The organism is Bradyrhizobium sp. AUGA SZCCT0169 (assembly GCF_018130085.1).
Taxonomy (GTDB): domain Bacteria; phylum Pseudomonadota; class Alphaproteobacteria; order Rhizobiales; family Xanthobacteraceae; genus Bradyrhizobium.
This window is the reverse complement of the sequence record NZ_JAFCMC010000033.1, coordinates 1-57,671: the sequence shown is the minus strand read 5'-3', so window position 1 is coordinate 57,671 and position 57,671 is coordinate 1. Positions and strand designations below refer to the sequence as shown.

The 57,671-nt window shown below is 63.5% G+C and carries 50 protein-coding genes (1 of these 50 running past the window's edge); 25 read left to right on the top strand and 25 right to left on the bottom strand.

Annotated features, from left to right (window positions below):
- Positions 1-581, bottom strand: the 5' portion of a protein-coding gene (locus tag JQ609_RS27625; protein WP_409363374.1) for a dihydrodipicolinate synthase family protein. The gene continues 358 nt to the left of window position 1, outside the view; only the first 581 of its 939 coding nucleotides appear in the window; the start codon lies at positions 579-581; its stop codon lies beyond the left edge, outside the window.
- Positions 582-595: 14 nt separating this feature from the next.
- Positions 596-1,318 carry a FadR/GntR family transcriptional regulator gene (locus tag JQ609_RS27620; protein WP_212205828.1) on the bottom strand — a complete coding sequence of 241 codons (723 nt, stop codon included), beginning with the start codon at positions 1,316-1,318 and terminating at the stop codon, positions 596-598.
- A 469-nt stretch (positions 1,319-1,787) separates the two neighbouring features.
- Here JQ609_RS27620 and JQ609_RS27615 point away from each other — a divergent pair, with 469 nt between their 5' ends.
- Positions 1,788-2,744, top strand: coding sequence for a tripartite tricarboxylate transporter substrate binding protein (locus JQ609_RS27615; RefSeq protein WP_212276035.1), 957 nt, complete (start codon positions 1,788-1,790; stop codon positions 2,742-2,744).
- A 15-nt stretch (positions 2,745-2,759) separates the two neighbouring features.
- Here JQ609_RS27615 and hutU read toward each other — a convergent pair whose 3' ends face one another.
- Genes hutU through hutI form a run of 3 tightly spaced genes read right to left on the bottom strand, consistent with a single transcriptional unit; the run spans position 2,760 to position 7,259 of the window.
- Positions 2,760-4,430 (bottom strand): urocanate hydratase, encoded by a 1,671-nt coding sequence (hutU, locus tag JQ609_RS27610; RefSeq protein ID WP_212276034.1) that lies wholly within the window; start codon positions 4,428-4,430, stop codon positions 2,760-2,762.
- 58 nt (positions 4,431-4,488) lie between these two features.
- Complete coding sequence (hutH, locus tag JQ609_RS27605) at positions 4,489-6,048, bottom strand: histidine ammonia-lyase (protein WP_212276033.1); 1,560 nt, start codon at positions 6,046-6,048, stop codon at positions 4,489-4,491.
- Positions 6,045-7,259 (bottom strand): imidazolonepropionase, encoded by a 1,215-nt coding sequence (hutI, locus tag JQ609_RS27600; protein WP_212276032.1) that lies wholly within the window; start codon positions 7,257-7,259, stop codon positions 6,045-6,047. The genes hutH and hutI overlap by 4 nt, the downstream gene beginning before the upstream one ends.
- 89 nt (positions 7,260-7,348) lie before the next feature.
- Here hutI and JQ609_RS27595 point away from each other — a divergent pair, with 89 nt between their 5' ends.
- The 5 genes from JQ609_RS27595 to JQ609_RS27575 all read left to right on the top strand — a co-directional run bounded on the left by JQ609_RS27595 (position 7,349) and on the right by JQ609_RS27575 (position 12,173).
- Positions 7,349-8,707 (top strand): formimidoylglutamate deiminase, encoded by a 1,359-nt coding sequence (locus JQ609_RS27595; protein WP_212276031.1) that lies wholly within the window; start codon positions 7,349-7,351, stop codon positions 8,705-8,707.
- Complete coding sequence (gene hutC, locus JQ609_RS27590; RefSeq protein ID WP_212276030.1) at positions 8,704-9,447, top strand: histidine utilization repressor; 744 nt, start codon at positions 8,704-8,706, stop codon at positions 9,445-9,447. The genes JQ609_RS27595 and hutC overlap by 4 nt, the downstream gene beginning before the upstream one ends.
- Before the next feature lie 139 nt (positions 9,448-9,586).
- A complete protein-coding gene (locus JQ609_RS27585; RefSeq protein WP_212205809.1) occupies positions 9,587-10,531 on the top strand; it encodes an ABC transporter substrate-binding protein in 945 nt (314 codons plus the stop codon).
- 86 nt (positions 10,532-10,617) lie between these two features.
- On the top strand, positions 10,618-11,391 hold the full coding sequence (locus tag JQ609_RS27580) for an ABC transporter permease (protein ID WP_212276054.1): 774 nt from the start codon (positions 10,618-10,620) through the stop codon (positions 11,389-11,391).
- Positions 11,388-12,173, top strand: coding sequence for an ABC transporter ATP-binding protein (locus JQ609_RS27575; protein WP_212276029.1), 786 nt, complete (start codon positions 11,388-11,390; stop codon positions 12,171-12,173). Before JQ609_RS27580 ends, JQ609_RS27575 begins: the two co-directional genes overlap by 4 nt.
- A gap of 42 nt (positions 12,174-12,215) precedes the next feature.
- Here the strand turns inward: JQ609_RS27575 and JQ609_RS27570 are convergent, their stop codons facing one another.
- The 10 genes from JQ609_RS27570 to JQ609_RS27525 all read right to left on the bottom strand — a co-directional run bounded on the left by JQ609_RS27570 (position 12,216) and on the right by JQ609_RS27525 (position 22,779).
- Complete coding sequence (locus JQ609_RS27570; protein WP_212276053.1) at positions 12,216-13,301, bottom strand: putative FMN-dependent luciferase-like monooxygenase; 1,086 nt, start codon at positions 13,299-13,301, stop codon at positions 12,216-12,218.
- A gap of 17 nt (positions 13,302-13,318) precedes the next feature.
- Positions 13,319-14,299, bottom strand: a complete 981-nt coding sequence (locus tag JQ609_RS27565; protein WP_212276052.1) for an ABC transporter ATP-binding protein — start codon at positions 14,297-14,299, stop codon at positions 13,319-13,321.
- 23 nt (positions 14,300-14,322) lie between these two features.
- Positions 14,323-15,312, bottom strand: a complete 990-nt coding sequence (locus JQ609_RS27560) for an ABC transporter ATP-binding protein (protein ID WP_212205802.1) — start codon at positions 15,310-15,312, stop codon at positions 14,323-14,325.
- 10 nt (positions 15,313-15,322) lie between these two features.
- A complete protein-coding gene (locus JQ609_RS27555; RefSeq protein WP_212205800.1) occupies positions 15,323-16,246 on the bottom strand; it encodes an ABC transporter permease in 924 nt (307 codons plus the stop codon).
- Positions 16,243-17,184, bottom strand: coding sequence for an ABC transporter permease (locus JQ609_RS27550; RefSeq protein WP_212276028.1), 942 nt, complete (start codon positions 17,182-17,184; stop codon positions 16,243-16,245). Before JQ609_RS27550 ends, JQ609_RS27555 begins: the two co-directional genes overlap by 4 nt.
- A gap of 17 nt (positions 17,185-17,201) precedes the next feature.
- Positions 17,202-18,806, bottom strand: a complete 1,605-nt coding sequence (locus tag JQ609_RS27545) for an ABC transporter substrate-binding protein (protein WP_212276027.1) — start codon at positions 18,804-18,806, stop codon at positions 17,202-17,204.
- A 240-nt stretch (positions 18,807-19,046) separates the two neighbouring features.
- Positions 19,047-20,222 (bottom strand): amidohydrolase/deacetylase family metallohydrolase, encoded by a 1,176-nt coding sequence (locus tag JQ609_RS27540; RefSeq protein WP_212205794.1) that lies wholly within the window; start codon positions 20,220-20,222, stop codon positions 19,047-19,049.
- A 30-nt stretch (positions 20,223-20,252) separates the two neighbouring features.
- On the bottom strand, positions 20,253-21,287 hold the full coding sequence (locus JQ609_RS27535) for a biotin-dependent carboxyltransferase family protein (RefSeq protein ID WP_212276026.1): 1,035 nt from the start codon (positions 21,285-21,287) through the stop codon (positions 20,253-20,255).
- The gene (locus JQ609_RS27530; protein ID WP_212276025.1) at positions 21,284-22,012 is read right to left on the bottom strand and encodes an allophanate hydrolase subunit 1; all 729 of its coding nucleotides are present in this window, start codon (positions 22,010-22,012) and stop codon (positions 21,284-21,286) included. The genes JQ609_RS27535 and JQ609_RS27530 overlap by 4 nt, the downstream gene beginning before the upstream one ends.
- Positions 22,009-22,779: a LamB/YcsF family protein gene (locus JQ609_RS27525; protein ID WP_212276024.1), complete on the bottom strand. Its 771-nt coding sequence runs from the start codon at positions 22,777-22,779 to the stop codon at positions 22,009-22,011. Before JQ609_RS27525 ends, JQ609_RS27530 begins: the two co-directional genes overlap by 4 nt.
- Positions 22,780-23,092: 313 nt before the next feature.
- On the opposite strand from JQ609_RS27525, the gene JQ609_RS27520 reads away from it, so the two are divergent.
- Genes JQ609_RS27520 through upp form a run of 3 tightly spaced genes read left to right on the top strand, consistent with a single transcriptional unit; the run spans position 23,093 to position 26,242 of the window.
- Complete coding sequence (locus JQ609_RS27520; protein WP_212276023.1) at positions 23,093-24,343, top strand: GTP cyclohydrolase II; 1,251 nt, start codon at positions 23,093-23,095, stop codon at positions 24,341-24,343.
- 8 nt (positions 24,344-24,351) lie between these two features.
- Positions 24,352-25,596, top strand: coding sequence for a URC4/urg3 family protein (locus JQ609_RS27515; protein WP_312014900.1), 1,245 nt, complete (start codon positions 24,352-24,354; stop codon positions 25,594-25,596).
- Positions 25,597-25,612: 16 nt separating this feature from the next.
- Complete coding sequence (gene upp, locus JQ609_RS27510; protein WP_212205784.1) at positions 25,613-26,242, top strand: uracil phosphoribosyltransferase; 630 nt, start codon at positions 25,613-25,615, stop codon at positions 26,240-26,242.
- 15 nt (positions 26,243-26,257) lie between these two features.
- On the opposite strand, the gene JQ609_RS27505 is transcribed toward upp, so the two are convergent.
- On the bottom strand, positions 26,258-27,094 hold the full coding sequence (locus JQ609_RS27505) for an alpha/beta hydrolase (RefSeq protein ID WP_212205782.1): 837 nt from the start codon (positions 27,092-27,094) through the stop codon (positions 26,258-26,260).
- Positions 27,095-27,280: 186 nt separating this feature from the next.
- Between JQ609_RS27505 and kynU the strand changes: the two genes are divergently transcribed.
- Positions 27,281-28,474, top strand: coding sequence for a kynureninase (kynU, locus tag JQ609_RS27500; RefSeq protein ID WP_212276022.1), 1,194 nt, complete (start codon positions 27,281-27,283; stop codon positions 28,472-28,474).
- 11 nt (positions 28,475-28,485) lie between these two features.
- On the top strand, positions 28,486-29,325 hold the full coding sequence (kynA, locus tag JQ609_RS27495; RefSeq protein WP_212276050.1) for a tryptophan 2,3-dioxygenase: 840 nt from the start codon (positions 28,486-28,488) through the stop codon (positions 29,323-29,325).
- A 147-nt stretch (positions 29,326-29,472) separates the two neighbouring features.
- Here the strand turns inward: kynA and JQ609_RS27490 are convergent, their stop codons facing one another.
- From JQ609_RS27490 to JQ609_RS27480, 3 genes are all read right to left on the bottom strand, one after another.
- On the bottom strand, positions 29,473-30,255 hold the full coding sequence (locus JQ609_RS27490) for an aspartate/glutamate racemase family protein (RefSeq protein ID WP_249128477.1): 783 nt from the start codon (positions 30,253-30,255) through the stop codon (positions 29,473-29,475).
- Between the two features lie 79 nt (positions 30,256-30,334).
- Positions 30,335-31,522 (bottom strand): ABC transporter substrate-binding protein, encoded by a 1,188-nt coding sequence (locus JQ609_RS27485; RefSeq protein WP_249119013.1) that lies wholly within the window; start codon positions 31,520-31,522, stop codon positions 30,335-30,337.
- A gap of 263 nt (positions 31,523-31,785) precedes the next feature.
- On the bottom strand, positions 31,786-32,355 hold the full coding sequence (locus tag JQ609_RS27480; RefSeq protein WP_212205780.1) for a winged helix DNA-binding protein: 570 nt from the start codon (positions 32,353-32,355) through the stop codon (positions 31,786-31,788).
- 74 nt (positions 32,356-32,429) lie between these two features.
- On the opposite strand from JQ609_RS27480, the gene JQ609_RS35305 reads away from it, so the two are divergent.
- The 13 genes from JQ609_RS35305 to JQ609_RS27410 all read left to right on the top strand — a co-directional run bounded on the left by JQ609_RS35305 (position 32,430) and on the right by JQ609_RS27410 (position 49,832).
- Entirely contained in the window at positions 32,430-35,264 is a 2,835-nt protein-coding gene (locus tag JQ609_RS35305; protein ID WP_249128476.1) for an ABC transporter permease subunit, read from the top strand.
- Complete coding sequence (locus tag JQ609_RS27465; RefSeq protein WP_212205778.1) at positions 35,261-35,980, top strand: ABC transporter ATP-binding protein; 720 nt, start codon at positions 35,261-35,263, stop codon at positions 35,978-35,980. Before JQ609_RS35305 ends, JQ609_RS27465 begins: the two co-directional genes overlap by 4 nt.
- 5 nt (positions 35,981-35,985) lie before the next feature.
- Positions 35,986-37,155 (top strand): thiolase family protein, encoded by a 1,170-nt coding sequence (locus JQ609_RS27460; RefSeq protein ID WP_212276021.1) that lies wholly within the window; start codon positions 35,986-35,988, stop codon positions 37,153-37,155.
- Between the two features lie 13 nt (positions 37,156-37,168).
- Positions 37,169-38,413 carry an SDR family NAD(P)-dependent oxidoreductase gene (locus JQ609_RS27455; protein ID WP_212276020.1) on the top strand — a complete coding sequence of 415 codons (1,245 nt, stop codon included), beginning with the start codon at positions 37,169-37,171 and terminating at the stop codon, positions 38,411-38,413.
- Complete coding sequence (locus JQ609_RS27450; RefSeq protein WP_249128473.1) at positions 38,410-39,237, top strand: cyclase family protein; 828 nt, start codon at positions 38,410-38,412, stop codon at positions 39,235-39,237. Before JQ609_RS27455 ends, JQ609_RS27450 begins: the two co-directional genes overlap by 4 nt.
- Positions 39,234-40,844: an ATP-dependent acyl-CoA ligase gene (locus JQ609_RS27445; RefSeq protein WP_212276019.1), complete on the top strand. Its 1,611-nt coding sequence runs from the start codon at positions 39,234-39,236 to the stop codon at positions 40,842-40,844. Before JQ609_RS27450 ends, JQ609_RS27445 begins: the two co-directional genes overlap by 4 nt.
- A gap of 85 nt (positions 40,845-40,929) precedes the next feature.
- Positions 40,930-43,080, top strand: coding sequence for an indolepyruvate ferredoxin oxidoreductase subunit alpha (locus tag JQ609_RS27440; protein ID WP_212276018.1), 2,151 nt, complete (start codon positions 40,930-40,932; stop codon positions 43,078-43,080).
- Positions 43,081-43,092: 12 nt separating this feature from the next.
- Positions 43,093-44,643: an indolepyruvate oxidoreductase subunit beta family protein gene (locus tag JQ609_RS27435; protein WP_212276017.1), complete on the top strand. Its 1,551-nt coding sequence runs from the start codon at positions 43,093-43,095 to the stop codon at positions 44,641-44,643.
- A gap of 8 nt (positions 44,644-44,651) precedes the next feature.
- Positions 44,652-45,614: a PDR/VanB family oxidoreductase gene (locus tag JQ609_RS27430; RefSeq protein ID WP_212276016.1), complete on the top strand. Its 963-nt coding sequence runs from the start codon at positions 44,652-44,654 to the stop codon at positions 45,612-45,614.
- A 17-nt stretch (positions 45,615-45,631) separates the two neighbouring features.
- Entirely contained in the window at positions 45,632-46,945 is a 1,314-nt protein-coding gene (locus JQ609_RS27425) for an aromatic ring-hydroxylating dioxygenase subunit alpha (protein WP_212276015.1), read from the top strand.
- A gap of 8 nt (positions 46,946-46,953) precedes the next feature.
- The gene (locus JQ609_RS27420) at positions 46,954-47,436 is read left to right on the top strand and encodes an aromatic-ring-hydroxylating dioxygenase subunit beta (RefSeq protein WP_212276014.1); all 483 of its coding nucleotides are present in this window, start codon (positions 46,954-46,956) and stop codon (positions 47,434-47,436) included.
- A gap of 7 nt (positions 47,437-47,443) precedes the next feature.
- Positions 47,444-49,096, top strand: coding sequence for an AMP-binding protein (locus tag JQ609_RS27415; RefSeq protein ID WP_212276013.1), 1,653 nt, complete (start codon positions 47,444-47,446; stop codon positions 49,094-49,096).
- Positions 49,097-49,103: 7 nt separating this feature from the next.
- Positions 49,104-49,832 carry an SDR family oxidoreductase gene (locus JQ609_RS27410; protein ID WP_212276012.1) on the top strand — a complete coding sequence of 243 codons (729 nt, stop codon included), beginning with the start codon at positions 49,104-49,106 and terminating at the stop codon, positions 49,830-49,832.
- Positions 49,833-49,839: 7 nt separating this feature from the next.
- Here JQ609_RS27410 and JQ609_RS27405 read toward each other — a convergent pair whose 3' ends face one another.
- The 6 genes from JQ609_RS27405 to JQ609_RS27380 form a co-directional block, all read right to left on the bottom strand.
- The gene (locus tag JQ609_RS27405; RefSeq protein ID WP_212276011.1) at positions 49,840-51,711 is read right to left on the bottom strand and encodes a bifunctional sugar phosphate isomerase/epimerase/4-hydroxyphenylpyruvate dioxygenase family protein; all 1,872 of its coding nucleotides are present in this window, start codon (positions 51,709-51,711) and stop codon (positions 49,840-49,842) included.
- 130 nt (positions 51,712-51,841) lie between these two features.
- A complete protein-coding gene (locus JQ609_RS27400; RefSeq protein WP_212276010.1) occupies positions 51,842-52,903 on the bottom strand; it encodes a Gfo/Idh/MocA family protein in 1,062 nt (353 codons plus the stop codon).
- Positions 52,904-52,907: 4 nt separating this feature from the next.
- A complete protein-coding gene (locus tag JQ609_RS27395; RefSeq protein ID WP_212276009.1) occupies positions 52,908-54,203 on the bottom strand; it encodes an FAD-binding oxidoreductase in 1,296 nt (431 codons plus the stop codon).
- A 19-nt stretch (positions 54,204-54,222) separates the two neighbouring features.
- The gene (locus tag JQ609_RS27390) at positions 54,223-54,954 is read right to left on the bottom strand and encodes an amino acid ABC transporter ATP-binding protein (protein ID WP_192734428.1); all 732 of its coding nucleotides are present in this window, start codon (positions 54,952-54,954) and stop codon (positions 54,223-54,225) included.
- Complete coding sequence (locus JQ609_RS27385) at positions 54,951-55,604, bottom strand: amino acid ABC transporter permease (RefSeq protein WP_212276008.1); 654 nt, start codon at positions 55,602-55,604, stop codon at positions 54,951-54,953. The genes JQ609_RS27390 and JQ609_RS27385 overlap by 4 nt, the downstream gene beginning before the upstream one ends.
- Positions 55,605-55,648: 44 nt before the next feature.
- Positions 55,649-56,416, bottom strand: a complete 768-nt coding sequence (locus JQ609_RS27380) for an ABC transporter substrate-binding protein (protein ID WP_212276007.1) — start codon at positions 56,414-56,416, stop codon at positions 55,649-55,651.
- 183 nt (positions 56,417-56,599) lie between these two features.
- Here JQ609_RS27380 and JQ609_RS27375 point away from each other — a divergent pair, with 183 nt between their 5' ends.
- On the top strand, positions 56,600-57,199 hold the full coding sequence (locus JQ609_RS27375) for a cupin domain-containing protein (protein ID WP_212276006.1): 600 nt from the start codon (positions 56,600-56,602) through the stop codon (positions 57,197-57,199).
- Positions 57,200-57,671: the final 472 nt, after the last annotated feature.

Below are 57,671 nucleotides of genomic sequence, written 5' to 3'. Positions count from 1 at the left end.
GCCGCGCCGCCGAGCGCGATCAACTCGCGCAGCTTGGCGGCAGCCTGGGGCGTCTCGATCTTGAAATAGGCGATGTTCGCGAGTTCGCGCGCCATGCGGGCGAGAAAGGCCGCTGACAGGGCCGTGCCGGCGACCGGCGCATCCTGGATCATGATCGGAATCGAGATCGCATCCGAAACGGTGCGGAAAAACTCGTAGATGGCGTTTTCCCCGACCCGGATGGTCGCGCCATGATAGGGCGGCATCACCATCACCATCGCGGCGCCGGCCTGCTGGGCTCGCCGCGAACGTTCAGCACAGATGTGCGAAGCAAAATGCGTGGTCGTGACGATGACGGGGACGCGTCCCGCGACGTGGGTCAATACGGCGTCGAGCACCGTGTCGCGCTCGGCGTCGGTCAACACGAACTGCTCGGAGAAGTTGGCGAGGATGCACAGTCCCTGCGAGCCGGCATCGATCATGCAATCGACGGCACGTTTCTGTCCATCGAGATCGAGCCGGCCGTCGCCGTCAAACACCGTCGGCACGACTGGAAACACGCCCTTATAAGGTCGTTCGACGGTGGAAGCTGCCATGACCATTCTCCGCTTTCGCCTTAACCAGCCGCGCCGTGGCGGCGCAGGCCGTTGAAGATGACTTCCTTCATCGCCGCGGAAGCCGCCTCGGCATTCCGCTCGGCGATTGCGTCGACAATTCGTTCGTGGGCTGCGATGGTGAGTTCGCGCTCCCGCTCCTCGGTCGGCGCGCTCAGCCGAAACGACGCGCGCAATGCCGCCTCGATCACGGCGCCGATCGACCGCATGAACGGATTGGCCGAACTGGTCGCGATGTCGAGGTGCAGCCGAAGATCGGCATCGGCGAATTCAATTGAATCAGAAGCAAAGCTGCGCATTTTTGCGATGCTGTCGCGCAGTTGAGCGACCACATCATCCGCCCGTCGCCCGGCGGCAAGGGCTGCGGCATGCGGCTCGACGGCGAGGCGGATGTCGGCCAGATCACGAAGAAACCGCTTGTCGATCCCGGCTTCGAGGTGCCAGCCGAGCACATCGGAATCGAACATGTTCCAGGCCGAACGTTCCCTGACCCGCGTGCCGACGCCCGCCTTGGCGTTGAGCAATCCCTTGGCGGACAACGTCTTGACGCTTTCACGCAATACGGTGCGCGAGACGTCGAACATGGCAGTCAGCTCCGCATCGCGCGGCAGACTTGCGCCTTCCGGATAGCGGCCGACAATGATGTCGATCCCGATCGTCCGGGTCACTTCCACCTGGCTGAAATGACCGCGGCCCGGCGCAATCACAACCCGGTCGGACCTCAAGACAGGTCTCGTGGAGTCATGGCTGGTTTCGCTCCCTAATCGTTGCGGACCGCCCCGCCTCTTCGGGCGAGATCAAGCTGTCGCGATGTCCCCCATGCCACAACCCCCGGGCCTTGTATAGCATATTATCATATTAGTATGACTTTCTTGATCCCCTCTGTATCCGCAAGACCTCCGGTCCATGTCACGGCCTTGCGCAAACGTGCGCGGTTGGCGCCACACCATGTCAACAGTCTCCACATCGTGGGTAAAAACTGAAAACTGTAGACACTGTAGCGATGAACCGGTATCAACGGCGACCTGCGGGCAACCGCATCGTCGGTCGAAAAAAGCGTTTCGAGCGCCCGCGCCGGACATCCGGCGCAACCGATGTCTTCAGCCAAGATCACTGCGCGCCGTTGCATTTTTTCACGGCCAAACCGGCTTTCATCACCCGAGGGAATCGACAGTGGACATTTGGAGCAGATCCATGCGCCGTACCGTGCTTGCGTTCGCAACGCTTCTTGCTGTGTGCGGCGTCGCAACGGCAGAAACATACCCCTCCCGTCGGATCACCGTGATCGTGCCGTTCGGTGCGGGCAGCGGCACGGACGGCGTGGCCCGGATTGTCACCCAACGGCTCGCCGAAATGCTCAAGACGACCATCGTGGTGGAAAACCGCGCCGGCGCGAGCGGCGCAATCGGTGCGGTCGCGACCGCGCGCTCCGCACCGGACGGCTACACACTGATGTTCGGCGGATCATCCACGCATGCCGCCAACCCCAGTCTGCTCAAATCCATCCAGTATTCCCCCAAGGACGACTTTGCGCCCGTCTCCCGTGTCGGCCTGTTCCCCTATATCCTCGTCGTCAATCCCGGGATCGAAGCCAAAAGCGTCGGTGAGTTGATCGCGCTTGCAAAGCAGAAGCCCGGCACGATGTCGTTTGCCTATTCGAACGCGCTGGGCCAGCTTGCCGGTGAAATGTTCAAACGGCGCGCCGGTATCGATGTCCAGGCCGTGCCGTACAAGAGCAGTCCGGAGGCCATTACCGACGTCATTGCCGGTCGCGTTTCCCTGATGTTCAACGATGTGACTTCTACCCTGCCGCTGGCGCGATCGGGCCAGCTTCGCGCGCTCGTGACCATCACCAAGGACCGGACCAAGCTGCTCTCCGAACTGCCGACCGTACAGGAGCAGGGAGTTGATTTAGGAAATCTCTCCGCGTGGACCGGCGTGTTCGCCCCCAAGGGGACCCCGCCGGAGGTGGTTGAACAGCTGTCGGGGGCGCTCCGAGAAATCCTGGACGAACCCGCGGTCCGCCAGCGCCTCGCCGAAATCGGCTTCGAAGCGCAGTGGCTCTCGCCGAAACAATTCGCCGAGCACGTGGCTGCCGACATCGAGCGTTGGGCAACGCTGACCAAAGAAGCCGGCATCGTACCTCAGTGACGCCGACGATTCCGGTTATGAGGGTAAGCCAGGCAGATCGAGACCGTTGGTCCTTGCACACTCGATCGCGGTCTCATAGCCCGCATCCGCATGGCGCATGACCCCCGTCGCCGGATCATTCCAAAGCACCCGCTCGAGGCGGCGCGCGGCTTCCGGCGTTCCGTCTGCGACGATCACCATGCCGGCGTGCTGCGAATAGCCGATACCGACGCCGCCGCCGTGATGCAGCGAGACCCACGTGGCCCCGCTCGCACAATTGAGCAGCGCATTGAGCAGCGGCCAGTCCGACACCGCATCCGAGCCGTCGCGCATCGCTTCGGTCTCGCGGTTCGGGCTCGCCACCGAGCCGCTGTCGAGATGATCGCGACCGATCACGATCGGCGCCTTCAGTTCGCCGCGCGCCACCATTTCGTTGAACGCCAGGCCCAACCTGTGGCGATCGCCAAGGCCGACCCAACAGATCCGCGCCGGCAGCCCCTGGAACTTGATCCTCGCGCGGGCCATGTCGAGCCAGTTGTGCAGATGCTTGTCGTCAGGCATCAACTCCTTGACCTTGGCATCGGTCCGGAAGATATCTTCCGGATCCCCCGATAGCGCGGCCCACCGGAACGGCCCGACGCCGCGACAGAACAGCGGACGGATATAGGCCGGGACGAAGCCGGGGAAATCGAACGCGTTCTTCAATCCCATGTCCTTCGCCATCTGGCGGATGTTGTTGCCGTAGTCGAGCGTCGGAATGCCCTGGGCGTGGAAATCCAGCATGGCCTGGACGTGGCCGACCATGGAAGTCTTCGCCGCCGCTTCAACCGCTTTCGGATCGGCCTCGCGCCTGGACGTCCACTCGGCAAGCGTCCATCCCTTCGGCAGATAGCCGTTGATCGGATCATGCGCGCTGGTCTGATCGGTGACGATGTCGGGCCTGACCCCGCGGCGCACCAGCTCGGGAAAAATATCGGCGGCGTTGCCGAGCAGGCCGACCGAGACGGGCTTGTTGCTCTGCCCCGCCTGCGCCATGATCGCGAGCGCCTCATCGAGCGTGCTGGCCTGACGGTCGAGGTAACCCGTGCGCAGCCGCATCTCGATGCGGCTCGGCTGGCATTCGACTGCGAGCATCGACGCACCGGCCATCGTCGCGGCAAGCGGTTGCGCGCCGCCCATGCCTCCGAGCCCTGCGGTCAGGATCCACTTGCCCGCGAGGCTGCCGCCGTAATGGCGGCGACCCACCTCGACGAAGGTTTCGTACGTCCCCTGCACGATGCCCTGGCTGCCGATGTAGATCCACGACCCGGCGGTCATCTGGCCGAACATCATCAAGCCCTGCTTGTCGAGTTCATTGAAGTGATCGAGCGTCGCCCAGTGCGGTACCAGGTTCGAATTCGCGATCAGCACGCGCGGCGCATCGGGATGGGTGCGGAAAATTCCGACCGGCTTGCCCGACTGAACCACCAGCGTCTGGTCGGCTTCGAGCTTGCGCAGTGACGCAACGATGCGATCGAAACTGTCCCAGTCGCGGGCTGCGCGGCCAATGCCGCCATAGACGACGAGTTCGCTCGGCCGTTCGGCAACATCAGGATCGAGATTGTTCATCAGCATTCGGAGCGGCGCTTCGGTGAGCCAGCTCTTGGCGCTGATCTCGGACCCGTGCGGCGATCGGATGATGCGATCGTTGTCCAGTCGGCGGTTCATGACAGATGACCTTTCTCGGCAAGTCTTGTTCAGGCAAGTCTTGTTCATCAAGTCTTGTTCAGGCAAGCATTGGAAACGGGTTGTTCTTGAGCACCGAAATCGCGGCTGATGGCAATGCACCGGCTGCGACCAGCGCTGTTGCTTTCGCAATGTCGTCGGCCATGTAGCGATCGCCACCGAGCGCCGGAACTTGCTCACGCAGCGTGTCAATCACCGCAGCAAGTGCCGGGCTGGTCGTATGCGGCGCGCGCAGCCCGATGCCCTGCGCCGCTACCAGCAGCTCGATGCCGAGAATAGTGGCAAGGTTATCCGCCATGTCAGACAACCGGCGCGCGGCATGCGCGGCCATCGACACATGGTCTTCCTGGTTGGCGCTGGTCGGTGTCGAATCGATCGAGCAGGCCGCGGCACGTTGCTTGTTCTCGGCATAGAGCGCGGCCGCCGTCACTTCGGCCATCATGAAGCCGGAATTGATGCCGGGCTCCGGGGTCAGGAATGGCGGCAGACCAAAGTTCAGCGCGGGATCGACCAGTGTCGCAATGCGCCGCTCGCTGATGGCGCCAATCTCGGACAACGCCAGCGCGATCTGGTCGGCGGCGAAGGCAACCAGCTCGGCGTGAAAATTTCCACCCGAGACGATCTCTCCGGTCTCTACCAGCACCAGCGGATTGTCGGTGACCGCGTTGGCCTCGATCGTCAATGTGCGGGCGGCTTGCGTCAGCAGGTCAAGTACGGCGCCGGCCACCTGCGGCTGGCAACGCAGGCAATACGGATCCTGCACCCTCTCGTCGCCCTCCAGATGCGAGTTCCTGATGTCACTGCCCTCCAGCAACGCTGTCAGCGCCGCCCCGGCGGCGATCTGCCCGGCATGCCCTCGCAACTGCTGGATCTCGGCGCGAAACGGCGCTGTCGAAGCCATCGCCGCATCGACCGACAAGGCGCCGGTCACCAGCGTCGCGCAGAGCAGGCCGTGCGCGCGCAACAGACCCGAAATCGCATAGGCCGTCGAAAACTGCGTGCCGTTGATCAAGGCGAGCCCTTCCTTCGGCCCGAGCGTCACCGGCGCGAGGCCGGCGGAAGCCAGCGCATCAAGGCCCGGCATGACCTTGCCATCAATCAGCGCCTGCCCCTCACCGATCATGACGGCTGTCATATGCGCCAGCGGCGCCAGATCGCCCGACGCGCCCACCGATCCCTGCTGCGGCACCAGCGGATAAATACCGCGCGCCAGCATGGCCTGCAGTTGCTCGATGATGTCGCGGCGAACACCTGACGCGCCCCGCCCCAGGGAGACGATCTTCAGCGCCATCATCAGGCGCACGATCGGCTCCGGCGTCGGCGGCCCTACGCCACAACAATGCGACACGATCAGGTTTCGTTGCAGCAGCGTCGTCTGGTCCGGTGGAATTCGCTTCGACGCCAGTTTTCCGAACCCCGTATTGATGCCGTACGCCGGAACATCAGCGCCCGCGGCCTTCGCAACGATGGCCGAAGCCGCCTCGACGCGCGGCAGAAAGGATGGATCGAGCGCGACGGCCGCGCCCGCAAGCACCTGCGCCAGTTCATCGAGGCCAACCATTCCCGGCGAAACAACAATGGATGCCACGCGGTCGCTCATCGTCCCCTCCACACCCTCGAATGCAACGGGTTGAAGCCGATCCGGTAGACGAGTTCGGCGGGCCGCTCGATATCCCAGATCGCCAGATCGCACCATTTGCCTGTTACGAGCGTGCCGGTCTCATTAAGAATGCCGAGTGCGCGCGCCCCTTCCCGCGTCACACCGGCCAGGCATTCGGCAACATTCATCCGGAACAGCGTCGCGCCCATATTCATGGCCAGTAGAAGCGACGTCAGCGGCGAACTGCCAGGATTGCAATCGGTCGCGAGCGCCATGTTGACGCCGTGGGCACGGAAAAGGTCGACCGGAGGCTTGGTCGTCTCGCGAATGAAATAGAACGCACCGGGCAGCAGTACGGCTACCGTGCCCGACCGCGCCATGGCAGCGGCGCCGGTTTCGTCCGTGTGCTCCAGATGATCGGCGGACAGGGCAGAGAATTCCGCAGCAAGGGCCGCTCCGCTGAGGTTCGACAGCTGATCCGCATGCAATTTGACCGGCAACCCAAGCGCCTTGGCCGCACGGAACACCCGCGCCGTTTGATTGCCCGAAAAAGCGATGCCTTCCATGAAGGCGTCGACAGCGTCCGCAAGCCCGGCCTGCGCCACGGCCGGCAGCATCTCGCGGCAAACAAGCTCGATGTAGCGATCCTTGTCGCCATCGGCCTCCGGCGGCAACGCATGCGCGCCAAGAAAGCTGGTTCGGACGCTGACCCGGCGGTCGCGGCCCAACGCACGCGCGGCGGACAGCTGTCGCATCTCGGTCTCGGTGTTGAGCCCATAGCCGGACTTGATCTCGACCGTCGTCACTCCCTCGCTGATCAGCGCATCGAGCCGCGGCAGCGCACCGGCAACGAGTTCAGCTTCGCTGGAGGCCCGCGTCGCGGCGACCGTCGAGACGATGCCGCCGCCCGCCCGCGCGATCTCCTCATAGCTGGCGCCCTGCAGCCGCAGCTCGAACTCGTGCGCGCGGTTTCCGCCGAACACCAGATGGGTATGACAATCGATCAGTCCGGGCGTAATCCACCGCCCCGCGCAATCGATCCGCTCGGCCGCATCGGCATCAGACGGAAAATCGGAACGGCTGCCGGCGAAGACGATGCGGCCATCCCGCGCGGCGATCACGCCGTGCTCGATCACGCCGAGGTCGGGCAGATCCTCCCTGATGGTGGCGAGTCGGGCATTATGCCAAATTCGATCAAAGCGCTCGGCCATGCAGCATTCCCTCAAAGGCAGAAGCTTGACGGGACGATATGTCTATACATATTATCGTGCCGGTGTTCTGTCCAGCCGGTTTGGAAAACATGTCCACTCTGCATTTCGCGTCAGCGCTGCTCCCGTCCGGGTGGGCCGATGACGTGCAGGTGGTTGTGGCCGATGGGATCATCACCAGGATTACCGTCGGCGCGGCGCCGGAAGCCGAAGATGAACGACACCAGCTGGCCATCCCGGGAATAGCGAGCCTGCACAGTCACGCGTTCCAGCGTGGCATGGCGGGTCTTGCCGAAACACGCGGTAATACCGCCGATACTTTCTGGACATGGCGCGAGACGATGTATCGCTTCGCGCTTGATATGACGCCCGAAGACACCGAAGCAGTCGCAACGTTGCTCTATGTCGAGATGCTCGAGCAAGGTTTCACACGCGTCGGGGAGTTCCACTATCTCCATCACGACCACGACGGCACGCCCTATGCCAATCCGGCCGAGATGGCGACGCGAATTGCGCAAGCCGCCGAGGCCACCGGCATCGGGCTAACGCTGCTGCCGAGTTTCTACGCGCACGGCTCCTTTGGTGGCGCCGCGCCCCATGCCGGCCAGCGCCGCTTCATCTGTTCGGTCGACCAGTTTGCCAAACTGATTGACGCCACAAGACGGGCCGTCCGCGAATTGCCCGGGGCCAATGTCGGTATCGCTCCGCACAGCCTGCGCGCCGTGACGCCGGACGAACTGGCGGCCATCGTGCCGTTGGCCGAAGGCGGGCCGATCCATATCCATGCCGCCGAACAGACCAGGGAAGTCGAGGAGTGCCTCGCATGGTCGGGCCGGCGGCCGGTCGAGTGGCTGCTCGAACAAGCGCCCGTCGATCGGCGCTGGTGCCTGATCCATGCGACGCACACCACCGCGACCGAGATCGCCGCGCTTGCCAAAAGCGGCGCCGTCGCGGGCCTCTGCCCGGTTACCGAAGCAAGCCTTGGCGACGGTACTTTTCCGGCGCGCGAATTCCTCGACGCAGGCGGCCGGTTCGGCGTGGGCACTGATTCCAATGTCCTCATCGGCGCCGCCGATGAACTGCGCCAGCTCGAATACGGCCAGCGGCTCAAACACCGCGAGCGCAATGTGTTGTCCGGCGGTCCCGGTATTTCGACCGGACGGGCGTTGTTCGACGCCGCGCTGGCCGGCGGCACCCAGGCACTCGCGCAGCCGACCACAGGAATCCAGGCAGGCGCACGCGCCGATATCGTCACGCTCGACACCGCGCATCCGTCGCTCGCCGGGCGCCATCGGGATGCGGTCATCGACGGTTGGATTTTTGCGGCCAATGCGGGGGCTATCGACTGCGTCTGGGCAGGCGGCAGCAAGGTCGTTGAAGGCGGGCGGCACCGGCTCCGCCAGAAGGCGCGCGAGACATTCAACGCTGCCGTGCGAAGGCTCGTCGCATGAGCCTCTCGATCGACCGCGACAAACACCAGACAGCCGACAAGCCGACGCTGTACAAGCAGATACGCCTCGACATCGAACGTCGCATCCTGACCGGTGAATGGCCGCCGGGTCACCGCATCCCGTTCGAACACGAACTCATGGCGCACTATGGCTGCGCGCGAATGACCGTGAGCAAGGCGCTGTCGGAACTGGCGCAAGCCGATCTCATCGAGCGGCGGCGGCGGGCCGGCACCTTTGTGCGCCGTCCCAAATTTCTGTCAGCAGTCCTGACAATTCCCGACATCCGCGCGGAGATCACCGCGCTCGGCCGCAGCTATGGCTATCAGCTGATCCAGTGCTCGCGCCGCACTGCAAATGCCGCCGACCGCGCGCGTCTTGGTGTGCGGAAAACCGGGAAAGTGATCGCCATTGCCTGTCGTCACAGCGCCGATGGCGTGCCGTTCGCGATCGAGGACAGGCTGATCGATCTCGACGCGGTGCCCGAAGCCGCCACGGCCGATTTTGCGGTCGAACCGCCCGGCACGTGGTTGCTTCACCATGTCCCATGGACGGAAGCAGAGCATTCGATCAGCGCTATCGTGGCCGACGACAAGGCCGCAGCCGCACTGGACATTGCGATCGGTGCGCCCTGCCTCGTGATCGACCGCCACACCTGGCGCAGTGCACGGACACTGACGGCCGTGAGGCTCGTTTATCCGGGCGAGTCCCACAAACTGGTTGCCCGCTTCAAGGGCGGCTGAGAGGGATATCAATGCGCAGAAGGTCCGGCACAATTTATGCAACGCAAGTTACAAAGCAGGAATTACAAAAGCAGCAACGCTGCCGAGACGTGAACAGGTGAGCAAGACGCAATCCATGAACCAGAAAAGGGATACAGCCATGCTTAGTTTTAGAGTATTCGCCGCAACCGCGGCACTCCTGGTGTCCGCACCAGCCGTCGCACAGGACGTAAAGGTCGGCATCGGTATCTCCGGCTGGACCGGCTTTGCACCGCTCACGCTCGCAAACCAAGCCGGCATCTTCAAGAAGAACGGCCTCGATGTGACGATCAAGAAGATCCCGCAAAAAGATCGCCATCTGGCCATCGCGTCAGGTGACATTCAGTGCGCGGCAACCACGGTGGAGACCTGGATTTCCTGGAATGCCAATGGCGTCGCGACCAAGCAGATCTTCCAGCTCGACAAGAGCTACGGCGCCGACGGCATGGCAACACGAAACGACGTCGCCGCGATCAAGGATCTGAAGGGCAAGACGGTCGCCGCGTCCGCCCCCGGCACCGCCCCCTATTTCACCCTGGCCTGGATGCTCAAGAAGAACGGTCTCACGGTCAAGGACGTGACCGTGGTGAACCTGGAGCCCGCCGCGGCCGCGCAGGCCTTCGTGGCCGGCCAGAACGATGCGGCGATGACCTATGAGCCTTACCTCTCGACGGTGCGTGCCGCGCCGGACAAGGGCAAGATCATCGCCACCACGCTCGACTATCCGATGATCATGGACACGTTCGGCTGCACGCCGAAATTCCTGACCGAGAATCCGAAGGCCGCGCAAGCGCTGGCCGACAGTTATTTCGAGGCGGTGGCCCTGATCGAAAAGGATAAGGCCAAATCTTACGAGATCATGGGATCCGACGTGAAGCAGTCCGGCGAGCAGTTCGGCAATTCGGCAAAGTATCTGCGCTGGCAGGACAAGGCCGCGAACCAGAAATTCTTCGCGGGCGAGTTCCAGGCTTTCACCAAGGAAGCTGGCGAGCTGCTGCTCGAGATCGGCATCATCAAATCGATCCCGAAGACCGAAGACCTGTTCGACGCGAGCTTCATCAAGTAGACCAGGCGACGCCGCGACGGTCCCGCTTCACGAATTTGAAGCGGGACATTTCGCGCTCTGCGCTCCGCCTTGAGGATTAGCCTTTGATAAGACCCCTCGATCCCGTGACGTCGAAGCAGCGCGTGGCCTACGGCTTCGCGTTCTTCGTGCTGTTCGTTGCCCTGTGGGCATGGGCCACGTTTGGCGGCTACGTGTCGAAAACGTTTCTCGCCAACCCGCTGACCATGCTGCAGGAAGGCTGGGAACTGCTGGTCAAGCATGGCTTCCTGTACGATATCGGCATGACGATATGGCGGGTGATCGGCGGCTTCGTGCTGGCGGCCATCATCGCGGTGCCGCTCGGCGTTCTGATGGGCGCTTACAAACCGATCGAGGCTTTTCTCGAGCCGTTCGTCTCGTTCGCGCGTTACCTGCCCGCCTCGGCCTTCATCCCGCTGTTGATCCTCTGGGCCGGCATCGGCGAACTGCAAAAGCTGCTGGTGATTTTCATCGGCTCGATATTCCAGATCATCCTGATGATCGCCGTGAACGTCGGCAACACGAGGCGCGATCTCGTTGAAGCCGCCTACACGCTTGGCGCCGGCGACAGTGGCATCATCCGCCGCGTCCTGCTGCCTTCGTCTGCCCCCGAGATCGCGGAAATCCTTCGGCTCGTCCTGGGTTGGGCGTGGACCTACGTCATCGTCGCCGAACTGATCGGCTCATCGTCCGGCATCGGCCACATGATCACCGACAGCCAGGCGCTGCTCAACACCGGGCAGATCATCTTCGGCATCATCGTCATCGGGCTGATCGGCCTCGTCTCCGACTTCCTGTTCAAGGCGTTCAACGCCTGGCTGTTTCCATGGAGACTAGCGTGACCACGCTGAAGATCGATCAGGTCTCACGGACCTTCCCTGCACGCCAGGGCAATGCGCCGACACGGGCGCTGGAGCCGACCCATCTCGACGTCGGCAACAACGACTTTGTCACCATCCTTGGGCCCTCGGGCTGCGGAAAATCCACGCTGCTGCGCATCATCGCCGGGCTCGACCGGCCGACCAGCGGTCGCGTCATTCTCGACGGGCAGGAGGTCACGGGCCCCGGCGCAGATCGCGGCATGGTGTTTCAGTCCTACACGCTGTTCCCGTGGCTGACGGTGCGCGAAAACATCGCGTTCGGGCTGCGCGAGCGCGGAATTTCCGAGGCCGAACGCGACAAGATCGCCGATGGATTTATTCAACGGGTTGGTTTGTCCGGCTTTGAGAATCACTGGCCGAAGCAACTCTCCGGCGGCATGCAGCAGCGTACGGCGATCGCGCGTGCGCTTGCCAACGATCCCAAGATCCTGCTGCTCGACGAGCCGTTCGGCGCACTCGATAATCAGACCCGCGTGCTGATGCAGGAAATGCTGCTCGGCATCTGGGAGCGCGACCAGAAAACCGTGTTGTTCGTCACCCACGATATCGAGGAGGCCATCTTCCTCGGCAGCCGCGTCATCGTCATGAGCGCCCGCCCCGGCCGCATCAAGGCCGAGATCGCGGTCGATCTGCCCCACCCGCGATCCTACAAGATCAAGACCGCGCCCGAATTCGTCCAGCTGAAGGAACGGCTGGTGGAAGAGATCCGTGCCGAGGCCTTGAAGGTGGCAGTTGATGCCTGACGGACGCGCGCTACCTGGCTGATTTCCGCATCTCGAATGGCATTATAACACCTCAAACCCCGGACAATCTTTCTTTGCATGGGGTCGTTTTCGCGATTCTGTATCCGGGCTCGGTATGGTCCCTTTCGTCCAGCCCAGCGCCGGCGCAACCTTTCCGGCGACCAACTCGATCGACCGCAGAATGAACGGGTGCGGCGGGTCGACCGAATGCGCCTGAAACACAAGATCGGTCACCCGCTCCAAAATGCTGTCGGCGCGCAGCGAGGCGATGACATCGTCAGTCGTCCCGACATGGGTATCGAATGCGGTGATCATGTCGCTCAACGCTTCCCCCGGCGGGGCATGGCCGCCGGCGATGAAGCTCGCGCGCGCACGCCGCAATCCGATGTCGGCCAGCCGCAGCGCCTCCTTGCGATCGTCGGCGGCAAAGACACTGCGTGACGCCATGATCCGGGGCTCTCGCCCCGGCGGCAGTGCGGCGAGATAGGCGTCGATGATCGGATGCTGAATCTCGGCAAGCGATGCATGTGGCGCTTCCCTTGATCGTGGCTGTGTTCGCGACAACAGCAAACCGTCGCCCGCTTTGCCGGCCCTCGTCCCGCCGCTGACGGAAAAGGTCGCCTGCCAGATCCGGTCGCACAATTGCGGCCCCGGTGGATAGAGCCTATCGCCGCCGGCCAGCGGCCCGCCGGCCAAGGCGTTGCGGACGATGTCGAGATTGTCAGCAAAAATCTCCGCACGTTGTCCACTGTCCAGCCCAAAGGCGGCAAAGGCTGACGGGTTTCCGCCGGTGCCGACACCAAGCTCAAAACGGCCGTTTGATAACAGGTCGAGGACCGCGGCGTCCTCCGCCACTCTTACGGGATTTTCCAGCGGCAGGGTAACGATGCCGGTACCGAGACGAATGCGGGATGTCTGTGCCGCGACGAAGCCGAGAAAAGCGAAGGGCGCCGGAAGCCCGCCCTCGCTTTCATGAAAATGGTGCTGCGCGATCCACGCGGAATCAAGACCTGCTGTTTCCGCGTGGACGATCTGCGCTGCCGCGAGGCGATATCGTTCCGCCGGACCCACGTCGTCGAGCAGCCGCGTGAAAAAACCCAATCGCTTCAAATTTGGCAGATGATTCATGAAGCCCTTCGAAGCGATCAGACCGGCAGCGCGTCGAGATGACACGCGGCCCACTGGTCGTCGGCAACCGCGCGAAGTTTCGGCTCCTCGGTCCGGCAGCGATCGAACACGTAGGGGCACCTGGTGTGGAATCGACAACCGCTCGGCGGATTGATCGGGCTCGGCACGTCGCCCTTCAGGATGATCGGGTTGCGGATCGCCCCGGGCTCCGGCACCGGCACCGCCGACAGCAACGCTCTGGTATAGGGATGCCTGGGCGCGGTGAAGATCTGCTGCCTGGGCGCCATCTCGACGATCTTGCCGAGATACATCACGGCGACACGGTGCGTCATGTGCTCGACGATCGCCAGATCGTGGCTGATGAAGAGCAACGCGAGGCCGAACTCGCGCTGCAGATCCTGCAGCAGGTTGACGATCTGCGCCTTGACCGAGACGTCGAGCGCCGAGACCGCTTCGTCGCAGACGATCAGTTCGGGCTCCGCCGCCAATGCCCGGGCGATACCGATGCGCTGGCGCTGGCCGCCCGAGAATTCGTGCGGCCGGCGGCCCAGCGCGTCACGCGGCAGGCGCACGGTGTCCATCAGCGCTGCAACCTTGGCGTCGAGTTCGGCGGAGGATTTGGCGAGACCAAAATTGCGGATCGGCTCAGCCAGGATGTCGCGCACGCGCATGCGCGGATTGAGGCTGGAGAACGGATCCTGGAACACCACCTGCACACGGCGGCGCATGCTGCGCAGGGCTGCGGGTGAAGCATCGTCGATGCGCTGGCCGTCGAGCACCACCTGGCCTGCCGTGATGTCGAACAGGCGCAGAATCGCGCGACCGACCGTCGACTTGCCGCAACCGGACTCGCCGACCAGCGACAGCGTCTCGCCGCGCGCGACCTCAAAGGACACGCCGTCCACCGCATAGACCCACTTGGATTTGCGGCTGAACAAGCCACCGCGGACCGGAAAATGCTTCTTGAGATCGTTGACCTGCAGCAACGGGACTTGCAGAGGGACTTGGAGCAGTGGCGCGTTCATGCTGCAGCCGCCTCCTTGGCGGCATAGTGGCAGGCAGCGATATGGCGGGGGCCCTTCTCTTCAAGACCTGGCGCGACCTGCCGGCAGAGATCGGTCGCCAGCGCGCACCGCCCCGCGAACACACAGCCCTCGATCCGTCCTTTGAGGCTGGGCACCTGGCCCGGGATTTCGGCGAGACGCCGCGCGGCCCCTGTCAACGAAGAGCCGAGCTTCGGCACCGCGCCGAGCAGACCCTGCGTATAGGGATGACGCGGCGAGCGGAACAGCTCGGCCACCGGCGCCTCCTCGACCTTGCGGCCGGCATACATCACCATGACGCGCTCGGCGATTTCGGCGACCACGCCGAGATCATGGGTGACCAGAATGATCGCCGCACCGACCCGACGCTTGAGGTCCAGCATCAACTGCAGGATCTGCGCCTGGATCGTGACGTCGAGCGCCGTGGTCGGCTCGTCGGCAATCAGAAGTTTTGGGTTGCAGGCCAGCGCCATCGCGATCATCACGCGCTGGCGCATTCCGCCGGAAAGCTGATGCGGATATTCGCGCACGCGCCGCACCGACTCCGGGATGCCGACCAGATTCAGCATCTCGACGGCGCGGGCCTCGGCGGCCTGCTTGTCGAGCCCCTGATGCATGCGCAGCGTCTCGCCGATCTGGCGGCCGACGGTCAGCACCGGATTGAGGCTCGTCATCGGCTCCTGGAAGATCATCGAAATGTCGTTGCCACGGATGTCGCGCATTTCGCGCTCGGAGAGTTGCAGCAAATTCTTGCCCTGGAAGCGGATCGAGCCTGCGATCTTGCCCGGAGGTTCGGGGATCAAACGCATCAACGACATCGAGGTGACCGACTTGCCGCAACCGGATTCGCCGACGATGGCCAGCGTCTCGCCTTCATTGACATGGAAGGAAACACCGTCGACGGCGCGGTTGATGCCCTCGGGGGTCCGGAAATGGGTCTGCAGATTTTCGACTTCGAGCAATGCCATTACAGGCTCTCTACAGGCTCTTGGCCATTCGCGGATCGAGCGCGTCACGCAGCCCGTCGCCAAGCAGGTTGACGGCAAGCACGGTGACGGACAGGAACGCAGCGGGAAAGAATACGATGTAGGGTTTGACCTGCCACAGCGCCCTGCCCTCGGCCATGATGTTGCCCCAGGACGGAATGGTGGGTGGTGTGCCGGCGCCGATGAAGGAGAGAATGGATTCCACGATCATGGCGCTGGCGCAGATATAAGTCGCCTGGACCAACATCGGCGCCAGCGTGTTGGGCAGGATGTGGCGCAGGATGATCATCGGCGTTCGTGTGCCGGAAGCTATCGCGGCGTCCACATAGGGCTGCTCGCGCAGCGACAGCACGACGCTGCGCACCAGGCGCGAGACGCGGGGGATTTCCGCTACCGTGATCGCCAAAATCACGTTGCCGACGCTGGCGCGCGTCAGCGCCATCAGCGCAACCGCAAGCAGGATCGGCGGGATCGACATCAGCCCGTCCATGAACCGCATGATGATGCCGTCGGCCCATCGTACGAACCCGGAGACAAGGCCGATGGCGAGACCGGCCAGCGAGGCCAGCACCGCCACCGAAAGACCGACCGTAAGCGAGACCCGCGCCCCGTAGATCACGCGTGAATAGATGTCGCGGCCGAGCAAGTCAGTCCCGAACCAGTAGTCCGCGGAAGGCATGCGCGTACGCTTGGCGGGCGCGATCGCGGTCGGATCGACGGTCCCAAGCCAGGGCGCCAGCACTCCGACCAGGACGAGACAGAGCAGCAAAGCACTGCCGATCGCCACCGTCGGATGGTTGCGCAGGAAGCCGAGCACGCCGCGCCGAATTTTGACCGGCGCCAGCAGGTCCGGCAATTGCGGCGCGACCACAAGGCCCGGCGGTATCCGTACCGTGCTGGTTTCCAGGACGGTCAATAGCGGATCCTCGGGTCAACCAGGGTGTAGGTGACGTCGACCATCAGATTGACCAGCACATAGAGGAAACTGAACAGCAGCACGATGCCCTGAATGACGGGATAGTCGCGGCGCAGGATAGCGTCGATCGTGAGCCGGCCGAGGCCCGGAATGGCGAACACGCTTTCGGTCACCACCGCGCCGCCGATCAGAAGCGCGATGCCGATACCGATCACCGTCACGATCGGAACCGCCGCGTTCTTCAGCGCGTGAATGAACAGGATGCTGCGCTGGTCCAGGCCCTTGGCGCGGGCGGTGCGGACATAGTCCTGCTGCAGCACCTCGAGCATCGACGCCCGGGTAATGCGCGCGATCAGCGCGATGTAGACGCTGCCAAGCGCGAGCGACGGCAGGATCAGGTTCTGGAACCATGGCCAGACGCCATTGGACAGCGGCGTATAGCCCTGCACCGGAAGCCATTCGAACTGCAGCGCGAACACGTAGGCGAGGACATAGCCGACGACAAAGACGGGAAGCGAGAAGGCGAACACGGCAAAGGCCATGATGGTGCGATCGATCCAGCTTCCCGCCTTCCATGCCGCCATCACGCCGAGCGGCACCGCGACAAGGATGGTCAGCACAAGCGTAATCGCCATCAGCGAGAGTGTCGGCTCGATACGCTGCGCGATCATCTTGGAGACCGGCAAATTGGTGAAGATCGAGGTGCCGAGATTCCCGTGCAAGATGTCCCATAGCCAGCTGCTGAACTGGACAAGGAACGGCCGGTCGAGGCCGAGGCTTTGGCGTATCCGCTCAACGTCGGCGGGGCTCGCCTGGTCGCCTGCAATCACCGCGGCGGGATCGCCCGGCGCGATATAAAGCAGGCTGAAGACGAACAGCGCGACGATCCCCATCACGGGCAAGGTCGAGAGAATGCGCCGCAGGATATACGAGAGCATGTCGGATTACCGCGCCGTCATGCGGTCTTCGACACGCCCCAGAAGAACGGCAGCGGCCCCTTGGCGATACCGGAGACGTTCTTGCGCCAGGCCGTATAGGTCAGGAAGAAGCCGGTCGGCGCATACACGACGTCCTCGAGCGCTGCGCGATTGAGACGACCGACCGCAGCCTTCTCGTCGTCGAGACTCTTGGCATCGAACCAGTTCGTGACTTCCTTTTCCACGTTCGGGCTCGTCGGCCAGCCGAACCAGGCCTTTTCGCCATTGGCGCGGATGGCAGTGTAGGCGGAGGGATTGATGCAGTCCGCTCCGGCGTGCCAGGAGTGAAACATCTGCCAACCGCCCTGGCCCGGAGGGGTCTTCTGGGCGCGGCGGGAGCCGACCGTACCCCAATCGGTGGCGACGAAGTCGACATTCATGCCGAGGCGCTTCAACAGATCTGCCGTGACATCGCCTTGTGCCTTGGTGACCGGTTGATCCTGCGCCACGACGCATGTCACTGGCTGGCCGGCATAGCCGCTCTCGGCCAGAAGCTTCTTGGCCGCATCGAAATCGCGCTTGCCCTTCAGGATCTCTCCGCCCTCCTCGGTGTAAAGCGGCGTATCCGGCGTGAAGAAGCCCGGCAACGTCTTCCATAGCGCGGTGTCGTCGCCGACCACCGCACGCATGTAGTCTTCCTGGCTGAGTGCCATCAGCACGGCCCGCCGCGCCTTCACATTGTTGAATGGCGGATGCAAATGGTTCATCCGGAACGAACCGATATTGCCAAGGGGATCAGCGATGTCGACGCCGATGTTGCGGTTCTTCTTGAGCGTCGGCACCAGATCGGAGATCGGATTCTCCCACCAATCGACCTCGCCATTCTGCAGCGCGGCCGCCGCGGTCGCGGGATCCGGAATCACCACCCATTCGACGCGGTCGACCAGCATCTGCTTGCCGCCGGCAAGCCAAGACGCCTTCTCCTGCCGCGGCACGTAGCCGTCGAACTTCTCGAACACTGCCTTGGCGCCGGGCACCCACTCGCCCTTGACGAATTTCATTGGCCCGGAGCCGACATAGTCGCCGATCTGCTTGAACGGATCGGTCTGCGCCAAGCGCTCCGGCATGATGAAAGAGCAAGGCGAGTTGTTCTTGCCCAGCGCCAGCAGCATCTTGGGATAGGGCTGCTTCAGCGACCATTTGAAGGTCCTGTCGTCGACGGCCGTTAACTCGTTCTGGATTGCCTTGAGCATCAGCCCCATGGGATCGCGCGCCGACCAGCGCGTCAGGCTCGCTACGACATCCTTGCTCAGCACCGGCTCGCCGTCGTGGAACTTCAGCCCCGGCCGAAGCTTGAAGGTCCAGACCAGCCCATCATCGGACACCTGCTCGGACTCGACCATCTGACGTTGCGGCTGCAGTTTGGCGTCGACGCCGTAGAGCGTGTCCCACACCATCGCAGCGGCATTGCGCACCACATACTGGGTCCCCCAGATCGGATCGAAATTGGCAAGGTTGGCCTGCGGCACGAAGCGCAAGGTACGCGCCGCAGCGCCCTGGGATAGAGCCGGCATCGAAAGGCCGCCCGTCGCCGCCAGGCTGCCCACCCCGGCCAATCCCTTCAACACAGTCCTGCGATCCATCATGCTCTCCCAGTCTGGCGTTGTTGTGGTTCCGCCCGTTTCAATGGCCGAGGGTTCGGCGCAAAGGAGGTGAAGAAGTGAGGTGAAAGGGGCCGGTCAAACCGATTGTGATCTGTCCCTGTTTTCTTGCAAGTGATGTGCCAGTGCGTCCTGCTCATTCCGTCGCCGGGCCCTCGCCCAGCATGAAGCAGAATGCCTTTTCAAGCGATCATATTTTTGAGCGATTATGTCCATTTATGGCTAGCTCTGGCCCGCGAGCTCCCTGAACTTCTCCGACGGTTTCGGGTGCCACCAGCGACCGCCAATGACGACACCTTCGGACACGATCTTGCGGTCGCCGATCAGATGCTCGCCGATGACGTCGACATAGTCAAACTGGCCTTGCGCGATCGAGATCAAGGTGGCGTCTCCGGCGCTGCCCGGCTTGAGGCTGCCGAGTTCGGGACGCCGCAGCGCCATCGCGGCATTGACGGTTGAAGCGGCAACCACGTCCGGGAGCGGCATTCCCATGCACAGGAACTTGGACATGGTCGTCACCTGATCGAAAGCTGGGCCGTCGATGCACAGCAGATGGACATCCGATGAGATCGTGTCGGGATAGAAACCGTTGGCAAGCATCGCCCGCGCGGTCTTGAAGGCGAAGGAGCCCTTGCCGTGGCCGATGTCGAACAACACGCCGCGTTCGCGCGCCTCCAGCACCGCCCTTTTGACCGTGCCCTGGGCCGTGGCCGGCGTATTGGGAAACGGCCGGAATGCATGGGTGAGAACGTCGCCCGGACGCAGCCGCGCGAGCACCTCCTCGTAGCTCGGCGGCGGATGGTCGATATGCGCCATCAGCGGCATGCCGACCTGTTCGGCGACCTCAAGCGCGATGTCGAGCGGCACGATCCCCGAGGTACCGGAGGCGTGGAGACCGACCCGCACCTTGATTCCGACAATGAGATCACGGTTTTGATCCGCCACCGTGGCGGCGTCGATCGGATTCATCAGCCGGAGCTCTTCGCTCTCGCCGACCATAACCCGATGCGAGAAGCCAAAAATGCCGGCGTGCGAAACGTGCAGATAAGCGAGAATGCGGACCTGGCTCGGCTCGATCACATGCTTGCGGAAACCTGCGAAATTCCCCGGGCCGGCGCTGCCGGTATCGACCGCCGTGGTGACGCCCGACGTACGGCAGAATTCTTCGGCGTCGATGCCGAGCGAAGTGCCGCCCCAATAAACATGGGTGTGCAGATCGATCAGACCCGGCGTGACGATGTAACCCGACACGTCGCGCACATCGGTGCCGGGATCGGCCCTGAGCTCGCTTCCTACCATCGCCACCTTGCCGCCGGCGAAGGCGACATCCGTCACCGCGTCGAGTTTTTGCGATGGGTCAATCACCCGGCCGCCGCGCAGGATCAAATCGAAAGGCATGTGATCTCCTCAAAACACTGTGAAAGCTTATCAGCCCTCAACCCCAAAGACTCCGTCGATCAGATTGAGGCCGAGCAGAAACTCTGAACTGAGATGGGTGCGCGTCAGCGGTTCGACGACAATGCCGCGCGCCAGCAACGCGGCCTCGCTGCGTCGCGCTTCGACCGCCTGCCCGATCGTGACAGCCGCGAATCTGAACACCGCTCCCGGTCGCGCCTGCGCCAGCCTGCCAAGATCGGGACCGATGATGGTGGCAATCTTCGGATAACCGCCGGTGGATTGACGATCGGCCATCAGAATGATCGGACGGCCGTCTCCCGGCACCTGGATCGCCCCCATAGCGATCCCGTCGGACACGATGTTGTAGCCACGCGCGTGCGTCAGTTGGGGTCCGTCCAGGTAATACGCCATCCGATCGACCTTGGCGGAGACGGTCCAGGGCCCGGCGAGAAAGGCGGATATCTGGTCGTCGGCGAAAAAGTCGTGTTGGGGGCCGAGGACCACGCGAATGGTGTCGAGGGGACGGTCGAGCCACGGCGCTACGATGGCGCTGATCGATGGCTGCGACGAACCGGACCGCTCGATGCCGAGACGATCGCCCACCGCAAGCGCGCGACCGTTCAGGCCGCCGAAGCCGGTGCGCGTGTGGGTGGCGTGAGAGCCCAGCACCTTTGGCACGGCGAAGCGGCCCGCCACCGCCAGATAGCACCATGAGCCGCGACCGCCCGCGCGAATTTTCAGCACGGCGCCAGCCTCCAGTTTGAGTAGCACCGCCGACGGCAGCGGCCTGCCGTCGAGGTTGAGCGAGAATTCGCCGCCGGCGACGGCGACACGGAGCGCTCCGGATTCGGCGGTCACTTCTAACCCACCGACGGATACTTCGATCGCCGTTGCGCCCGCAGAATTGCCGACCGCAAGGTTCGCCGTGGCATGCGCCAGCGGATCCATCGGCCCTGCAGCGGTGACACCAAAGCGCAGGTAGCCGTGCCGGCCGGCGTCCTGCAGCGTCGCACCCGGCCCGCCCGACAGGATGCGAAGGATCGCCTCCGAAGCGTCAGCCCTCATGCGGCAAGCTTGCGGGCAACAATTTCGCCGCCCCCGGCGCGTTGCGCCAGATCGCGAAATGTCGAAAGATCGATCGGTTCGAACCGCACGAGATCGCCGGCCCGGATCAGAAAGGCATCTTGGCGTTCCGCGGCATAGAGACGCTCCGGCGTTTGGCCGATGACATACCATCCGGTCGGCATCACGAACGGCACAACGGTGCCAAGACCACCTCCGATCGACACCGCACCGGCCGGATGCGGCGGTCTTGGTGTCACGCGGCGCGAGATCTTTAGCTGCTCGGGTACGCCGCCGAGATAGATTTGGCCAGGCGTGAAACCACACATATAGACGCGATACGTCGCCTTCGTATGCAAGGCGACAGCGTCATCCCGCGTGAGGCCGAGAATCTGGGCAGCCTCGTCGAGATCCTCGGCCAGCGCGGGATCGTAGCAACAAGGCAACGTCCAAATGGTGCCCTCGCCCCGCCATTCGGCAAGACCCGTCATGAGACGGCGCACAATGGCAACCAGCGTTTCCCTGTCGATCCCAAGCGGATCATAGTGAAGCATCAGCGAGCGATAGGTCGGCACGAATTCACGCGTTCCTGCCGGAGGATCGGCACGCAAGGCCGCGTCGAGGGCGAGCACCCTGTCGTTGATCACGGGATCAACGGTGTCACCGAATTCGACGACGAGGGCGGCTTCCCCCGCGTCGAGAAAGCGCGGATCGATCGGCAGTCTCATGCGGCCATCGGCTTGAACGGCTTCAGCGTAACACCGGCCTTTTCCAATCGCTCGCGCACGAGGCTGGCGGTCGCAACCGCATGATCGGAATCGCCATGAACGCAGATCGAACGGATCGGCGTCGGCAAATGCTTGCCGCTTGCGGTGATCACCGCTCCGGTCTGCACCATCGCGAGCACGCGCGCGGCAGCTTCTTCCGCGCCTTCGATCATTGCGCCGGGCTGGCCGCGCGGGATCAATTGCCCGGTTTCGGTGTAACCGCGGTCGGCATAGATCTCCTGATGGATTTCAAGACCCGCGGCTTCACCGGCCGCGACCAGCTCCGTGACGGCGATGGCCAGCAATGCCAGATTGGGGTCGACCGCCCGAACCGCCCGCGCCACCGCGTCCGCGACGTCGCGTTCCTCGCAGGCGATGTTGCCGAGCGCGCCGTGGGTCTTCACATAGGTGATGCGATGACCGGCGTAAGCCGCAAGCGCCATGGCCGCCCCGATCTGATAGGCGACGAGCCGCTCGATCTCGCCGTTCGAGAACGGCAGACGGCGGCGTCCAAAACCCCACAGATCCGGAAACCCGGGATGGGCGCCGACCGCGACGCCGCGCTGACGCGCAATGGCAAACGTCCGCGCCATCACTTCGGGATCGCCGGCATGAAGCCCGCAGGCCACGTTGGCCGAGGTGACAATGGAGAGCATGGCCTCGTCATCACCACAGCGATAAGTCCCAAAACCTTCGCCGAGATCGGAATTGAGATCGACTGACGGCATGGTGGTCTCCTGGCGTTGTCCGCGAACGAAGAGCACCTTCGCTGCGAAACACGATATCGTAAAGCCGGGAGGCATCGACCGATGGCGATATCTGCCCTGCAATGCTGCCGGGGCATAAAAACAGGCATCGCGGCACCGCACCCAAAAGGTTAACAGGCCGGAAAGGCCTCCGTGGCGCGTTCTGACCGCCGTTGTATTCGGCCGAAACTTGATTATATTGCTATCTCAGCTGCAACCGCTGCTGATTTTAACGTTGGCGTGACCGGGCCCGTCTTAATCTAGGCGGGCCGTCGCCGTTTCAGGGTTCGTAGCGATGACTCGTTCCAATCGGGTTGACCATATTCGCATCACCTCGCACCCGGCGCCGGGTGCCAAACTCAACTTCCCCATCGCCTGGGGTGCTGCCGGCGCGCGTGAACGCGGACCAATCATCGGCACCGTGTCGCGCCCGCAGGACCGCAACGTCATCGGCACCCATGGCGGCTCCTATTCAGTCTATCGGGCACTGGCCGTTTCCTCCGGTGCGCTCGACCCGATCCGGCGTCCGGATCTTACCAACACCCACCCCGCCGAGATCATCGGGCCGTTTCCGCAATGGTCGGATCCGCAGAAAATCGTTTCGCTGGATCCGTGGGGGCATCTCGCCGCCGAAAATTTTGCAACCGAAATCGCCGAGGGCATCGATATCCGCCCCAGCATTGCCATCACGCGCGCGCGTCTCGATCTGCCCGAGTTGCAGGACGCGATCAAAGCCGGACGGCTCAAGCACGACGGCGAGTTCGTGCACAAGAATGGCAGCGTCTCCGTGGTCAAGATCGCGATCGACCCGGTCTGGTATCTGCCGGGCCTGGCGGAACGCTTCGCGACCACCGAAAACAATCTGCGGCGGCAATTGTTCGAGCAGACCGCCGGCATGTTTCCCGAGCTGGTGACACGACCCGATCTGCAGGTTTTTCTGCCGCCGATCGGCGGCACCACGGCCTATCTGTTTGGTGACGTCAGCAAGCTGCCCGACCACCGCACCAGGATCACCTGCCGCGTGCATGACGAGTGCAACGGCTCTGACGTGTTCGGTTCGGATATCTGCACCTGTCGCCCGTACCTCATTCACGGCATCGAGGAATGCGCGCGCGCTGGCCAGACCGGCGGTCTCGGCATCATCATCTACAATCGCAAGGAAGGCCGCGCGCTCGGCGAGGTGACAAAATTTCTGGTCTATAACGCGCGCAAGCGTCAGGAAGGCGGCGATGCCGCGGCGCAGTATTTCGAGCGCACCGAATGCGTCGCCGGCGTGCAGGACGCCCGGTTCCAGCAATTGATGCCGGATGTGGTGCATTGGCTCGGCCTGAAGCGGATTGACCGCTTCGTATCCATGAGCGACATGAAGCACGATGCGCTGACCGGCCAGGGCATCGAAATCGTCGAGCGTGTGCCCATCCCCGACGACATGATCCCGGCCGACGCGCATGTGGAAATCGCGGCAAAGAAGGCCGCCGGCTACTACACGCCCGAGCCGCAGGAAAGTCCGGACAATCCGGTCGGCCGCCCGCTCGAAAAATATTGAGGACGGCAGTGTCCCCTGCAAACCCGGAGACGTCGGCTGCATTGTCATTGCTGAACGCCGGCGCGGTCCGTGAGCGGGCGCATCGCATGCTCGCAATCGGCCTTGACGACAAGCTGCCGAATTTCCGTGTTCACCTCGATCGCATGGACAGCGCCGTCGATTTGGTGCTGGAGACCACGCGCAAGGCCTATCCCTCCTTCGACGTTCCCTTTCATTCGCGCTGGCGGCACTTCGTCACCGATGGGGACAATCGCTGGGCCGATATCGCCGGCCGGACCAAATGGCCCGGTCGGGCGGCCCGCGCCCGGGCCGAATTCGATCTGGCGATCGTCAGCGTCTTCCTCGATGCCGGCGCCGGGCCGGCATGGCGCTACCACGATCCGAAAACCGGATCTGACATCGGCCGTTCGGAAGGATTGGGGCTCGCCAGTCTTGCGATGTTCGCGGGCGGCGCTTTCTCCGCCGATCCGCAGGAGCCGCTGCGCGCCGATGGCGAGATCCTTGCACATCTGGCCGTCGCCGATCTCGAGCGTGGCATGCAGGTCTCGGATACCAATCCGCTGGTCGGAATGGACGGTCGCGCGGAGCTATTGCGCCGGCTGGGCCGGCTGGTGACCTCGAAGCCGGATGTGTTCGGCAGCCAGGACACGCCGCGCCCCGGCGTCCTGTTCGATCGATTGGCGAAGCTCGCCTACGGCGGAAAGCTTCCCGCGCCAACCATTCTTGCGGAGTTGCTGCAACAGCTCGGCCCAATCTGGCCATCGCGGCTGACGCTGGGCGGAATCCCGCTCGGCGACTGCTGGAAGCATCCAGCATTGACGACAGCGGATGCGACAAACGGACTTGTGCCGCTGCACAAGCTCTCGCAATGGCTGGCTTACTCCCTGATCGAGCCGCTGCAAACGGCCGGCATCACCGTGACCGATATCGATGGCCTCACCGGCCTTGCGGAGTATCGCAATGGCGGACTGTTCGTCGATATCGGCGTGCTCGCGTTTCGCGATCCGGAATCCGCGCAAAGGGAACACGAGGTCGCGTCACCGCTGGTCGTGGAATGGCGTGCGCTGACGGTAGCGCTGCTTGACCGCGTCGCCGATGGCTTGCGGCGTCGGCTCGGGCTCGATGCCACCTCGATGCCATTGGCAAAAATTCTCGAGGGTGGCACCTGGGCGGCAGGCCGATTGCTGGCGCGCGAACGCCGCGCCGACGCTTCGCCGCCGGTGAAAATTATCAGCGACGGCACTGTTTTCTAGATTTGGGATTAGCAACATGGACGGCGTCACGATCGTTAGTCACCCGCTGGTACAGCACAAGCTGACGCTATTGCGGAGAAAAGACATTTCGACCAAGTCGTTTCGCGAACTCCTCAAGGAGATCGGGATGCTGATTTGCTATGAGGTCACGCGTGACCTGCCGCTGGCCGACGTCGAAATCGAAACGCCACTCGCACACATGAAGTCGCCGCAGATCGCGGGCAAGAAGCTGGTGTTCGCGCCGGTACTGCGTGCCGGGGTCACCTTTGCGGAAGGCATGCTCGATCTGGTACCGACCGCGCGTATCGCGCATATCGGTCTTTACCGCGAACCGGAAACCTTCGTTGCCGTTGAATATTTCTTCAAGGCCCCGAGCGATCTGCATGAGCGGCTGGTGATCGTGATCTCACCGGTACTGGCAACGGCGAACTCCGCCGTCGCCGCGATCGACCGGCTGAAAGAGCGCGGCGCCAACGACATCAGACTGGTGTGCCTGATCGGCGCACCGGAAGGCGTCGAGCGCGTGCGCGGCATTCACCCGGACGTTCCGATCTGGCTCGCCGCGATCGACCAGGGGCTAGACGAAAACGCCTACATTGTGCCCGGTCTCGGCGATGCCGGTGACCGTGCCTATGGCACGAAATAGGCTGATAACCGGAAGCTACGCGGCATCGGCCAACAGGGTCCGGACGATCGGATGATTCCGGTCGGCCAGGCCGTCGATGACGTTGAAATGGTGGCGGCCGGGTTCTTCGACCGTGCAGGTCTGCGCGCCGAGCCCGGTCCAGATGTTGGCAAGCAGGGCGTTCTGGCGGACGAATTCCGGGCGCTCCGCGCTGCCGACCCAGCAGGTCACCCGGGCACCGGGCAAAGGCCGCAACAGCGCGGGGCTTTCGGTTTGCGCTTCGGCGGCGTCGATCCGCAGCTCGGCATTCATCGCGGTCTTCAGCATCGGGCGAAGGTCATGGACGCCCGAGATCGAGACGGTATTGCGGATGCGCGCGCGGGCGACCTCCGACAGCGGCGAAGTCGCCGAAATCATGCGCGTGACCAGATGACCACCGGCGGAGTGGCCCGTCAGGAAAATCGGGCCTTCCACCATCGCGGCCGCCTGCACGATCGCGGCGGCAATTTCGCGCGTAATATCGGCCACGCGAACCGCCGGACAAAGCGTGTAGGAAGGCATCGCCACGGCATAGCCGCTTTCGACGGCGCCGCGCGCGAGGTGTGACCAAAAGCTCTTGTCGAGGGCGCGCCAGAACCCGCCATGGACGAAAACGACGAGGCCCTTTGGTTCGCCCTCGGGACGGAACAGATCGAAGCGGTTTCGCGGCCGCTCGCCGTAGCTGATATCAAGCGTCGCGCGGCCACGCCCCCCTAGTTCATCGCGATAGGTCTGGGCGGGTTGCACCCAGGCCGCCGGCCAGCGTTCGCCACCGGGGATGTTGGGGCCATTGGCGTAGGCGTCGTTCCAGTCGGAAATCTGGTGAAAGATCATGCGGGTCGGTTTCCGTTTGGTCTTGAGTAGCCGGAAGAGGCGCCTACGATCAGGATTCAGTTCGACGACATCTACTCACATCGGCCGCCCGCAGGACAAGTCCAAAAGTACTTTAGACATATAACTTATGGGCTTGAAACAATTCGCCGCCATGCGAGTATCCGCCGCCTGCGAACGAGGCCAATGATGACCGATTTCACGCGAACGCGATCCCTGTTCCATATGCCTGATGGCGTCATCTATCTCGACGGCAACTCGCTCGGTCCCCTGCCCGTCGCGGCGACCGATCGCGTCCGCGGCATGATGACCGAAGAATGGGGAAAACAGCTCATCAGGGGCTGGAACAGCGCCGGCTGGATGGCTCAGCCGCGCCGCATCGGCGACCGTGTCGGCCGGCTGATCGGCGCGCCCGAGGGCACTGTGGTGATCGGCGACACCCTGTCGATCAAGGTCTATCAGGCGCTTGCCGCCGCGCTCGAACTCAATTCCAGCAGGCGGGTGATCCTGTCCGACAACGGCAACTTTCCAACCGATCTCTACATGGCAGAGGGTCTGCTCAGATCGCTCGACCGGGGATACCAGCTCAAGATCGTCTCCCCCGAGGAAGTCGAAGACGCCATCGACGGGGCGATTGCGGTGCTGATGCTGACCGAGGTCGACTATCGCACCGGCCGCCTGCACGACATGAAGGCACTGACGCAGAAAGCGCACGCCGCCGGCGCATTGACGGTTTGGGACCTCGCCCACTCCGCGGGCGCTATTCCGGTCGACGTGTCAGGCGCCAAAGCCGATTTTGCGGTCGGCTGCACCTACAAATATCTCAATGGCGGTCCTGGCGCGCCGGCCTTCATCTATGCCGCACCTGACCATGCCGACATGGCGCGGCCGGCGCTTTCCGGATGGCTGGGGCATCAGGCGCCGTTTGCCTTCGATCTTGATTACCGGGCCGGCGCCGGCATCGAACGGATGCGGGTTGGAACGCCTCCCGTCATTGCGATGGCCGCGCTCGACGCCGCGCTCGATGTCTGGGAGGGCGTCAGCATGAGCGAGGTCCACAAGGCGTCGATCGCGCTGGCCGATCTGTTCATCCGCGAAGTCGAAGCCCGTTGTCCAGAGTTGACGCTAGCCTCGCCGCGGGACGGCAACAAACGCGGCAGCCAGGTGTCGTTTCGCCACGCCAACGGCTACGCGATCATGCAGGCGCTGATCGCGCGCGGCGTGATCGGCGATTTTCGGGCTCCCGATGTGATACGCTTCGGCTTTACGCCGCTCTACATCGGCGAGGCCGAGGTTCGCGCGGCGGTCGATGCGATCGAGGATGTCGTGAACAATCGCCGCTGGGATGCCGCGGAGTATCGCAAAATGGCTGTCGTGACATGACTGAGAAACCCATGACCGAAAAGCCTTTGGACCCCTCCGGCGAGGGCGGCCAGATGTCGTTCGACGGGCGGATGTCCTACAGCGACTATCTGCATCTGGAACGCGTGTTGGACGCGCAGGAACCGCTTTCGGATGCGCATGACGAACTTCTGTTCATCATCCAGCATCAGACCTCCGAACTCTGGATGAAGCTGGCGATCCACGAGATCCGCTCCGCCATCAAGGCGACCCACAACGACGAGCTTCAGCACGCCTTCAAGGTGCTGTCGCGCATCGCCCGAATCTTCGAACAACTCACGGGCGCCTGGGACGTTTTGCGAACGATGACGCCGAGCGAGTATACCGAATTTCGCGGTCAGCTCGGTCAATCGTCGGGCTTCCAGTCGTACCAGTACCGCGCGATCGAATTCCTCGCCGGCAACCGCAATGTTGCGATGCTCGGTCCTCATGCCCATCGCGGCGAGATCGTCGCGAAGCTGGAAGAAATTCTCGGCGAACCCAGTCTCTATGACGAAGCGTTGCTTCTACTCGCGCGCAATGGCTTCGACATCGGCCAAGATGCGCAACGAACGGATTGGCGCACGACGCGGACCGCGAATGACAAGGTGCTGGCTGCCTGGAAGACCGTCTACGCATCTCCCGACAAACACTGGATGCTGTACGAGCTGGCCGAAAAGCTGGTCGATTTCGAAGACTACTTCCGCCGCTGGCGCTTCAACCACGTCACGACGGTCGAGCGCATTATCGGCCTGAAGCGCGGAACCGGCGGCACGTCGGGCGTATCCTATTTGCGCAAGATGCTCGAGGTCGAACTTTTCCCGGAACTTTGGAAAGTGAGAACGGAGCTTTAGGACCTGGAGCACGTCATCCTAAGGTGCGAGCCCAGCGGTGCACTTGCACCGCTGGGCGAGCCTCGAAGGATGGGCCACGGGCGCTTTTCATCCTTCGAGGCGCGCAAGAGCGCGCACCTCAGGATGACGCGATAAGGTGGTGCGCTCCTACCCCAGCTTCGGATGCGTCATGAATTCCTCGATGATCTCGGCGGGCGGCTTGACGAATTCTCCCGCGCGGCTGACGCCGAGGCCGGTGAGACGGCGAAGTTTGACCGCCATTTCCGCCATCTTCACCACGATCGGGATGCCGTTGATAACGGGCGCGCCGTCGATCGCGTGATTGCGGAGCGCGGCAAACAGCAGCATCGGAATGCCGCCACCCGGGATCAGCACTTCGACGCCCTTGGCTACCAGCGGCCGCGCCTGTTCGGCGAACAGCTCTTCCACCTCGCGCGCCAGCGCCTCCGATTCATAGGCCTTCAAGATCTGTCCGGGCTCGAACGTCATGGCGTGGGTGCCCGCAACCCGGCGTTCCAGCCCGTATTTGGCGATCTGGTGGTGGAACCAGGGAATGTAGCGGGGATTGATCGTGATGATGCCGCTGCGCTGGCCAAGTTGGCAGCCGTGGAGCATCGACGATTCGCCGAGTGCCAGAACCGGAATATCGACCACCGAGCGGGCTTCGTAGAGGCCGGCGTCCTGGAAGTGGCCGATCACGAAGGCATCGTATCCCTCGCGTTCAGCCCGCACGGCATTGCAGATCACTTCCCGCGCGCAACGAAATTCGACGATCGCGTGGGCATAGGAATCGTGCGGCGTAATGCCCTTGATGTCGATCGTCGTACCCGGCTCGACGATGTCATCGAGATGTTTGCGCAAACGATCCCAGTAGGTCTTGCCGTTCTCGTAGTCGACGTAGCTCTGATACCAGATGCGGATCGGCTTCATGGCAGGCGTCTCCTTCCGCGCGCGTCCCTAAGGACGACGCGGCGTTTGATGAATGCGGCGCGATCGTCGGGGCCGTGGCTCAGGCCAGCAGCTTCCACGCCCCCTTCTCGAGCGTGACGATGACCCGTGCGCGTTCGTCGACACCGGAATTGTCGTTCTGGGTATAGTTGTAGACGCCATGCGAGCCCACCACGTCCTTGGTGCGGTAGAGCTCATCGCGCAGCGCCGCGCGGAAGGCGGGCGTGCCGGGCGGTGTCGTTGCTAGCGCGCGCTTGGCCGCGGCGGCGAAGACCAGCCAGCCGTCGAAGGAATAGGCCGAGAAGGCATCGGTCGAGGCGACGTTGTTGGCTTTGAGGTGTGCGGCGCGGAATTCCAGGCCGACCTTCTTCACCGGATTGCTGTCGGGCAATTGTTCGGCGACGATCACCGGCCCGGTTGGCGCCAGAACGCCTTCGACCGCTGCGCCGCCGACCCGGATGAAGTCAGGGTTGATCAGGGCATGCGTGCCATAGATCGGGCCGCGAAAACCGCGCTCGCGCAGCGCCAAAAACGGCAGCGCCCCCGGCGTTCCCGAACCGCCGGTCATGACGGCATCGGGTTGGGCGGCGATGATCTTGAGCGTTTGCGCGGTCACCGTGGTATCGGGACGCGCATAGCGCTCGTCTGTCAGGATCTTGATGCCAATGGGCGCGGCCGTCTTGGACAGCGCGTTGTAGACAAGATCGCCCCAGGCGTCGCTGAAGCCGATATAGCCGAGGCTCTTGATGCCGGCTTTTTGCATTTGCGCAACCACGGCCGCGACCATCAACGGCGGCGGTTGCGGAATCGAAATCGCCCAGAAGCCGCCGTCGCCCTTGCCCGCTGTCGGCGGAAGCGGCGAGATGGAAACGAACGGCACCTTCTGCTCGCCGGCGACCGCCGCCATCGCAACCGATCCCGGCAGGCCTGACGTGCCGATCAACAGGTCGACCTTTTCTTCTTCGACAAGCTTGCGGGCATTGCGCGTGGAGGCCGACGGATCGCCGCCATCGTCCATCTGGACCAGCCGGATCTTATGGCCTTCGATCGTGTCGAGGTAAGCCATGGCGGCGGCAATGCCTCTTGAATAGGGAATGCCGATGGAGGCGCCCGGTCCGGTCTGCCCCGTCACGAAACCAACGGAGATGGGAGCGGATTGCGCCCGAAGGATCGCGGGAGCCGCGACGAAACCGGAGAGTGCTGCACCGCCGATGAGAACGTTTCGGCGCGAAATCATCTGTCTGCTCATCGTCGCTACCTCCTGTTGGGCCGCCGGTCAGTCGACGGGGGCCGGGCTACTGAAGAAGTGAGAGACCGGAGCGATGGCAGGCCGCCGGCGGTATGGCCGCCGGTTCATCCCCGCGTCGTGGCTTGATTTATTGTTCACAGCCGCGCCATCCGCCATTCCGGACAAAAATTGTTTTAGACATAAAATATAAAAGCGTGCAGTATGGCCTCAGTCAAGAGGCAATTCACATGATCAACTTACCGATTAAAGTTGCAATTCATGCCTTATGGCCGAAGGCCGAGGGTGTCGCCGATCTGGCTCGAAAGGATCGTGCTGGCCTGATCGTAGAGTCCGGTCATCACGTGCAGGATCGAGGTCGCCTGCTGCAAAGCGTCCTGGGTACCGGACATGCTGCCGACCAGACGCACCAGGGTGTCGCGCCGGTGCTGCAGATAAGCGTCGACGATCGCACGACCGGACTCGGTCGGCACGTAAGTGGTGTTGCGGCGCGAGGCGCCATTGCTCGCTTTCTCGATAAAACCCAGCGAAAGCAGCTTTTTCAGCCCGTATTGCAGGTTGGCAAGATCATCGCGATGCAGAAGCCGCGCCACATCGCTCAGGCCCTTCGGCGTGCCATTCAGATGAAGCACGTGCAGGATCGAGGCCTCGGTGCCGCCCAGCGCGTTCGTTGGCATGGCGCCCAGACAGTCGCGCCGCCAGCGCGCGAACGCCGAACCGAAGTGCCAGGCGGCATATTCGAACGCATTCACGGTCTGCTCGATCGGCGAAATCTCGGCGACCGGCTCGGTGACCACTGCCGCTATTTGCGCCGAAACTGCTTGTTTTTTGGCCACAGAATGCCTCCTCAAATATCAATTTCAAACGGCAATTTAATGTATTAACCTGACTAATCAAGGTGCTGGATCGCATGACGACTGAAATCGCCATCATTCTGCTGCTCGATGGGATCGCCAATGGCGCCATCTATCTGCTGGCTGGCCTCGGCCTCGTGCTGATCTTTTCGGTTACCCGCGTCGTGTTCGTGCCGTTCGGCGATATCACGGCGTTTTGCGTGCTCTCGATCGCCGCGTTCGAACTTGGCCGGGTGCCGGGCACGATCTGGGTGGTCGCGATCCTGGCCGTCATCGCAACCGTTGTCGATGCCGCCGGTCATTACCGATCCGGCGAACACGCGCGGATTCCACGTTCAATTTTCTTGTATGGCCTGCTGCCGCTTATTCCCTGCGTGCTGGCCTGGGTCGCCGCATCCTACGCCCTGCCCCAAGTGGTGCAGATCGTCCTTGCGCTGGTGCTCGTGCTGCCGATCGCGCCGCTGCTCGACCGCATTGCGTTCCGGCCCGCCGCCGATGCTTCCGTGCTGGTCCTGCTCATCATCGCGCTGGCCGTCCATTTCGCGATCAGCGGACTGGGCCTGATGGCCTTCGGCGCCGAGGGTTTCCGCATTCGGCCATTGGTCAATGGCATCTACAGCTTTGGCGGCGTCATCGTATCGGCGCAGGTCCTGCTGATGCTGGTCACCGCCGCCCTGCTCAGCCTGCTGTTCTTCCTGTTCTTCGAGCGCTCGATGTCGGGCCGGGCGCTGCGCGCGACCGCGGTCAACCGCATCGGCGCGCGGCTCGTCGGTATCCGGCCGGCACGTACCGGTACGATCGCCTATTTCATCGCCTCGCTGCTTGCCGGCGTCTCCGCCATCCTGATCGGCCCGACCACGACGATCTATTACGATTCCGGTTTCATGATCGGGCTGAAAGCCTTTATCGGCGCCATCATCGGCGGCTTCACCAGCTATCCGATCGCAGCGCTCGGCGCCGTCTTCGTCGGCATCATGGAGAGCTACGCCTCGTTCTGGAGCAGTTCCTACAAGGAAGTGATCGTGTTCGGCCTCTTGATCCCGGTGCTGCTCTGGCAGTCCTGGAAGTCGGCCGGGCATGCCGATGAGGAAGGCGAGGAAATGGAAATGCCCGATGCGATCGCGCTGAGCGCGCCGCTTCGCATCGGCCTGATCAGCGCCACCGTCGTCGCCCTGCTGATCGCCCCTGCACTGCTCGGCAGCTTCGCCATTACGCTCCTCAACTATATCGGCATCTCCGCGCTGGTCGCGCTCGGGCTGGTGTTGCTGACCGGCATCGGCGGCATGACGTCTTTCGGGCAAGCCGCCTTTGTCGGCATCGCGGCCTATGCGACGGCCTGGGCGACCGTGACGCTCGATTTGTCGCCGTGGCTAGGATTGCTGCTGGCGCTGGCAATGACCGGGCTTGCGGCGCTGGCGATCGGCGCGCTGACGCTGCGGCTCGGCGGGCATTTTCTCTCGCTCAGCACGATCGCCTGGGGCATCTCGATCTATTTCCTGTTCGGCAATGTCCCGGGCCTCGGGCAGAACACCGGCATGGCCGGCATCCCACCGATCACCATCGCCTCGATCTCACTGATTTCCTCGCAAACCATCTTCTATCTGATTTGGCTGATGGTCGGGCTCGCCATGCTCGCGAGTGCCAACCTGCTCAATTCCCGCGAGGGCCGTGCGATCCGAAGCCTTCGTGGCGGCGGCGTTCTGCTGGCAAGCATGGGCGTCAACATCTTTCGAATCCGCCTTGTCACCTTCGTGATCGCGGCGCTGCTCGCCGGGCTGGCCGGCTGGCTCTATGCGCACATGAACCGGTTCATCAGCCCGGCCCCGTTCGACGTCAAACCCGGCATCGAGTATCTGCTGATGGCGATGGCGGGCGGTGCCGGCCATATCGCGGGCGCGGTTGCCGGTTCCGCCTTGATCACGCTGCTCAAGAACTGGTTGCAGGATGTGCTGCCGCTGGTGACGAAGAACCCGGCGCAATTCGAGATCATCGCTTTCAGCATCCTCCTTGTCCTGCTGCTGCAGAATGCCCGCGGCGGCCTCATTGCGTTCATCGCCAAACGCCTGCCCAAGGGCACGCGCCCGCCGCCCGCGGCCGCCGAGGCGATGCCGCGCCGCGCACTGCCGGAAAATGGCACGCTGATTCTGAACGTCGAAAACGCCGTGAGGACGTTCGGCGGACTGACCGCCGTCAACAAGGTCAGTTTTGATCTCAAGGCCGGCGAGATCCTCGGCCTGATTGGTCCGAACGGCGCCGGCAAGAGCACGATGTTCAACCTGTTGACCGGAGCGTTGCAGGCCAACGCCGGCCGGATCAGTTTCCTGGGCGAGGACATCACGTACCGTCCGCAGATGGAAATCGCGCGCATGGGCATCGCGCGTACGTTCCAGCACGTGAAGCTGCGGCCGAACATGAGCCTGATCGACAACGTCGCGCTCGGCGCCTACGCGCGCACCGCGACCGGCTTCCTGAAGAGCGCGCTTCGCCTCGATCGCGCCGAAGAGCGTCGGACGCTGCACGAAGCCCAGCGGCAATTGCAGCGCGTCGGCCTCGGCGACAAACCTTACGAACTTGCCGGCAACCTTCCGCTCGGCGGACAGCGCATCCTTGAAGTTGCCCGCGCGCTGGCGGCCGATCCCGTGCTGGTAGTACTGGATGAGCCGGCCGCAGGCCTGCGACCGCCCGAGAAAGAGGCGCTGGCCAAGGTGTTGCGCCAGATTCGCGACGAAGGCGTCACGATCCTGATCGTCGAGCATGACATGGATTTCGTCATGGGGCTGGTCGACCGGTTGGTGGTCATGGAGTTCGGCTGCAAACTGGTCGAGGGAAATCCGGCAGCGGTCCGCGCCGATCCGAAGGTGCAGGAAGCCTATCTCGGAGGCGTATTATGAGCGCGATGCTCGAGATTTCAGACCTTCATGTCGCTTACGGCAAGGTCGAAGCCGTGCGCGGCGTGTCGCTGTCACTGCAGAGAGGCCAGATCGTCACGGTGATCGGGCCGAACGGCGCGGGCAAGACTACCCTCCTTGCAGCCACCATTGGCCTGCTGCCATCGCGCGGCCGGCTCATCTTCGAAGGCCAGGATCTGCTGAAGCTCGACGTCGAGGCGCGCGTCGAGCACGGCTTCTGCCTGGTGCCCGAGACGCGGGAATTGTTTGGAGAGTTGACGGTCTACGACAATCTCGTGCTCGGGGCCTACCCGCGCCGTTCGGATCGTGCCTTCGTCGCCCGCGCGCTCGACGAGACCTATGGGCGTTTCCCGCGCCTCGCCGAACGGCGCGCGCAACGCGCCGACACGCTGTCCGGCGGCGAGCGCCAGATGCTCGCGCTTGGCCGCGCGCTGATGTCGGCGCCGCGGCTGCTGATGCTCGACGAGCCCAGCCTCGGCCTCGCACCGCTGATCGTGCGTGACATCCTGCGCATCGTGTCTGGCCTGCGCGATGCCGGGGTCTCGATCCTGCTCGTTGAGCAGAATGCGAAGGCGGCGCTCGAAATCGCCGACTACGGCTACGTGCTGGAAACCGGCGAGATCGTGCTCGACGGTGAAGCCGCCAGCCTGCTCGGCGATGCCCGTGTGCAGGCAACTTATCTCGGCGGAGGGCATTGACCGCCATGGCAAACCGCATTGCAAGTTATGATGGGGTCGCCGTCGCGGTCCCCGTCACTGTGCCCTATGAGCGATTCTCCATCCGTGGCGCGCACTGGTTCATCGCCCGCGCGCTGAAGGCCCTGGTTGATGGCGCCGGGATTTCCAAGGACGAGATCGACGGCCTGTGCGTGGGGAGTTTTACATTGGCGCCCGACAGCGCCGTCGGCCTGACCCAGCATCTCGGCCTCTCGCCGCGCTGGCTCGATCACGTGCCGATGGGCGGCGCGTCCGGCATTGTCAGCCTCCGCCGCGCCACACGCGCGGTTCAGGCGGGTGACGCCGAGATCGTTGCCTGCATCGCCGGCGACACCAACCACGTCGACAGTTTCCGGCTCAGCACCGCGACCTTCAGCATGTTCGCGCAGGATGCGGTCTATCCCTATGGCGCAGGCGGACCGAACACCAGTTTTGCCTTTCTCACCGCCTATTACATGCGCACCTATGGCGCGAAGCCTGAGGATTTCGGCAAGCTCTGCGTCGCGCAGCGCTCGAACGCGTTGCAATTTCCGCATGCGCTGTTCAAGAAGCCGCTGACGCTGGACGAGTATCTTAACGCCCGGCCGGTGGCCGACCCGCTTCGGCTGTTCGATTGCGTGATGCCTTGCGCCGGCGCCGAAGCATTTCTTGTCATGAGCGAGGACCGCGCACGGCGCCTCGGATTGCCGCACGCGCGGCTGCGAGGTGCCATCGAACGGCACAATGCCTTCCCTGACGATCCCGTGCAGCACCGCGGCGGCTGGGCAATGGACCGCGATCGCCTGTACGAAAGCGCAGGCGTCGGGCCTCAAGACATCGACCTGCTCGAGGCCTATGACGATTACCCTGTGATCTGCGTGCTGCAGCTCGAGGATCTCGGCTTCTGCGGCAAGGGCGAAGGGCCGGACTTCATTCGTCGCCACACCTTCGAGGCGAACGGCAGCTTTCCCTTCAACACCTCGGGTGGCCAATTGTCGGTCGGTCAGGCCGGTGCCGCCGGCGGCACGCTCGGGATCGTCGAGGCGCTCCGGCAAGTCACGGGACAGCCGCTCGGCGCCCGGGTCGAGAACGCGCGTCATGCGCTGGTCTCCGGATTTGGCATGATCAACTTCGACCGGGGCCTATGCACCGGCGCCGCCATTCTCGCCGCAACATGATTGGAACTTGATGATGAGTGAAACAATCAAACGGCCGAAGCGCAAGAATCCAATTCTAAAGACGCGCGCGCCGACGCTGCCGCCGGATCGCCGCAGCCGGATTGCGCTCGGCCTCGTTCGCGGCGCGGCATTGGGCAATTTGGAACTACAATGCTGCGCGGCCTGTGGCGCCGTGCAATACCCGCCACGCGAGGCCTGCGTGCGCTGCCTGTCGGCCGAACTCGAATGGACCGTGATGAGCGGACGCGGCGAACTCGTCAGCGAGACCACGTTGCATCATTCCCAAGAGTTGTTCTTTCGCGAACGCATGCCCTGGCGGCTTGGACTGGTCCGTCTCGCCGAAGGTGTCAGCCTCGTCGTCCACCTCGACGCGCGCTGCGGCCCGGCGCCGTCGCCGATCATCGTGGAGGCCGTGCTCGACCGCGCCGGCCAGGCCGCACTCGTCGCGAGGCCCGATGGTGGCAATACCGCACTCGCCGACGAGCCGAAGCTGCGCAACTTCACGTCGGATCCAAGATTCCGCAAAGTGCTGGTCACCGACGCCAAGTCGCCGGTCGGCCAAGCCGTCGTGAAAGCAGTGCTCGAAGCCGGCGCCGATCTCGTCTGGGCCGGCCATTGCGAACCCTGGAAGAACCCGCCGGGCTGGCCCGCGATCGCCGAACTGCCCAAGGTGACGCTGGTCCCCCTCGATGTCACCGACACCAAATCGGTCAATGAACTTGCCGCCGAACTCGGCTTCAAGGTCGATATCGTGATCAACACATCAGAGCATCATCGCACGTTTGGCATTTTCGGCCGCGCCGGTGTCGAAACCGCACGGGCGGAGATGGAGACTAATTGCTTCGGCCTGTTGCGGCTGGCCCAGGCGTTCGGTCCGGTGATGCAGTCACGCGGCGCCGATGGCGAAACCAGCGCGGTGGCCTGGGTCAATCTGCTGTCGATCTATGCGCTGTCCAATTTTCCGCAGCACGCGACCTATTCGGCATCGATGGCCGCGGCCCTTTCGGTGGCGCAGGCGCTGCGCGCCGAAATGCGCACCGCCGGGATCAGGGTCGTCAACATCTTTCCGGGACCAATCGACGACGAATGGAATCAACTGCTGCTGCCGCCAAAATTGGCGCCATCGGCGGTCGCCCGCGCCATCGTCGGCGCGCTCAAAGGATCGGTTGAAGACGTCTATCCCGGCGATATCGCGCAGGACTGGCTCGCCCGCTTCCGCGACAATCCCAAGGCACTGGAACGGGAGCTTGGCCGATGAAACCGCATGATCCGGCGCCCGGCATGGAAGTCCTCGCGGGTTTCACCACGGCGCTCGCCACCGGCGCGATCCGCATCGTCGATCTGACGCAGACGTTGGGTCCCGATTTTCCGAGCATCGTGATGCCGCCGGAAATAGGCCAGAGCCGCGCCTTCCGCATGGAAGAGATTTCGCGGTACGACGAACGCGGCGGCGCCTGGTACTGGAATAATCTGTCCTTTGGCGAACATACCGGCACGCATTTCGACGCCCCGATCCACTGGGTTTCGGGCCGCGACCTTCCCAACAGCTCCACCGATACGATCCCGGTTGCCGATTTCATTGCGCCCGCCGTGGTGATCGACTGCTCCAAAGAATCCGCTGCCGATGCCGACTTCCTGCTGACGCCGGATTTCATCAAGGCCTGGGAAGCTGTGCACGGCGAAATCCCGCCGCGATGCTGGGTGCTGATGCGCACCGACTGGTCGAAGAAGACCGATCCGGCGGCCTATCAGAATTTCGACGAGACCGGGCAGCACACGCCCGGCCCCGATCCCGACGCCGTGCGTTTCCTGCTGAATGAGCGCGACGTGCTCGGTTTCGGCACCGAAACCATCGGCACCGATGCGGGCCAGGCGGCGCATTTCCTGCCACCCTATCCGTGCCACTACTACATGCACGGTGCCGGACGCTATGGTCTGCAATGCCTGACCAATCTCGACCTGCTGCCGCCGACCGGCGCCTCGCTGATCGCGCCGCCGCTGAAGATCCAGCAGGGCAGCGGCAGCCCATTGCGCGTGCTGGCGCTGGTGCCTTCAAATCCTGCGGGAGCGCCCCGCCCATGAGCCTCCGTGCGCCCGGCATGATTGAGCTGCCACCTGATGACCGGACGCTGCCGCGCATGCTCGAGATTCAGGCCGGCCGCCACGGTGACCGGACGTTGCTGTCGTGCGCAAACGATTCATGGACCTTTCGCGAGGCGCGCGACATCGCGGCCGGCCGTGCCGCGACATTGCGCGCGGCGGGCATTGCAGCCGGTGACCGGGTCGCGATCCTCTGCTCCAATCGCCTGGAGATGCTGGAAATCGTTTTGGGCTGTGGCTGGATCGGCGCCATCGCGGTCCCGATCAACACCGCGGCGATGGGACCGCAGATCGGTTATTACCTGCGGAATAGCGGCGCGCGGCTGTTCGCGATCGAGGCGCAATTCGTGGAACGCCTGGCCCATGTCTCCAAAGGCATGGCATCGCTTGGCTCAATCTGGGTGATCGGCGGCGATGCCCTGCCCGACGGTGTCGTGCCATCGATGGAGGTCATACCGCCACGCGCCGCCGCGATCTCGGCGGCGCCCGTCAGTCCCGGCGATACACTCGCCATCATCTATACCAGCGGCACCACGGGTCCATCCAAAGGCGTGATGTGCCCGCATGCGCAATATTACTGGTGGGGCATCCACTCCGGCCGCATTTTTGGCCTGACGGCAGACGACGTGCTTTGCACCACCCTGCCGCTGTTCCATATCAATGCCCTCAACACGTTTGCGCAGGCGCTCCTCAGCGGCGCGCGGATGGTCCTCGAACCGCGCTTCTCGGCCTCCGGCTTCTGGCCGGCTATGATCCAGAGCGAAGCAACCGTGATCTATCTGCTCGGCGCCATGGTGCCGATCCTGCTGGCGGGTGAACCGCGCGCGGACGAGCGCGGACACCAAATCCGCACCGGGCTCGGACCAGGGGTTCCTGCTAACCTTGGCGCGACGTTCACCGCGCGCACCGGGGTTACGCTGCTCGAAGGCTACGGTTCGACCGAAACCAATTTCGTCATCGGCGCATCGGCGGAAACACAGAACCCGGGAACCATGGGCCGTATCGTCGACGGTTTTCAGGCGCGCGTCGTCGATGTCAACGATGTTGAACTGCCGGATGGCGAGGCCGGTGAACTCGTACTGCGCGCTGACGAGCCGTTTGCGTTTGCGAGCGGCTATTTCGGCATGGCCGAGAAGACCGTGGAAGCCTGGCGGAATCTCTGGTTCCATACCGGCGATCGGGTCATCCGTGACGAGAACGGCTATTTCCGGTTCGTCGACCGGCTCAAGGATGCGATCCGCCGGCGCGGCGAGAACATCTCGTCCTATGAGGTTGAGCAGGTGCTGCTGGCTCACCCTGATATCGAAATGACGGCGGTCTTTCCCGTGCGCTCGGAACTTGCCGAGGATGAAGTGATGGCCGCGATCGTGGTGCGGCCGGGAGCCGCGATCCCGCCCGTCGAACTGATGCAATTTTGTGCGCCGCGGCTGCCCCGTTTCGCAGTGCCCCGCTTCATCGATTTTGTCGCGGACCTGCCGCGGACGGAGAACGGCAAGATCCGGAAATACGAGCTGCGCGAACGCGGCGTGACCGCGTCGACCTGGGATCGCGAAGCGGTCGGCTACCGGCTGAAGCGGGGAGCCACGTAAATGGATAGTTATTTGACACTTAAAATATGTCGGCTTAGCATTTTGACCGATGTGCCGCCGTCGCTTGAGCCGAAGGAAATGCGTCATGGCTGAACGCTCTTTCGCCCGAGAGGTCCAGGACCTCAAACTAGGCAACGGGGAAATCTTCCATGGCGAAGGCATTCTGGCCATCACCAAGGCGCTGCTGCAGTCCGGCGTCGGCTATGTCGGCGGCTACCAGGGCGCACCGATCTCACATCTGATGGACGTTTTGGCGGATGCGCAGGACATTCTCGGCGATCTCGGCGTGCACTTCGAAACCTCGGCGAACGAGGCGGCTGCGGCCGCAATGCTTTCCGCCTCCGTGATGTATCCGATCCGCGGCGCGGTGACCTGGAAATCGACCGCCGGCACCAACGTCGCCTCCGACGCGCTGTCCAATCTCGCCTCCGGCGGCGTCACCGGCGGCGCGTTGATCGTGATCGGCGAAGATTACGGCGAAGGCTCCTCCATCATGCAGGAGCGCAGCCACGCCTTTGCGATGAAATCCCAGATCTGGCTGCTCGATCCCCGCCCCAACCTCGAATCTATCGTCAAGGCCGTCGAGGACGGATTTGAGCTGTCGGAAGCGACCAACACGCCCGTGATGCTGGAAGTGCGCATCCGATCCTGCCATGTCCACGGCCGCTTTGCCGCCAAGGACAACAAGCGCCCGGCATTCACGATGGCGCAGGCGCTGGAAAACCCGCAGCGTGATACCAACCGCATCGTGCTGCCGCCGGCCTCCTACATGCACGAGAAGGAAAAGATAGAGCAGCGCTGGCCGGCCGCGGTTTCCTTCATCAAGGCGCGCAAGCTCAACGAAGTCTTCGAGGGCGATATCGATGACGTCGGCATCATCCTGCAGGGCGGCATGTATAATGGCGTGATCCGCGCGCTGCAGGGGTTTGGCCTGGCGGACGTGTGGGGTAACACCCGCATTCCGCTCTACGTCATGAACGTGACCTATCCCTTGATCGACGATGAGCTGATCGCCTTCTGCCAATCGAAGCGCGCGGTGCTGATGGTCGAGGAGGGACAGCCTGACTACATCGAACAGGCCCTGCATAAGGTCCTGCGCAAGGCCGATGTCCCGACCAAGATCTACGGCAAGGGCGAGTTGCCGATCGGCGGCGAATATACCGCGGCCGTGATGGCGGCGGGTGTTCGTAAATTCCTCACCTCCGCCGCGCCCGAAGTGCTGCCGGACCATATCCGCGCGCCGAACGATCCATCGATCCTGGCCCATGACAAGATCAAGGCGCTGGCTGAAGTGGTGCCGGCGCGCCCGCCCGGCTTCTGCACCGGTTGCCCGGAGCGACCGATCTTCGCCGCGATGAAGCTCGTCGAAAAGGACCTCGGCCCGCATCATGTCGCGGCCGATATCGGCTGCCATTTGTTCTCGATCCTCCCGCCGTTCAACATCGGCGCGACGACGATGGGCTATGGGCTTGGACCGGCCTCGGCATCCGCGTTCAATGTGAAGGCGGACAAGCGCTCGATTTCGATCATGGGTGATGGCGGTTTCTGGCACAACGGCCTGAGCAGCGGCATCGGCAATGCCGTCTACAACCAGCATGACGGCGTTATCCTGGTGGTCGACAACCATTATACCTCGGCCACCGGCGGCCAGGACATCCTGTCGTCCCGCGCCGACAACAAGTCGCGCTCGACCAACCACCCGATCACCGAGGCAGTCAAAGGCATCGGCGCCAAATGGGTGCGCCAGATCGACCGCACCTATGACGTCGGCAAAATGCGCGACACGCTGAAGGAAGCGCTCACCAGCACCGACAAGGGACCGAAGGTGATCGTCGCCTCCTCCGAATGCATGCTGAACAAGCAGCGCCGGATCAAGCCGCTGTTCAACAAGGCCGTGAAGGGTGGCGAGCGCGTCGTGCGCGAGCGCTTTGGCGTCGATGAGGACGTCTGCACCGGCGACCATGCCTGCATCCGGCTGTCCGGCTGCCCCTCGCTTTCGGTCAAGCACACCAGCGATCCGCTGAAGGACGATCCGGTCGCCGCGATCGACAATAGCTGCGTCGGCTGCGGCAATTGCGGCGAGGTGGCCGAGGCCGCCGTGCTGTGCCCGTCATTCTACCGCGCCGACATCATCCACAACCCGACCGGCTTCGATCAGTTCATGGCGAAGCTGCGCGGCGGCGTCATCGGCTTCCTGCAGCGACGCCGCGACCGTCGCCGTCTCGCGCTGGTTTGAAGGCATGGCCGGATGAACATCATGCTGCAGCCCCCCGCCATCGACCTGACCCGACCGCTTTCGATCGCCGTGCTCGCGATGGGCGGCCAGGGCGGCGGCGTGCTGGTCGACTGGATCGTGGCGCTGGCGGAAAGCCAGAACTGGATCGCGCAATCCACCTCGGTGCCGGGTGTCGCCCAGCGCACCGGTGCGACCATCTATTATCTCGAGATGATCCCTGCCCGCGCGGACGCCGCCTACCCGGTGCTGTCGCTGATGCCGGTGCCCGGCGAAGTCGACGTCGTGGTCGGCGCCGAGCTGATGGAAGCCGGCCGCGCCATCCAGCGCGGTCTCGTCACACCAGACAAGACGACATTGATCGCCTCGTCGCACCGTTCGTTCGCGATCCAGGAAAAGCTGGTGCCCGGCGACGGCATCAGCGATTCCAGCAAGGTTTATGAGGCCGCAGAGGCCGCCGCGAAACGCTTTATCGCCTTCGACATGGCCGTGCTCGCAGACAGCACCGGCAGCGCCATCTCCGCGGTGCTGTTCGGTGCGCTTGCCGGCAGCGGCGCGCTGCCGTTCGGCAGCGAGGCTTATGAAGCAACCATCCGCGCCGCCGGCATCGGCATCGAACCGAGCCTGCGCGCGTTCGCGGCGGGTTTTGAGCGCACGCAGGCGGATGCCGCATCCGCGACACCGCCCGCGCCGCCCAAGCCTGCTTCAGCGGGCAAGCTCTATTCAACGCTCGCATCGGTCGGCGATGCCGCTTTCGATGCACTCGTCGCCGACGCCCGGACGACTTTCCCGGCGTCCCTGCACGGCATGATCGCCGCAGGCTTGCGCAAGGTCGTCGATTTTCAGGACGTCGGCTATGGCCGGGAATACCTCGACCTCGTCGCAGGCTTTATGCGCCTGGAACGCGGTAGCGATCCTGCGCTGACGCGGGCGGCGGCAAAACATGTCGCCGTGGCGATGGCCTATGATGACGTCATCCGAGTCGCCGACCTCAAGACCCGCGCGAGCCGTTTCGAACGCGTCCGCAGCGAGGTTCTCGCAAAGCCCGATCAGCTCGTCTACACTACCGAGTTCATGCATCCGCGCATGGAAGAGGTCTTGGGCACGCTTCCCGCGGGCCTCGGCCTCTGGCTCGAAGGCAAGCCTGGCCTGTGCAAGGCGCTCGATCGCGTGGTCAATCGCGGACGACGCGTGCAGACCGGCACCATTAGATGGTTCCTGCCGCTCTACGTGCTGGGTGGCCTGAAGCGTTTTCGTCGCGGCACGCTGCGTCATAAGCGCGAAGTCACCCATCGTGATGCCTGGCTCGATCTCGCCCGCAACACCGCCGCAAAGGATTACGAGCTTGCCGTCGCCATTCTCGAGGCGCGCCGGCTGGTGAAGGGTTATTCCGACACCCACGCACGCGGTGCCTCGAAATTCGACAGGGTGATCGCGGTTGCACCACGTCTCGCCGGTCGCGCTGACGGTGCGCAGTGGTTGCGCCGCCTTTGCAAGGCGGCGCTATCAGATGAAGAGGGCAAGGCGCTCGACGGCGCGCTTGCCACGGTTGAAACCTTTCTGTGATTGATGCGATGGACCAGTTCGACCTCACCGTGACCGATATCCACGCGGAAACCGCATTGATCCGCGCAATCAAGCTCGCCCGTCCGCATGGCGAGCCGCTGCCGTCCTGGGAGGCCGGCGCGCATATCAAAGTGCGGCTGCCCGATGGCGGCGAACGCTCCTACTCGCTGATCAACACCTCGCTCGATCCGGCGGCAACCACGCGCCCGCACGCCTACCAGCTCGGCGTGCGGCTGGAACAGCCGAGCCAGGGCGGATCCAAATTCATGCACGACCTCAAGGTCGGCGACGTCCTCTCGGTCGCCGCACCCCGGAACAATTTTCCGCTGGAGCCGGCGTCGAAACCGGTCGTGTTGCTTGCCGGCGGCATCGGGGTGACGCCCGTGCTCTCGATGGCAACGACGCTCACCGCCAGCAAGCATCCCTACCGCTTCATCTATGCCGGCCGCTCGCGCGACCAGCTCGCCTTTCTCGGCGAGAGCGAGGCGCTGTGCGGCGAACATTTGACCGTTCACACCGACGACGCCAGCGGCATCTACGACGTGAAGCGCCTGATGACCTCGCTCACCGGCGACGAACCGCTGTACGTCTGCGGGCCCAAGCCGATGATCGATACGGCGATCCAGAGCGCCAAGGATCTCGGCTGGGCTGACGGTCGCCTGCGCTTCGAGATTTTTGCCACCGCCGCTCCCCTCGCCGGTGATCAGCCGTTCGAGGTGGTGCTGAACAGTTCCGGCAAAACCTTCCTTATTGCGCCCGACAAGACCATTCTCGCGGTGCTGATCGAAGCGGGTGAGGATCCCATGCATGATTGCCAGCGCGGCGATTGCGGCATCTGCCAGGTCAGCGTGATCGAAGGCACGCCCGACCACCGCGACTACATCCTGACCGATGCCGAGAAAGCGGCCGGTAAACTCATGCAAATCTGCGTCTCGCGGTCGAAAAGCCCGCGGCTCGTGCTCGATCTTTGATTCCTGAGGAGGTGTTGATGGCCCGATATCGCGGAAATCTCGAAGCAATCAAAGGCCTGGTGCGCGAGACCGAGGTGCATCGCGACGTCTATATCGACGAAGAGGTGTTCCAGCTCGAAATGGAGCATGTCTTCGCCAACACCTGGGCCTATGTCGGCCATGACAGCCAGGTGGCGAAGCCGGGCGACTATTACGGCACGACCATCGGCACCCAGCCGATCCTGATGGTGCGCCACACCGACAACACCGTGAAGGTGCTGCACAACCGCTGCCCGCACAAGGGCACCCGCATCACCACCGAATCCTGCGGCAACACCGGAAAATTCTTCCGCTGCCCCTATCACGCCTGGAGTTTCAAGACCGACGGTTCGCTGCTCGCGATTCCCCTGAAGAAGGGCTACGAGAACACCGGCGTCGAACAGAGTCATGCCGGCCGCGGCATGAGCCCGGTCAAACACGTGCACAATTATCGCGGCTTCGTATTTGCAAAACTCAGGGATGTCGGCCCCGGCTTCGAGGAGTTTTTCGGCGACAGCCTGTCGAGCTTCGACAACATGGTCGACCGTTCCCCGGCCGGCCGGCTCGAAGTCGCCGGCGGCGTGCTGCGCTACATGCACAATTGCAATTGGAAAATGCTGGTCGAGAACCAGACCGACACCTGCCATCCCATGGTCGCGCATGAATCGTCGGCCGGCACCGCGATCGAGGTGTGGAAGAACGCGCCGCCCGGCGCCAAGAAGCCGATGGCAGTGGAGATCTACGCACCGTTCATGGCGCCCTACGAGTTCTTCGAAAACATGGGCATCCGCGTCTGGCCCAACGGCCACGGTCATACCGGCGTGCATCACTCGATCCATTCCGACTATTCCGCGGTGCCCGGCTATTTCGAGAAGATGGCAGCGGCCCATGGCGAGGAACGCGCCAAGGCGATCCTCAACGAGAACCGCCATAATACCGTGTATTTCCCCAACATCATGATCAAGGGACCGATCCAGCTGGTGCGTGTGTTCAAGCCGATCGCGGCCAACAAGACGCTGGTGGAGAGCTGGACCTTCCGCCTCGTCGATGCACCCGACATGCTGCTGGAACGTACCTTGATGTACAACCGGCTGATCAACGCGCCGACTTCCGTGGTCGGCCACGATGATCTCGAAATGTACGAGCGCGCCCAGGAAGGCCTGCATGTCGACGCCAACCAATGGGTCAATCTGCAGCGGCTCTACGACCCCTCCGAAATCCCGGACACGACGGCCGTCACCAACGGCACCACCGAATGGCAGATGCGGAACCAGTTCCGCGCCTGGTCGAAATTCATGACGATGTCGATGTGAGTGCTGCCATGACCGCGCCCACCGACCAGCAATTGATCGATTTCGTCATCCGCGAAACCCGCTTGATCGACCAGCACCGGTTTGAGGAATGGCTCGACCTGTTCGCCGAGGACGGTTTTTACTGGATGCCGCTCGAATGGGGCCAGACCGATCCACGGCTGACGACGTCGCTGATGTACGAGGACAAGCTGCTGCTCAAGATCCGCGTCGAGCGGCTCAAGGGCAACCGCACCTTTTCGCAGAAGCCCAAGAGCCGCTGTCATCATGTTTTGCAAACGCCGCAGGTCGACAGCCGCAACGAGGCAGCCAACGAATATGTCACGTGGACGCCAATGCATTATGTCGAAACGCGCCTCGACCAGCAGGATCTTTACGCGGCCTGGGCCACGCACACCTTGGCCGTGGTGGACGGCGCGCTCAAGATCAAGCTGAAGCGGGTCGACATCGTCAATTGCGATGCCGCATTCGGCAACATCCAGCTGTTCATGTGAGACGGTGATGCAGCTCCCGATCGGGTCTCCGGCAACCGTCTTCGCGGCTTTCGCGCGCGCCGCCGCGAGCCACGGCGACAAGCCATTTCTCGTCGTGCTGCCCGAGACGGCGCAGGCCTATGGCATTGCGGCCGGCGAGATCAGCTATGGCGAGGCGTTCGCAGGGATTGCGGCGCTGACCGACGCCTATCGGGCCAAGGGCTATGGCCGCGGTCATCGGGTCGGCATCCTGATGGAGAATCGACCCGGCTTCTTCCTGCATTGGTTTGCGCTCAATGCGCTCGGCGTGTCGCTGGTGCCGATCAATCCGGACATGCGCGCAGCGGAGCTGGAATATCTGATCGGCCATTCCGAGATCGTCGCGGCGGTCGTGATTCCCCAGCGTCACGACGACGTCGCGGCCGCAGCCAAGGCGATCGGCCGCGACATTCCTGTCGTCGGGCCGGATGACGAACCGGCGGCGATCCACGCGTCTGCGCCGCAGCCCGGTGCACCCGATCGCGACAGCGAGTGCGCCCTGCTCTACACGTCCGGTACCACCGGCCGGCCCAAAGGCTGCGTGCTGCCGAACGAGTATTTTCTCTATGCCGGTCATTGGTACGCCACGGTCGGCGGCTTGATCGCGCTGAACCATGGCTCCGAGCGGATGCTGACGCCGCTGCCGGTGTTCCACATGAACGCGATGGCCTATTCCGCGATGGCGATGGTGACTACCGGCGGCTGCCTGATCGTGCTCGACCGTTTCCATCCCAAGACCTGGTGGGCCAGCGTCAAGGACAGCCGCGCCACCATCGTGCATTATCTCGGCGTGATGCCGCCGATGCTCATGAGCGCGCCCGAAAGCGCCGACGACAAGCGCCATGGCGTGCGCTTCGGTTTTGGCGCCGGCGTCGACAAGGCGCTGCACGATCCCTTTGAGGCGCGGTTCGGCTTTCCGCTGGTCGAGGCCTGGGCCATGACCGAGACCGGCGCCGGCGCTGTGGTCGTCGCCTCCCAGGAGCCGCGCCACACCGGCACAAGCTGCTTCGGCCGCCTCGGCGCCGAACTCGAGGCCCGCATCGTTGTTGAAGGCGGCGCGGACGCCGGTGTCGACGAGCCCGGTGAACTTCTCGTGCGCCACGCCGGCGCAGCACCGCGCTACGGCTTCTTCCGCGAATATCTCAAGGACGCGGAAGCCACCGCGGAGGCCTGGGATGGCGGTTGGTTTCACACCGGCGACGTGGTGCGGCGCGGTCCGGATGGGGCGTTTCATTTCGTCGACCGCAAGAAGAACGTCATCCGCCGCTCCGGCGAAAATATCTCGGCGGTCGAAGTCGAGAGCGTGCTGATGCAGCACCCGGCTGTGAGGCAGGTTGCGGTGGCACCTGCCCCGGACCCGGTGCGGGGCGACGAGGTCTTCGCCTGCGTCGTGAGCGAGGGATCCTCCCCGGACGCCGCGGCACGCAAGCAGATCGCCGCCGATCTCGTCGCCTGGAGCCTGAGCCGCCTCGCCTATTACAAGGCGCCCGGCTATGTCGCGTTTGTGTCGGCGCTGCCGCTGACCTCGACGCAAAAAATCCAGCGCGGCGCGCTCAAGGAGTTGGTTGCGGCGACGATCGGTTCTGATCGGTGCATCGACACCCGATCGCTGAAGAAGCGGCCGGTGCAGAAGGCGGGATGAGGAAATCATGAGTGAGAGCAACGTCGCCATCGTCACCGGCGCCAGCGGCGGCATCGGCCGGGCCATCGCCGAGGCGATGCTGGCTGCGGGTTACCGCATCATCTCGCTCGACCGACGCCTGCCGGATTGGTCGCATGCACGGCTGGAGCCGGTTGTGGTGGATCTGTTCGATCCGAAGGCGACAGCGGACACTGCCCGGGATGTAGCTGCACGGCATGAAGTTTCACATATCGTCCACAATGCCGGGATCATCCGGCCCAATCTGATTGAGCAAGTGACGGTGGACGACATCGCAGCGCTCAGCCAGCTCCATCTCGGCGCGGCGCTGACGCTGGTCCAGGCCGCCTTGCCTGGCATGAAACAACGGCATTTCGGACGCATCGTCCTGATCGCCTCGCGCGCCGCGCTTGGCGCTGCCACCCGCACCGCCTATTCGGCGACGAAATCCGGCATGTTCGGCATGGCGCGGACCTGGGCGCTGGAGACGGCGGCTCACGGCATCACGGTCAATGTGGTGGCTCCTGGACCGGTCGAGACCGATATGTTCCACGAGGTCATTCCGCAGGGTAGCCCGAAAGTCGATCAACTTGCCCGCTCGATCCCGGTCGGCCGCATCGGCCGGCCGAGTGACGTGGCGCGCGCCGTGATGTTCTTTTCGAGCGGCGATGCCGATTTCATCACCGGCCAGTCGCTTTATGTATGCGGCGGCGCCAGCATCGGATCGATCGCGCTCTAGATTTTTTTTACGCGCGGGGAATGGTCAAGGGCCGCGACTCCCGCGTCTGCGCCGCGAGGCGAACCGCGGCATTGGCGGCGCCAAATCCTTGATAATCCCGCCGCTGGACGATCTCGAAGAAAAACCGGTCATCGAAGGTGTGGGTGTAGACCTGGAAGAATTCGCCGTCGCCTTCGCGATCGTACAAAATCTGATTGTCGCGTAGCGCTGTCATCGTCGCGGCATCGAGATCGTATTTGGCTTCGATATCGTCGTAATAATTGTCCGGAATCTTCAGGAAATCCGCGCCGCGCGCGCGCATATCCGCGACAGCCGTGAAAATGTCGCTGCATGAAAATGCAATGTGCTGGACCCCGGAGCCGAAAAATTCGTTGATGAATCGGGCCGACAATGTCCGCGTGGCCGATGAGCCGTTCAGGATCACCCGCAGGCCCTGATTGCCGTTGATCAGCGCCTGGCTCTGCACCAGCCCGACCGGATCGGCGATCTCCATCTGCGGCAGGCGCTGCAGATCGAGTATGCCGGTGTAGAACAACAGCCAGGACAGCATCTCGTCATACGGCATCGACTGCGAGATATGGTCGACCACCTCGAGACGGTCGCTCGCGGCATCGCTGCGCAACGCTTCGAAATCGGTGTCCCAGTTCTTGCCCGCCGCCTCCAGAAAATACAGCAGGCTGCCGCCGACGCCCCGGATCGCGGGGATCTCGAGCTCACCGGGCCCAACCGGCTGGTAGAACGTGTGCGCCTTCAGCGCTTCCGCGCGGGCCATGGTTTTGCCGGCGTCATCGATGTCGATCGCGATGGCGCAGACGCCCGGGCCGTGCGTGACGTAGTGCGAATGAGCAAAGCCGTCCGGTTCGCAATTGATGACCAGCTCGATATGACCTTGCGACCAGCGTTCGACATCCTTGCTGCGGTGGGAACCGGTTTTGCGAAAGCCGAGCTGGCCGAACAACGCCGAAAGGCTCCTTGCCTTGGCTTCATCGACGGCGAATTCGACGAAGCCTACGCCGCGGCTCTGCGCTTTGGGCTGCAGCCTCCCCGTCGACGCTTTGGACGAACTCTTGGCCAGCTCATCCTCCAGCAAGATCAGCGAACGCAGCCCATCGGTCGCGGTGCGGACCGGCGAGCCGGAGCGAAACTGATCGTTGAATATCTCCAGCGATAGCGGGCCGGCGTACCCGGTCGCGGCCACAGCGTCCATGAAGGCCCCCACCGGCAGATCGCCCTGCCCCGGAAAGCAACGGAAGTGCCGGCTCCAGGACAATACGTCAAGACCAAGCTTCGGCGCGTCGGCAAGCTGAACCAGGAAGATCCTGTCCGCCGGAATCGAGTGGATCGCGCTGACCGGAAATCCCGGCGCCAGCGCGTGGAAACTGTCGAGAATGATCCCGATCGACTTGTGATCGGCGCGGCGCACGATTTCCCAGGCGTCGCGATAATCATTGACGTGCCGTCCCCAGGCCAGCGCCTCGAAACCGACGCGCAGGCCGTGCGAGGCCGCGAGTTCGCCAAGGGCGCGGAAATCCGCGGCGGCGCGGTCGATACCTCCAAGCGATGCCGGTGAAACATTGCTGCAGATCAGCAGCAAGTCGGTCCCCAATTCCTGCATCAGATCGAACTTGTGCGCCGCGCGCGCGAAGTTGCGGGCGCGCTGCGGTTCGGGCATGCCCTCGAAATCCCGGAACGGCTGGAACGCGCAAATTGAAAGGCCGAGGTCGCGGCAGAGCTGCCCGACGTCGCGGGGACTGCCGTTGAATGTCAGCAAATCATTCTCGAAAATCTCGACGGCATCGAAGCCGGCGCCAGCAATCGCGCGCAACTTTTCGTCGAGCGAGCCGCTCAACGAAACCGTGGCAATCGAGCGTTTGGTCATGCGATTAGCTCCGGAAGGTCCCAGGCGCGTCCCGAGGGCCGCACGATAGAGCTAAAGCATCTTCTTTTTCAACCATTTGGACCAATTGTTAGCTCTGGTCTCCGATAACTTTCACTGATTCTCAGCGGACCTATGGCGAAAGCGCCGCATACCGGTCCCGCAAGTCGATGCGCCGCCCGGCGGTAGCAGCCTCGGCGATCGCAAGCGTTGCGAGCAGGGACCGCGCGCCATCCTCGACCGGCTGCAACGAGGAAGCGGTGCCGCGGATAATGTCGCGGAAATGATCGAGCTGCGCGACATAGGGATCGATCGTTGGCGCGTGGAGGCGCTGGGCCTGGATCGGCTTGTTCCAGTCCTGTGCGTCGCCCGCCTGCGTCCATTGCACGAGTTCGGGAAACTCGATCGCACCGCGACGGCCCATGAAGCGGTAGCTGCTTTCGCCGCTGAACGGGAATTCCGGCGCCTCACCCAGCCCCTGCTCCGTCGTCCAGGGGGAGACGGCGCTGTCGCTGATGAAAAAGGTGCCGAGCGCGCCATTGTCGAATTCTATCAGCGCGGCGGCGCTATCCTCGACCGCGAAGCCGCGCTGGCGATTTGATGTGATGGCTTCGACGGCGACGATTTCGCCGACAGTGTAGCGCAGGAAATCGATCTCATGGATCAGGTTGATCAGGATCGGGCCGCCGCCAGCCTCGCGCCGCCACGGCGCGATCTTGAAGTAGTCCGCCGGCTTGTGCGTCGCCCAGATCGCCGAGACCCCGACGACATCGCCGATCCGTCCGTCCCGCAGCAGCGCTTGCAGCGTCTTGACCGGCAGATGATGGCGGCGATGGTGTCCGACCAGCGATTTGACACCGCCCTTTCGCACTTCCGCGATCAAGGTGGCCGCGGTCTCGAGCGTATCGGTGACCGGCTTCTCGATCAGGATGTGAATGCCCCGCCGGGCGCATTCGATACCGTTCTCGGCATGAAGCTGGTTGGGCGAGGCGATTATCACGGCTTCCGGCCGCGCCTCGTCCAGCAACTGGCGGTAATCGGCGAAGACGCGCGTCCTTGGGTGCTCGGCAGAGACGGCGTCGACATTGACATCCGCGATGCCGACCAGCTCGTAATCTTCGCGCTCGGCGAGCTTGCGCAGATGCTTGCGCCCGATCAGCCCGGCGCCGATCACGCCGATCGTGATGTTCTTCATCTCGCTATAATCCCAGACGATCGCGGATCCGGCCCGTCATCACCACGCTCTTGACCGCCACCGGCCACAATGCGTGAAAACGAATGGGTTTCAAGCCCGTGATCGGCATGTCGATCTCGGCCTTCTCACCGCCGATCAGCCGTTTTGCCAGTTGTTGCCCCATCGCGGTTGCGAGCGCAACACCGCGGCCATTGCAGCCGAGATAGGCCAGCGCGCCCGCGCCCGGTTCGTGCACATGCGGGTAGTGATCCGGCGTCATGGCAAGGCGGCTGTTCCAGCCGTGCGTCCAGCGCACGCCGCGGATTGCAGGCCACAGCCGTTCCGCGTAACGCATGAGGTATGAGACCGGCGCCGGATCCTTGATCCACTGCATCGGACCGCGGCCGCCCATCAGCAGGCGGTTCGACGCATCGATGCGATAATAGACGGTGATATGCCCGCTTTCGTACAGCACCGACCGCGTCGGCATGATTTTTCGCGCGACATCGTCGGGCAAGGGCTCGGTCGCGGCGATCGAGCTGAACACCGGCACGATGGTGCGGCGCAGGTCGGGCCAGAGATCATCGGTAAAGCCGTTGGTGGCGATCAGGACCTTTTCGGCGCGGACCACCGCGCGCGGGGTTTCGATGCGCCATCGTCCACCCTCGCGCCGCAGCGAGGTCGCCGGTGTCTGGCCGTGAACGGCAGCACCGGCAGCCATCGCCGCCCGCGCGAGACCGCGCGCGTAGCTCAGCGGCTGTACGTCGCCGCCACGTGCGTCCTTCATTGCCAGCAGATACCGATCCGTCCCAGTCGCGTCGCGGACGGCGTCGCGGCCGAGCAGCGTGACCGGCATGCCGCGTCCGATGCATTGCTCGGCTGTTGTCTCGACACCCGCGGTACTGGACGGATGATAGGCCGCGCGCAGCGTGCCGTTCTGCCGTGCCTCGCATTCAATGCCGAGACGGCGGATCAGGTCGAGGGTAAACACCGGCGTGTTGTAGCTGAACGCGATCATGCGCCGGCCGAGATCCGCACCGAACGTCGCCTCGATCGTATCGGGGTCGAGCTTCAGTCCCGGATTGAGCTGGCCGCCATTGTTGCCCGACGCACCCCAACCGGGCTGCTGGGCTTCGAGCACGATCGCCTCGGTGCCCTGCTCGGCGAGATGCAGCGCGGTCGATAATCCGGCGAAGCCGCCGCCGATGATCGCCACCGACACGTTTTTATCGACATCGAGCGGCGGCGTCGGGACCGGCGCAACGGCGGTGTCTGCGTAGAGGCTCGGCGGCAGGGCAAGGGGATGGTGGGTCACGGTCATCAGGTCCGGCAGGTCTGAGTCAGAGAGGATGCAGCACGCGGTGCAGGAAATCCTGGGTCCGCGCGTGCTGCGGCGCGTTAAGCACGGACTTCGCCGCCCCCTGCTCGACGATGACGCCGCCGTCAATGAACAGCACGCGATCGGCGACGTCCCGGGCAAAGCCCATCTCATGGGTGACCACGACCATGGTCATGCCGTCATCGGCGAGCTTGCGCATGACGCCGAGCACCTCGCCGACCAGTTCAGGATCGAGCGCAGAGGTCGGCTCGTCAAACAGGATCGCCTTGGGCTGCATCGCCAGCGCGCGGGCAATGGCGACGCGCTGCTGCTGACCGCCTGAAAGCTGACCCGGATGGGCGTCGGCCTTTTCGGCAAGGCCAACTTGCGCCAACAGTGCCCGGCCGCGCTCGAGCGCCTCGGCTGGCGGTTCCTTTTTCACATAGATCGGTCCTTCGACGACGTTCTCCAGCGCGGTGCGATGCGGAAACAGGTTGAAGCGCTGGAACACCATCGAAACCTGGGTTCGGATCGCCACGATCGACGGCGCCTTGTTGTCGACCTTTGCCCCCTCCACCAGGATCTCGCCGGAATCGTAGCTTTCCAGGCCGTTGATGCAGCGCAGGATGGTCGACTTGCCTGAGCCTGACGGACCGATGATGCAGACCACCTCGCTCTTCTCAACCGAAGCTGTAATGCCCTTGAGTACCTCGTTGGAACCAAAGCTCTTATGAACGTTGCTGAGCTCGATCATTTGCGCTTCGCCTTGTTCTCGAAATGGCGAACCAGCAGGATCAGCGGGATGCTCATGGTCAGGTACATCAGCGCGACCAGCGTGAACACGCTGGTGTTCTTGAAGGTCGAGGAAGCGATCAATTTGCCCTGCAACGCCAGTTCAGCGACCGTGATGGTGGAGGCCTGCGAGGAGTCCTTCAGCATCATGATCATGACGTTGCCATAGGGCGGCAGCACGATCCTGACCGCCTGCGGCAGCACCACGCGGCGCATGGTCAGCCACCAGCCCATCCCGATGGTCTGCGCCGCCTCGATCTGCCCCTTGTCGATCGCCTCGATGCCGGCGCGGAAATTCTCGGCCTGGTAGGCCGAATAGGCAATGCCGAGCCCGATGATCGAGGCCTGCAGCGCCGTCAGCGCGACGCCGAAGTCGGGCATCACAAAATAGAGGTAGAACAGCAGCACGATGATCGGGATGCCGCGGATCACGTTGATCAGGCCGGCGCTCAAGCCGGTCAGGACGCGGATGCCGGAGACCCGCATCAGGGCCCATAGCAGGCCGAGGACGGTCGACAGCAGCAGCGAGCCCATGGTGACAACGACCGTCAGCCAGACGCCCTGCAGCAGGACCGGCATGAACTCGACGGCATCGCGCAGGAAATTTTGCATCAGTTCATCACGCGTTGCCGGCTAAGCCTGTCAGGACGCCTCAATCAGGACGCTTTGGGCTTGAGACCCCATTTGTCGAGAATCTTGTCGAGGGCGCCATTGGCCTTGAGTTTGGCGAGCGAAGCGTTGATCTTGCCGAGCAGTTCCTGGTCGGTCTTGCGGACCCCGATCGAGACCGTGCCGACGGTGACCGGCTTGTAGGAATCCACCAGCCGGACTTCGCCAAACGCGCCCTGCTTCAGATTGTAGGCGAGGATCGGGAAGTCGGCGAAGCCGGCCTTGAGGCGGCCCGCATTCACATCACGTAAGATATCCGGAATGGTGTCGTAGACCTTGACCTCGCTGAACAATCCCGTCTTCTTCAACGCGTCGACGAAGGCCGTTCCGACCTGCGCGCCGACCACCTCGCCCTTGAGATCTTCCTGCGAGGCATAGTTCTTGGCGTCGGTCTTCGGCACCACGAGACCCTCGCCATAGGTGTAGACGGCCTCCGAGAAATCGATCACTTCCTTGCGCGCTGCGGTGGCGAACATCGCCGCCGAAATGATGTCGATCTTGTTCGACGTCAGCGACGGCACCAGCGCGGAGAATTGCATCGGTTCGATCTGGACCTGGAAGCCGGCGTCCTTGCCGATCTCCGTGATCAGATCGACCATCACGCCCTGAATGCTGTTGGACTTGGTTTCGAGGAAGGTGAAGGGCACGCCGGTCGGGGTCGAGCCCACCTTGAGCACCTGCTGCGCCGACAAAGGCGTGGCGGCGGCAAGGACGAGCGCCGCGGTCGCGGCCTGAACGAGACGTTTGAAAAGCATCGTACCCCTCAACTGTTTGGGCACCGGGCGGCGAATGTGCCTCATCTCAACAAGCCAGTTGCAGGTTTCGCCGTCCAAGCCTATTTTCACAACCATGAAATTATGGACACATTGCCCGGAATTGCGCAAGCGGGATTTTCATACACATGAAGGACGCGGTTTGACGTGAGCGGCGGCAAGCGCATGAGCAAGAAGGCCGTCAAGGCCGAACCGGCGGTGGACGTCGCGGTCGGGCAGCGCATCCGTGAGTTGCGGCGAAGCCGCAAGCTGTCGCTCGAGACGATCGCCGCCCGCACCGATCTGTCGATCGGCTTTCTCAGCCAGATCGAGCGCGGCCTCTCCTCGCCTTCGCTGCGGGTGCTGGCGACCATCGCCGACGTGCTGGGCGTCGGCATCGCCGGCCTGTTCGGCGCCAAGGACGCCGCCGGAAGCGGCTCGGAAGCCATCGTCACCCGCGAACCGCAGCGCGCCGAGCTAAATTTGTGGCGCACCGGCATCTCCAAGCAGTTGCTCAGCCCGTCGGGTTCGGAAGGCCGTCTCAATCTGTTTCTGGTCCACATGGGGCCCGCCGGCAGCACCGGCGACGAATTGTATACCCATGACGGCGAGGAAGCCGGTCTGGTGCTCGAGGGTGAAATGAAACTCACCGTCGATGCCGAAAGCTGGACGCTCAAGACCGGCGACAGTTTCCGTTTCGCCAGCCGCCGCCCGCACCGCTTCAGTAATCCGTCCGACAAGGCCAAGGCGGTGGTGCTGTGGGTGAATTGCGTCTCGGCGGTGTGATAGATCCGCCGTCATTGCGAGGAGCATAGCGACCAAGCAATCCATTCTTCGTGCGCCGCAAGATGGATTGCTTCGCTTCGCTCGCAATGACGGGGATAGTGCGCCTTCACACAACGCTGTCATACCCCGCGCATGCGGGGTATCCAGTACGCCGCGGCCTCTCGGTTCTATCATCACCGTCTCTGGAATACTGGGTCGCCCGGTCAAGCCGGGCGATGACAGCTGGGTGTGCGTTTACGATCTCGCGGCGCATTGCGCCCGAGCTTTGCCAGAAATCTCTCGCCCTCCTTCAATTCAGAGGGCGCAGGGAATGCCGGATGCGCGCTGCACCCGCGGTCTCATGTGCGATTGTGCATAAGAATGCTGCACATGAGCATACAGGGCAGCGGAGGCGATCCGACATTCCCTGCGCAATGGCTTTACGGCTTATAACGCGCTCTCCCCGGTGAGACGGCCTCTATTGCCACCGTCG

Excerpts from the sequence above, each read along its gene's own strand:
- JQ609_RS27615 (WP_212276035.1), top strand. The coding sequence starts at position 1,788 with ATGCGCCGTACCGTGCTTGCGTTCGCAACGCTTCTTGCTGTGTGCGGC.
- hutU (WP_212276034.1), bottom strand. The coding sequence starts at position 4,430 with ATGAACCGCCGACTGGACAACGATCGCATCATCCGATCGCCGCACGGG.
- hutH (WP_212276033.1), bottom strand. The coding sequence starts at position 6,048 with ATGAGCGACCGCGTGGCATCCATTGTTGTTTCGCCGGGAATGGTTGGC.
- hutI (WP_212276032.1), bottom strand. The coding sequence starts at position 7,259 with ATGGCCGAGCGCTTTGATCGAATTTGGCATAATGCCCGACTCGCCACC.
- JQ609_RS27595 (WP_212276031.1), top strand. The coding sequence starts at position 7,349 with ATGTCCACTCTGCATTTCGCGTCAGCGCTGCTCCCGTCCGGGTGGGCC.
- hutC (WP_212276030.1), top strand. The coding sequence starts at position 8,704 with ATGAGCCTCTCGATCGACCGCGACAAACACCAGACAGCCGACAAGCCG.
- JQ609_RS27585 (WP_212205809.1), top strand. The coding sequence starts at position 9,587 with ATGCTTAGTTTTAGAGTATTCGCCGCAACCGCGGCACTCCTGGTGTCC.
- JQ609_RS27570 (WP_212276053.1), bottom strand. The coding sequence starts at position 13,301 with ATGAATCATCTGCCAAATTTGAAGCGATTGGGTTTTTTCACGCGGCTG.
- JQ609_RS27560 (WP_212205802.1), bottom strand. The coding sequence starts at position 15,312 with ATGGCATTGCTCGAAGTCGAAAATCTGCAGACCCATTTCCGGACCCCC.
- JQ609_RS27550 (WP_212276028.1), bottom strand. The coding sequence starts at position 17,184 with ATGCTCTCGTATATCCTGCGGCGCATTCTCTCGACCTTGCCCGTGATG.
- JQ609_RS27545 (WP_212276027.1), bottom strand. The coding sequence starts at position 18,806 with ATGGATCGCAGGACTGTGTTGAAGGGATTGGCCGGGGTGGGCAGCCTG.
- JQ609_RS27540 (WP_212205794.1), bottom strand. The coding sequence starts at position 20,222 with ATGCCTTTCGATTTGATCCTGCGCGGCGGCCGGGTGATTGACCCATCG.
- JQ609_RS27535 (WP_212276026.1), bottom strand. The coding sequence starts at position 21,287 with ATGAGGGCTGACGCTTCGGAGGCGATCCTTCGCATCCTGTCGGGCGGG.
- JQ609_RS27530 (WP_212276025.1), bottom strand. The coding sequence starts at position 22,012 with ATGAGACTGCCGATCGATCCGCGCTTTCTCGACGCGGGGGAAGCCGCC.
- JQ609_RS27525 (WP_212276024.1), bottom strand. The coding sequence starts at position 22,779 with ATGCCGTCAGTCGATCTCAATTCCGATCTCGGCGAAGGTTTTGGGACT.
- JQ609_RS27520 (WP_212276023.1), top strand. The coding sequence starts at position 23,093 with ATGACTCGTTCCAATCGGGTTGACCATATTCGCATCACCTCGCACCCG.
- upp (WP_212205784.1), top strand. The coding sequence starts at position 25,613 with ATGGACGGCGTCACGATCGTTAGTCACCCGCTGGTACAGCACAAGCTG.
- JQ609_RS27505 (WP_212205782.1), bottom strand. The coding sequence starts at position 27,094 with ATGATCTTTCACCAGATTTCCGACTGGAACGACGCCTACGCCAATGGC.
- kynU (WP_212276022.1), top strand. The coding sequence starts at position 27,281 with ATGACCGATTTCACGCGAACGCGATCCCTGTTCCATATGCCTGATGGC.
- kynA (WP_212276050.1), top strand. The coding sequence starts at position 28,486 with ATGACCGAAAAGCCTTTGGACCCCTCCGGCGAGGGCGGCCAGATGTCG.
- JQ609_RS27490 (WP_249128477.1), bottom strand. The coding sequence starts at position 30,255 with ATGAAGCCGATCCGCATCTGGTATCAGAGCTACGTCGACTACGAGAAC.
- JQ609_RS27485 (WP_249119013.1), bottom strand. The coding sequence starts at position 31,522 with ATGAGCAGACAGATGATTTCGCGCCGAAACGTTCTCATCGGCGGTGCA.
- JQ609_RS35305 (WP_249128476.1), top strand. The coding sequence starts at position 32,430 with ATGACGACTGAAATCGCCATCATTCTGCTGCTCGATGGGATCGCCAAT.
- JQ609_RS27465 (WP_212205778.1), top strand. The coding sequence starts at position 35,261 with ATGAGCGCGATGCTCGAGATTTCAGACCTTCATGTCGCTTACGGCAAG.
- JQ609_RS27460 (WP_212276021.1), top strand. The coding sequence starts at position 35,986 with ATGGCAAACCGCATTGCAAGTTATGATGGGGTCGCCGTCGCGGTCCCC.
- JQ609_RS27455 (WP_212276020.1), top strand. The coding sequence starts at position 37,169 with ATGAGTGAAACAATCAAACGGCCGAAGCGCAAGAATCCAATTCTAAAG.
- JQ609_RS27450 (WP_249128473.1), top strand. The coding sequence starts at position 38,410 with ATGAAACCGCATGATCCGGCGCCCGGCATGGAAGTCCTCGCGGGTTTC.
- JQ609_RS27445 (WP_212276019.1), top strand. The coding sequence starts at position 39,234 with ATGAGCCTCCGTGCGCCCGGCATGATTGAGCTGCCACCTGATGACCGG.
- JQ609_RS27440 (WP_212276018.1), top strand. The coding sequence starts at position 40,930 with ATGGCTGAACGCTCTTTCGCCCGAGAGGTCCAGGACCTCAAACTAGGC.
- JQ609_RS27435 (WP_212276017.1), top strand. The coding sequence starts at position 43,093 with ATGAACATCATGCTGCAGCCCCCCGCCATCGACCTGACCCGACCGCTT.
- JQ609_RS27430 (WP_212276016.1), top strand. The coding sequence starts at position 44,652 with ATGGACCAGTTCGACCTCACCGTGACCGATATCCACGCGGAAACCGCA.
- JQ609_RS27425 (WP_212276015.1), top strand. The coding sequence starts at position 45,632 with ATGGCCCGATATCGCGGAAATCTCGAAGCAATCAAAGGCCTGGTGCGC.
- JQ609_RS27420 (WP_212276014.1), top strand. The coding sequence starts at position 46,954 with ATGACCGCGCCCACCGACCAGCAATTGATCGATTTCGTCATCCGCGAA.
- JQ609_RS27415 (WP_212276013.1), top strand. The coding sequence starts at position 47,444 with ATGCAGCTCCCGATCGGGTCTCCGGCAACCGTCTTCGCGGCTTTCGCG.
- JQ609_RS27410 (WP_212276012.1), top strand. The coding sequence starts at position 49,104 with ATGAGTGAGAGCAACGTCGCCATCGTCACCGGCGCCAGCGGCGGCATC.
- JQ609_RS27405 (WP_212276011.1), bottom strand. The coding sequence starts at position 51,711 with ATGACCAAACGCTCGATTGCCACGGTTTCGTTGAGCGGCTCGCTCGAC.
- JQ609_RS27400 (WP_212276010.1), bottom strand. The coding sequence starts at position 52,903 with ATGAAGAACATCACGATCGGCGTGATCGGCGCCGGGCTGATCGGGCGC.
- JQ609_RS27395 (WP_212276009.1), bottom strand. The coding sequence starts at position 54,203 with ATGACCGTGACCCACCATCCCCTTGCCCTGCCGCCGAGCCTCTACGCA.
- JQ609_RS27390 (WP_192734428.1), bottom strand. The coding sequence starts at position 54,954 with ATGATCGAGCTCAGCAACGTTCATAAGAGCTTTGGTTCCAACGAGGTA.
- JQ609_RS27385 (WP_212276008.1), bottom strand. The coding sequence starts at position 55,604 with ATGCAAAATTTCCTGCGCGATGCCGTCGAGTTCATGCCGGTCCTGCTG.
- JQ609_RS27380 (WP_212276007.1), bottom strand. The coding sequence starts at position 56,416 with ATGCTTTTCAAACGTCTCGTTCAGGCCGCGACCGCGGCGCTCGTCCTT.
- JQ609_RS27375 (WP_212276006.1), top strand. The coding sequence starts at position 56,600 with ATGAGCAAGAAGGCCGTCAAGGCCGAACCGGCGGTGGACGTCGCGGTC.